The sequence below is a fragment of the Neobacillus driksii genome (assembly GCF_013409995.1).
In the GTDB taxonomy this organism is placed as follows: Bacteria; Bacillota; Bacilli; order Bacillales; family Cytobacillaceae; genus Neobacillus; species Neobacillus driksii.
Genome location: NZ_JACCBX010000007.1, coordinates 173015 through 230685, shown reverse-complemented (window position 1 = coordinate 230685; position 57671 = coordinate 173015). Strand labels below are relative to the sequence as shown.

At 37.8% G+C, this 57671-nt stretch carries 68 protein-coding genes and 2 pseudogenes (2 of these 70 running past the window's edge); 7 read left to right on the top strand and 63 right to left on the bottom strand.

From position 1 onward, the window contains the following. Positions 1–68: the 3' portion of a VWA-like domain-containing protein gene (locus tag F4694_RS17290; protein ID WP_179600193.1), read on the top strand. Its footprint begins 343 nt before the window's first position; the window shows 68 of its 411 coding nt (coding positions 344–411); its start codon lies beyond the left edge, outside the window; its stop codon occupies positions 66–68. A 167-nt stretch (positions 69–235) separates the two neighbouring features. Here F4694_RS17290 and F4694_RS17285 read toward each other — a convergent pair. The 14 genes and pseudogenes from F4694_RS17285 to F4694_RS17220 form a co-directional block, all read right to left on the bottom strand. Beyond that, positions 236–517 (bottom strand): annotated as a pseudogene (locus F4694_RS17285) (gas vesicle protein); the annotation flags it as partial. 20 nt (positions 518–537) lie between these two features. Further along, the gene (locus F4694_RS17280; protein WP_179600189.1) at positions 538–801 is read right to left on the bottom strand and encodes a gas vesicle protein K; all 264 of its coding nucleotides are present in this window, start codon (positions 799–801) and stop codon (positions 538–540) included. Beyond that, positions 782–1012 carry a gas vesicle protein gene (locus F4694_RS17275; protein WP_179600187.1) on the bottom strand — a complete coding sequence of 77 codons (231 nt, stop codon included), beginning with the start codon at positions 1010–1012 and terminating at the stop codon, positions 782–784. Before F4694_RS17275 ends, F4694_RS17280 begins: the two co-directional genes overlap by 20 nt. A 2-nt stretch (positions 1013–1014) precedes the next feature. Continuing rightward, positions 1015–1833: a GvpL/GvpF family gas vesicle protein gene (locus tag F4694_RS17270; RefSeq protein WP_179600185.1), complete on the bottom strand. Its 819-nt coding sequence runs from the start codon at positions 1831–1833 to the stop codon at positions 1015–1017. A gap of 27 nt (positions 1834–1860) precedes the next feature. Next, entirely contained in the window at positions 1861–2094 is a 234-nt protein-coding gene (locus tag F4694_RS17265) for a gas vesicle protein GvpG (RefSeq protein WP_179600183.1), read from the bottom strand. After that, positions 2091–2849: a GvpL/GvpF family gas vesicle protein gene (locus F4694_RS17260; protein ID WP_179600181.1), complete on the bottom strand. Its 759-nt coding sequence runs from the start codon at positions 2847–2849 to the stop codon at positions 2091–2093. The genes F4694_RS17265 and F4694_RS17260 overlap by 4 nt, the downstream gene beginning before the upstream one ends. Next, positions 2850–3749: a gas vesicle protein GvpN gene (gene gvpN / locus F4694_RS17255; protein WP_179600179.1), complete on the bottom strand. Its 900-nt coding sequence runs from the start codon at positions 3747–3749 to the stop codon at positions 2850–2852. A gap of 90 nt (positions 3750–3839) precedes the next feature. After that, positions 3840–4073: a gas vesicle protein GvpJ gene (gvpJ, locus tag F4694_RS17250; protein ID WP_179600177.1), complete on the bottom strand. Its 234-nt coding sequence runs from the start codon at positions 4071–4073 to the stop codon at positions 3840–3842. Positions 4074–4316: 243 nt separating this feature from the next. Continuing rightward, on the bottom strand, positions 4317–5123 hold the full coding sequence (locus tag F4694_RS17245; RefSeq protein ID WP_179600175.1) for a hypothetical protein: 807 nt from the start codon (positions 5121–5123) through the stop codon (positions 4317–4319). A 209-nt stretch (positions 5124–5332) separates the two neighbouring features. After that, complete coding sequence (locus F4694_RS17240; protein WP_179600173.1) at positions 5333–6637, bottom strand: UDP-glucose dehydrogenase family protein; 1305 nt, start codon at positions 6635–6637, stop codon at positions 5333–5335. A gap of 1 nt (position 6638) precedes the next feature. Further along, positions 6639–7544, bottom strand: a complete 906-nt coding sequence (galU, locus tag F4694_RS17235) for a UTP--glucose-1-phosphate uridylyltransferase GalU (RefSeq protein ID WP_179600171.1) — start codon at positions 7542–7544, stop codon at positions 6639–6641. A 142-nt stretch (positions 7545–7686) separates the two neighbouring features. Continuing rightward, positions 7687–8463, bottom strand: coding sequence for a HipA family kinase (locus F4694_RS17230; RefSeq protein WP_179600169.1), 777 nt, complete (start codon positions 8461–8463; stop codon positions 7687–7689). Then, positions 8460–9566 (bottom strand): glycosyltransferase family 4 protein, encoded by a 1107-nt coding sequence (locus F4694_RS17225; protein WP_179600167.1) that lies wholly within the window; start codon positions 9564–9566, stop codon positions 8460–8462. The genes F4694_RS17230 and F4694_RS17225 overlap by 4 nt, the downstream gene beginning before the upstream one ends. A 73-nt stretch (positions 9567–9639) precedes the next feature. Next, on the bottom strand, positions 9640–10725 hold the full coding sequence (locus F4694_RS17220; RefSeq protein WP_257029281.1) for a hypothetical protein: 1086 nt from the start codon (positions 10723–10725) through the stop codon (positions 9640–9642). 502 nt (positions 10726–11227) lie between these two features. On the opposite strand from F4694_RS17220, the gene F4694_RS17215 reads away from it, so the two are divergent. Beyond that, on the top strand, positions 11228–12496 hold the full coding sequence (locus tag F4694_RS17215) for an MFS transporter (protein WP_179600165.1): 1269 nt from the start codon (positions 11228–11230) through the stop codon (positions 12494–12496). Between the two features lie 50 nt (positions 12497–12546). Here F4694_RS17215 and F4694_RS17210 read toward each other — a convergent pair whose 3' ends face one another. After that, a complete protein-coding gene (locus tag F4694_RS17210) occupies positions 12547–13587 on the bottom strand; it encodes an ATP-grasp domain-containing protein (RefSeq protein WP_179600163.1) in 1041 nt (346 codons plus the stop codon). Between the two features lie 189 nt (positions 13588–13776). On the opposite strand from F4694_RS17210, the gene F4694_RS17205 reads away from it, so the two are divergent. Continuing rightward, a complete protein-coding gene (locus F4694_RS17205; RefSeq protein ID WP_179600161.1) occupies positions 13777–14454 on the top strand; it encodes an SOS response-associated peptidase in 678 nt (225 codons plus the stop codon). Between the two features lie 42 nt (positions 14455–14496). Here F4694_RS17205 and F4694_RS17200 read toward each other — a convergent pair whose 3' ends face one another. Next, complete coding sequence (locus F4694_RS17200; protein WP_179600158.1) at positions 14497–14991, bottom strand: flavodoxin domain-containing protein; 495 nt, start codon at positions 14989–14991, stop codon at positions 14497–14499. A gap of 229 nt (positions 14992–15220) precedes the next feature. Between F4694_RS17200 and F4694_RS17195 the strand changes: the two genes are divergently transcribed. Next, a complete protein-coding gene (locus F4694_RS17195; protein ID WP_218895710.1) occupies positions 15221–17314 on the top strand; it encodes a hypothetical protein in 2094 nt (697 codons plus the stop codon). A gap of 29 nt (positions 17315–17343) precedes the next feature. Here the strand turns inward: F4694_RS17195 and F4694_RS17190 are convergent, their stop codons facing one another. From F4694_RS17190 to F4694_RS17175, 4 genes are all read right to left on the bottom strand, one after another. Next, entirely contained in the window at positions 17344–18012 is a 669-nt protein-coding gene (locus F4694_RS17190) for a YfjL-like protein (protein ID WP_459426303.1), read from the bottom strand. A 118-nt stretch (positions 18013–18130) separates the two neighbouring features. Continuing rightward, positions 18131–18478, bottom strand: a complete 348-nt coding sequence (locus F4694_RS17185) for a metal-sensitive transcriptional regulator (protein ID WP_306458485.1) — start codon at positions 18476–18478, stop codon at positions 18131–18133. A gap of 91 nt (positions 18479–18569) precedes the next feature. After that, entirely contained in the window at positions 18570–19310 is a 741-nt protein-coding gene (locus F4694_RS17180) for a GTP pyrophosphokinase (protein ID WP_179600155.1), read from the bottom strand. A 28-nt stretch (positions 19311–19338) separates the two neighbouring features. Next, entirely contained in the window at positions 19339–19998 is a 660-nt protein-coding gene (locus F4694_RS17175; protein WP_179600153.1) for a TetR/AcrR family transcriptional regulator, read from the bottom strand. A 260-nt stretch (positions 19999–20258) separates the two neighbouring features. Here F4694_RS17175 and F4694_RS17170 point away from each other — a divergent pair, with 260 nt between their 5' ends. Then, a complete protein-coding gene (locus F4694_RS17170) occupies positions 20259–20420 on the top strand; it encodes a hypothetical protein (protein ID WP_165979054.1) in 162 nt (53 codons plus the stop codon). Positions 20421–20483: 63 nt separating this feature from the next. Here F4694_RS17170 and F4694_RS31785 read toward each other — a convergent pair whose 3' ends face one another. Continuing rightward, positions 20484–20627 carry a hypothetical protein gene (locus F4694_RS31785; RefSeq protein WP_218895708.1) on the bottom strand — a complete coding sequence of 48 codons (144 nt, stop codon included), beginning with the start codon at positions 20625–20627 and terminating at the stop codon, positions 20484–20486. Between the two features lie 70 nt (positions 20628–20697). On the opposite strand from F4694_RS31785, the gene F4694_RS17165 reads away from it, so the two are divergent. Then, a complete protein-coding gene (locus tag F4694_RS17165; protein WP_218895707.1) occupies positions 20698–20868 on the top strand; it encodes a hypothetical protein in 171 nt (56 codons plus the stop codon). Between the two features lie 38 nt (positions 20869–20906). On the opposite strand, the gene F4694_RS17160 is transcribed toward F4694_RS17165, so the two are convergent. The 6 genes from F4694_RS17160 to F4694_RS17135 form a co-directional block, all read right to left on the bottom strand. Next, positions 20907–21644 (bottom strand): protein-glutamine gamma-glutamyltransferase, encoded by a 738-nt coding sequence (locus F4694_RS17160; protein WP_179600151.1) that lies wholly within the window; start codon positions 21642–21644, stop codon positions 20907–20909. 109 nt (positions 21645–21753) lie between these two features. Beyond that, the gene (locus F4694_RS17155) at positions 21754–22008 is read right to left on the bottom strand and encodes a hypothetical protein (RefSeq protein WP_179600149.1); all 255 of its coding nucleotides are present in this window, start codon (positions 22006–22008) and stop codon (positions 21754–21756) included. Positions 22009–22160: 152 nt separating this feature from the next. Continuing rightward, entirely contained in the window at positions 22161–22952 is a 792-nt protein-coding gene (locus tag F4694_RS17150) for a PKD domain-containing protein (protein WP_179600147.1), read from the bottom strand. A gap of 339 nt (positions 22953–23291) precedes the next feature. Beyond that, positions 23292–24299: a copper resistance D family protein gene (locus tag F4694_RS32840; protein WP_218895706.1), complete on the bottom strand. Its 1008-nt coding sequence runs from the start codon at positions 24297–24299 to the stop codon at positions 23292–23294. Between the two features lie 391 nt (positions 24300–24690). Then, complete coding sequence (locus F4694_RS17140) at positions 24691–26004, bottom strand: hemolysin family protein (protein ID WP_179600143.1); 1314 nt, start codon at positions 26002–26004, stop codon at positions 24691–24693. Between the two features lie 61 nt (positions 26005–26065). Next, positions 26066–26479: a MerR family transcriptional regulator gene (locus tag F4694_RS17135; protein WP_179600141.1), complete on the bottom strand. Its 414-nt coding sequence runs from the start codon at positions 26477–26479 to the stop codon at positions 26066–26068. Positions 26480–26655: 176 nt separating this feature from the next. On the opposite strand from F4694_RS17135, the gene F4694_RS17130 reads away from it, so the two are divergent. Further along, entirely contained in the window at positions 26656–27204 is a 549-nt protein-coding gene (locus tag F4694_RS17130; RefSeq protein WP_179600139.1) for a DUF3231 family protein, read from the top strand. Positions 27205–27246: 42 nt separating this feature from the next. Here F4694_RS17130 and F4694_RS17125 read toward each other — a convergent pair whose 3' ends face one another. From F4694_RS17125 to F4694_RS16950, 36 genes and pseudogenes are all read right to left on the bottom strand, one after another. Then, entirely contained in the window at positions 27247–28182 is a 936-nt protein-coding gene (locus F4694_RS17125) for a manganese-dependent inorganic pyrophosphatase (protein ID WP_179600137.1), read from the bottom strand. Positions 28183–28281: 99 nt separating this feature from the next. Next, positions 28282–30153, bottom strand: a complete 1872-nt coding sequence (locus F4694_RS17120) for a sensor domain-containing phosphodiesterase (protein ID WP_179600135.1) — start codon at positions 30151–30153, stop codon at positions 28282–28284. Positions 30154–30341: 188 nt separating this feature from the next. Continuing rightward, positions 30342–31145, bottom strand: coding sequence for a sigma-70 family RNA polymerase sigma factor (locus F4694_RS17115; RefSeq protein WP_179600133.1), 804 nt, complete (start codon positions 31143–31145; stop codon positions 30342–30344). A gap of 29 nt (positions 31146–31174) precedes the next feature. Next, positions 31175–31504, bottom strand: coding sequence for a hypothetical protein (locus F4694_RS17110; protein ID WP_179600131.1), 330 nt, complete (start codon positions 31502–31504; stop codon positions 31175–31177). Between the two features lie 13 nt (positions 31505–31517). After that, positions 31518–32408 carry a MinD/ParA family protein gene (locus F4694_RS17105; RefSeq protein WP_179600129.1) on the bottom strand — a complete coding sequence of 297 codons (891 nt, stop codon included), beginning with the start codon at positions 32406–32408 and terminating at the stop codon, positions 31518–31520. Between the two features lies 1 nt (position 32409). After that, a complete protein-coding gene (gene flhF, locus F4694_RS17100; protein ID WP_179600127.1) occupies positions 32410–33783 on the bottom strand; it encodes a flagellar biosynthesis protein FlhF in 1374 nt (457 codons plus the stop codon). Further along, a complete protein-coding gene (flhA, locus tag F4694_RS17095; RefSeq protein ID WP_179600125.1) occupies positions 33780–35813 on the bottom strand; it encodes a flagellar biosynthesis protein FlhA in 2034 nt (677 codons plus the stop codon). The genes flhF and flhA overlap by 4 nt, the downstream gene beginning before the upstream one ends. After that, a complete protein-coding gene (flhB, locus tag F4694_RS17090) occupies positions 35810–36904 on the bottom strand; it encodes a flagellar biosynthesis protein FlhB (protein ID WP_179600124.1) in 1095 nt (364 codons plus the stop codon). Before flhB ends, flhA begins: the two co-directional genes overlap by 4 nt. A 4-nt stretch (positions 36905–36908) precedes the next feature. Then, positions 36909–37679, bottom strand: a complete 771-nt coding sequence (gene fliR, locus F4694_RS17085) for a flagellar biosynthetic protein FliR (RefSeq protein ID WP_179600122.1) — start codon at positions 37677–37679, stop codon at positions 36909–36911. 9 nt (positions 37680–37688) lie between these two features. Next, positions 37689–37958: a flagellar biosynthesis protein FliQ gene (gene fliQ, locus F4694_RS17080; RefSeq protein WP_179600120.1), complete on the bottom strand. Its 270-nt coding sequence runs from the start codon at positions 37956–37958 to the stop codon at positions 37689–37691. A 15-nt stretch (positions 37959–37973) separates the two neighbouring features. Further along, positions 37974–38720, bottom strand: coding sequence for a flagellar type III secretion system pore protein FliP (gene fliP, locus F4694_RS17075; RefSeq protein WP_179600118.1), 747 nt, complete (start codon positions 38718–38720; stop codon positions 37974–37976). A 5-nt stretch (positions 38721–38725) separates the two neighbouring features. Next, entirely contained in the window at positions 38726–39289 is a 564-nt protein-coding gene (locus F4694_RS17070) for a flagellar biosynthetic protein FliO (protein WP_179600116.1), read from the bottom strand. Between the two features lie 31 nt (positions 39290–39320). After that, on the bottom strand, positions 39321–40178 hold the full coding sequence (locus tag F4694_RS17065; RefSeq protein WP_179600114.1) for a MotE family protein: 858 nt from the start codon (positions 40176–40178) through the stop codon (positions 39321–39323). A 15-nt stretch (positions 40179–40193) separates the two neighbouring features. Further along, complete coding sequence (gene fliJ, locus F4694_RS17060; protein WP_179600112.1) at positions 40194–40628, bottom strand: flagellar export protein FliJ; 435 nt, start codon at positions 40626–40628, stop codon at positions 40194–40196. Further along, on the bottom strand, positions 40625–41953 hold the full coding sequence (gene fliI, locus F4694_RS17055; RefSeq protein WP_179600110.1) for a flagellar protein export ATPase FliI: 1329 nt from the start codon (positions 41951–41953) through the stop codon (positions 40625–40627). The genes fliJ and fliI overlap by 4 nt, the downstream gene beginning before the upstream one ends. Next, positions 41931–42752 carry a flagellar assembly protein FliH gene (fliH, locus tag F4694_RS17050; RefSeq protein WP_179600107.1) on the bottom strand — a complete coding sequence of 274 codons (822 nt, stop codon included), beginning with the start codon at positions 42750–42752 and terminating at the stop codon, positions 41931–41933. Before fliH ends, fliI begins: the two co-directional genes overlap by 23 nt. Then, the gene (fliG, locus tag F4694_RS17045) at positions 42739–43746 is read right to left on the bottom strand and encodes a flagellar motor switch protein FliG (RefSeq protein WP_179600106.1); all 1008 of its coding nucleotides are present in this window, start codon (positions 43744–43746) and stop codon (positions 42739–42741) included. The genes fliH and fliG overlap by 14 nt, the downstream gene beginning before the upstream one ends. 6 nt (positions 43747–43752) lie before the next feature. Next, positions 43753–45342 (bottom strand): flagellar basal-body MS-ring/collar protein FliF, encoded by a 1590-nt coding sequence (gene fliF, locus F4694_RS17040; protein ID WP_179600105.1) that lies wholly within the window; start codon positions 45340–45342, stop codon positions 43753–43755. A 30-nt stretch (positions 45343–45372) separates the two neighbouring features. Then, complete coding sequence (gene fliE, locus F4694_RS17035) at positions 45373–45666, bottom strand: flagellar hook-basal body complex protein FliE (protein WP_179600103.1); 294 nt, start codon at positions 45664–45666, stop codon at positions 45373–45375. 11 nt (positions 45667–45677) lie between these two features. After that, positions 45678–46127 (bottom strand): flagellar basal body rod protein FlgC, encoded by a 450-nt coding sequence (gene flgC, locus F4694_RS17030; protein ID WP_179600101.1) that lies wholly within the window; start codon positions 46125–46127, stop codon positions 45678–45680. Positions 46128–46132: 5 nt separating this feature from the next. Further along, entirely contained in the window at positions 46133–46525 is a 393-nt protein-coding gene (flgB, locus tag F4694_RS17025) for a flagellar basal body rod protein FlgB (protein WP_257029279.1), read from the bottom strand. Positions 46526–46714: 189 nt separating this feature from the next. Then, the gene (locus F4694_RS17020; RefSeq protein ID WP_257029278.1) at positions 46715–47386 is read right to left on the bottom strand and encodes a glucosaminidase domain-containing protein; all 672 of its coding nucleotides are present in this window, start codon (positions 47384–47386) and stop codon (positions 46715–46717) included. Positions 47387–47409: 23 nt separating this feature from the next. Beyond that, a complete protein-coding gene (locus F4694_RS17015) occupies positions 47410–47670 on the bottom strand; it encodes a hypothetical protein (RefSeq protein ID WP_218895704.1) in 261 nt (86 codons plus the stop codon). 352 nt (positions 47671–48022) lie between these two features. Next, entirely contained in the window at positions 48023–48370 is a 348-nt protein-coding gene (locus F4694_RS17010) for a flagellar protein FliT (protein ID WP_179600095.1), read from the bottom strand. A 12-nt stretch (positions 48371–48382) separates the two neighbouring features. Further along, positions 48383–48763, bottom strand: coding sequence for a flagellar export chaperone FliS (gene fliS, locus F4694_RS17005; protein ID WP_179600093.1), 381 nt, complete (start codon positions 48761–48763; stop codon positions 48383–48385). Between the two features lie 114 nt (positions 48764–48877). After that, positions 48878–49777: a hypothetical protein gene (locus F4694_RS17000; RefSeq protein ID WP_179600091.1), complete on the bottom strand. Its 900-nt coding sequence runs from the start codon at positions 49775–49777 to the stop codon at positions 48878–48880. 354 nt (positions 49778–50131) lie between these two features. Then, positions 50132–50746: a flagellar brake protein gene (locus F4694_RS16995; RefSeq protein ID WP_179600089.1), complete on the bottom strand. Its 615-nt coding sequence runs from the start codon at positions 50744–50746 to the stop codon at positions 50132–50134. A 138-nt stretch (positions 50747–50884) separates the two neighbouring features. After that, positions 50885–51787, bottom strand: coding sequence for a flagellar hook-associated protein FlgL (flgL, locus tag F4694_RS16990; protein ID WP_257029277.1), 903 nt, complete (start codon positions 51785–51787; stop codon positions 50885–50887). 16 nt (positions 51788–51803) lie between these two features. After that, the gene (gene flgK / locus F4694_RS16985) at positions 51804–53246 is read right to left on the bottom strand and encodes a flagellar hook-associated protein FlgK (RefSeq protein ID WP_179600087.1); all 1443 of its coding nucleotides are present in this window, start codon (positions 53244–53246) and stop codon (positions 51804–51806) included. Between the two features lie 35 nt (positions 53247–53281). Beyond that, complete coding sequence (locus F4694_RS16980; RefSeq protein WP_179600085.1) at positions 53282–53767, bottom strand: flagellar protein FlgN; 486 nt, start codon at positions 53765–53767, stop codon at positions 53282–53284. Positions 53768–53779: 12 nt separating this feature from the next. Then, on the bottom strand, positions 53780–54055 hold the full coding sequence (gene flgM, locus F4694_RS16975; protein ID WP_179600083.1) for a flagellar biosynthesis anti-sigma factor FlgM: 276 nt from the start codon (positions 54053–54055) through the stop codon (positions 53780–53782). Positions 54056–54487: 432 nt separating this feature from the next. Further along, positions 54488–55063 (bottom strand): DUF6470 family protein, encoded by a 576-nt coding sequence (locus F4694_RS16970; protein ID WP_179600081.1) that lies wholly within the window; start codon positions 55061–55063, stop codon positions 54488–54490. A 15-nt stretch (positions 55064–55078) separates the two neighbouring features. Continuing rightward, positions 55079–55441 carry a flagellar protein FlaG gene (flaG, locus tag F4694_RS16965; protein WP_179600079.1) on the bottom strand — a complete coding sequence of 121 codons (363 nt, stop codon included), beginning with the start codon at positions 55439–55441 and terminating at the stop codon, positions 55079–55081. Between the two features lie 533 nt (positions 55442–55974). Further along, a pseudogene (locus F4694_RS16960) lies at positions 55975–56088 on the bottom strand (flagellin); the annotation flags it as partial. A 347-nt stretch (positions 56089–56435) separates the two neighbouring features. Next, positions 56436–57539 carry a flagellin N-terminal helical domain-containing protein gene (locus tag F4694_RS16955; protein ID WP_179600077.1) on the bottom strand — a complete coding sequence of 368 codons (1104 nt, stop codon included), beginning with the start codon at positions 57537–57539 and terminating at the stop codon, positions 56436–56438. 92 nt (positions 57540–57631) lie between these two features. Continuing rightward, on the bottom strand, positions 57632–57671 hold the final stretch of the coding sequence (locus F4694_RS16950; RefSeq protein WP_179600075.1) for a carbon storage regulator. It continues 317 nt past the right edge of the window; 40 of the gene's 357 nt are visible here — the last part of the coding sequence; its start codon lies beyond the right edge, outside the window; its stop codon occupies positions 57632–57634.

Below are 57671 nucleotides of genomic sequence, written 5' to 3'. Positions count from 1 at the left end.
TATATTGGCTGGTACCGACTGAATTTGTTCCGAAAGCACCATTTGGAAAGGTAATGAAAGTAGTTTAGAAAGCAGAAAAAAGAGGAGGATAATCTCCTCTTCACTTTTCCTTCCTTTTTGACTTATGAGGGGGCTGATAATGTGACGAGCTTTCCTCCATTTGAATAGAAGATGAGCTTTCCTCACTTCGGTTGGCAAAAGTGTCACTTTCCAGTGGAAGAGGCAGTGCATTTTTTTCAATAACCTGCTCTAATCGATTAATTCTATCAATTAAATGGGTGTGTTCTTGTTCGGCGATTTTCCCTCTTGATGAATAATATGGATCCTTTTCCCACCAGTCCATTCCAATTTCTCTAGCCTTATCTACCGAGGCGACGAGCAGCCTTATTTTTATCGTTAATAAATCGACATCCGCTAATGATATTTTAATATCTCCAGCGATTACAACTCCTTTATCCAAGATCTTTTCAAGTACATCGAGTAAATTCGATGATTGCGGCGGGTGATGAATCGGCATATGATTCCTCCTAACAATGGTTATAACAGTTTTCCAAGAGGACCCAATTCAATATTGAGATCTTCATGTTCTAAACCGAAAATCAGCTTTAGTTCTTCCATTTTCTCTTCAAGCCTCATTAACGTTAAACCTAATTCTTCAATTTGCTCATCTGTTAAAGAATCATTTTCGACTCTCCGCATCGCCTGTCTTTCCATCAGCTGGCGGAGAAGTTCAATAATGGTTAGTACTAGTTTTGCTAAACCCTGCTCTACCTGATTAGAATCAAGTGGTAACCTTTCCATCGCCTAATGCCTCCCCAATTATTTTTCGCTCATATGGTCCATAGGCACTTTCGATCGACGAAATCAGCAGTTTTAAATCCACCACAATTAAATCGATATTGGCCACCGATATTAATATTTCACCACTCACCACCACGCCTGTATCAATGATTCCGTCAAGGAGATCTAACAGCGTCATTTCTTTATTTTGAAAAAGATGATACTGCTCCATGCTTAATTCTCCTTCGAAAAATGGTATGGCGGCCATGGTCCGCTTACTTGAAATGTGCAGCCTAATGCCGAAAAGGTATGTTCGAGTTCCTGAACTTTCGTTAGGAATTGCTCCGTTTCCTTTTTATCAATAAGAAAGTCGCAATTTACAATCATGTCATCTTTTCGCTCTGTTATTTCTCTTCCCCAATTTTTTCGCAGCCTTGAAAGGGAGAAGAAGGGCTGCAGGTGATGTTCAATCCTCTGCCACCATTGAGATTGTTCTTTTTCTAACTCATTTGTAATCAGCTGGTCGAGCTTCTTTTTCATAATAAATTGTTTTCCTTTTGGCATACTTGCAATGTTTTCTCTTAACTCAAGAACACTCGGATTATGTTGAACGACATAAGAAAACGCCTGCTCAGAATTGCAATAAATTTTTAGATTCCATTCTTGTTTATCTTTGAATCTAGTTAGCTGCTGCAAAATCGCATCGTATTGCTCATGAAGCAAGGTGTTCAAATTCTCTTCTTTTTGAAATATGGTACAAAATGACATTGGCAGGATTGTAAACTGGGTATGAAATGCCGAAATGCATTCATGATGATGAAACGCTTTTTCCTTTAACCATTCAGGATCTTTTAATTGAAGGTCAATTTGCTGCTGGGAAAACTGATGAGGATTAACTGGGGTAATAATCGCAGCTAGTTCTTTAAACTTTAGTACGGATGCTTTTTTTTGGTCTATCCCGATTAGTACTGGAACCTCTGCCTTTTGTAGTTCCTCCGAAAGAATCACACCATACAAGTATATAAAATCGGTCCCCACCGGAGTATGAGTCATGCTTACCTCCTCCTTTTAACGCTAATTTTACATCCCGTTCTTTTCTCTTTCTTTCGCGATTTTGTATCTGTTAAGTAATTCTTGCTCGCGTTCTATATAGGCGTCTTCATCAATTTCCTCCATATCGTACATCATATGCAGCTCAATCAATTGTTGCTGTATTAATGTGAGATCATACAGCTCTTGATCCACTTCTTCCTGAATTTTCTCACCCAGTTTAATTAGCGACCGAATTGGCAGCGAAAATAATTTAAATATCATAATTTCCCTTCAATCCTCAACACGATATTCACAAAGTTGTAGGCTGGCCATGGCCCAGAATACTTAAACTCCACTTTATCCTTCCATATTTCAAAAAGTTCATTAACCTTCTTATCAAATAATTCTTCATGACTGGTATCAATTAGAAAGGCAGCGTTCAGCAGTGTCTTTCCCGGAATGGTTTTATTCAGCTTCCCCGCTTCGGCTATTTCTAACAATGGTTCAAAAATTTCCTCTGCCGCCTGTTCCTCCAGATGTAATATAAAATTTTGGGCTTGTTCTCCCACCTGTATTTGGTCATAAAAAGTAGCTGGATTTTCCATGTCTTTATTTGAAGTTTTCCACTGAAGTAAGAGTGGATTTTTCTTCATTTCTTCGTTTATCCATTCTTTCTTAGGAATTACTTTTAAGCCAACTTCCATTTTGTTATCTAACTGTGAGAACAAATTTTCAAATTCCTCGTTCAAGTGCTCCATTATTAGGAGAACGTCATTTTTGGAATGAAATACATTTCCAAAGCTCATGGGTATTACCGTATATTGTTTCATCACCTCCGTGATTTTTTGTTGATGTGCCATTAAGTTAGGGCGAGTTGGCAAAACATCACCTGTTACCTTTGATACGACCATGGCAACATTTTCGAAGTGAATCGTATATACCCCGCCCTTCTTGCCATTTAATTGTACACTTCCAAATTTCTTGGGCTCCTTTTCATGTATCGCACAAAAAAGGTACACGCCATCATGTGTACTCATTTATTTTTCATCCTTTCTCAGGATTTCCTTTTGAATCAATTCCCTCACTTCTAGAAAGGAGAGCTCAGGAAGTATTTGTTTCATGGGTCTGCTTAACACATCGATACATAGTGCTTGATAGTTTATATTCCCAGGAATAATGGGGATGTTTGTTTTTTTTGATATTGCCGCAATCATTAATGTCGCTCGCAGACTAGGGCAAAATCCCTTCCCATAAGACCTTAAATTAGAAACTAATCTGGTAACCTCTTGTGCTTCACGATTGTTTAATCCTGTTTTTTGTTTTAAAATTTCAATTTCAGTTTCCTTGTCACAAGAATCTAAGTGTATGGTAATTAGTCGGTCCAAGAGGGCGTCTTGGGTTTTAAAGGTTCCAACATACTCGTCTGGATTACTTGTAAAAATAATCGAAAAGTCAGGATGACATTTTATATTTGTTTCCTTTCCATTGCCGTATACAGGCAGAACCTTTTCCTCTAATAGAGATAAAAATATATTATTCGTTTCAGGAAGGGAACGTGAAAATTCATCATAAATTACCACATGTCCATTTTTTACTGCTTCGATCAGTTGTCCTTGGACCCAAATGGGTTTGACTTCTTGCTCTTTCTTAAAAACAGAATGAATATAGTTATCGATTATTTCCTTTTTTCTAACACCAAAATATTGACCCAATAGGTCTTTATTGGACAATTCATGATGACCACGAATAATCGTGACCTTTCTCTTTAGTTGTTTAGCAAGAAATATCGCTAGGCTAGTTTTTCCTACACCAGTAGGCCCAACAAAATGGACAGGAAATCCAGCTTGTAAATACTGATGGCTTCTTGAAATGATGTCCTCGAAGAAAGGAGTATTCACAAAATCCCCTGTCACGATTCCTTTATCAGATGAATTCAACATTTTTCCTCCTAACAATTTAATTTTGGTAAAAAAAGGAGCCAAGGCACAGTCAAGCCTCGGCTCCTTCCGATCCTATTCAAACCATTACTATGTCTCTACCGCAAAATCTTGGAGATCATGATCTTTCAGCAGACCAACCGCTTTTGCGTATCGTAACCATGTATCTACACTGGCAATAACGATACGGGCGTCGATTGTCAAAAGCTCGATTCCCACTAAAGAAACACGAGCCCATAAATCAATAACCACACCCTTATCCAAAATACGGTCAATTACTTCGGCTAAGCTTGAAGAGTCTACACTTTTTTGAATAGCAGCCATCTATATCCCCTCCTTCCATTTGACTGCAGCTAAAGAGGGAGCGTTATAAATTATTCTTTGATGCTGTATTAGGTGATGCTTCTCTTTTACCTCAGTCATCATCGTTTAGTAACGATTACTATAAAATATGAATGATCGGATATTTTGAATGGACAGGTGCTCTTATCAAGGGGATTTATTTGCAAATAAAAAAGAGACCCCAATAAATGAAGATCTCTTCAACTCAATGTATTCTTTTGCTTATTATCCATTTTTCACAATTTTTGATGGATTGTTGACTTTGTATTGGACTGCAGCTTCAACGATGAACTCTTCTTCTACATCTTTCCCTTTTGCCAATTTCTTCTTAGCGACCTTCCCGTCGAATTCAAGCTTGTCACCTGGCTGCAGTTCGAACTTCTTTAGCGTTTTACTGTGACTGCACCATGCAAGCCCAAGTTCAATCGGTGATTCTTCGACGATGACCACATTTTCCAGTACAACCACCTCATCATTTTCTTCATTAAATGGATTGTAGGTAAGAGCGAACTGTTTAACACTTGCCGTAAAGTGAACTTTATCTGCTGGGAGCTCAATTTTCGGTTCTTTTTCTTTTTTTGGTTTGGCAGCTTTAGGCTTTTTCGGTTCAGGTTTTTCTTCCAGTTTTGGCTCTGGTTTTTCTTCCTGACCTTGGGTCTCTGTACCCTGCTCTGCCGTACTATAATCCTTCTCTTCTACCTGCAGCATACTCTCCTTGCCAAAACTGGAAGCCTGCATTTCCTTTAGAAAAGCAGAATTGATGCAGCACAAATTCCCATCCTGGAACTCAATCACAAGTGTGTTAAACTCGTCAGACTTCCCGTACGTTTCATACCCCTTAATCGTAACCACACGCTGGTAATTCCGTTCCTTAAACAAAAACTCCCGCTTTGCCCCCTTCCCAGAAGAAAGCCCCCACTCCTTCAATTTCTCCTTATAATGATCATCATCACGAAACCCGATAAAATCTCCCTTCGGAGAAACATAACGAGTCAAACTACTCCGCTCTAACTGCTCATGCTCAATAGCCATATATTCACACCTCTCTATTTTGCTCACATTGGTGACAGGCACCACTAATGTACAAATGTCCGTCTCCAATGGACATTTTTTCGCCATTTGATTTCTTTATGTATTTTGTGTTGATACTTTTTTTATTGTATCAAAGTTTTCTGGTATTGAAAAAAGCTTAGGCATGATTTTTGCAGTTTAACTTGTCTGCAAAAGGTCATGCCTGGTTGCTAGATGATAATCGGTGGTTTACCGATTGGATAGTATTCTACAGAGTTGCAGGCTCGGATTTTCTCTTCTGAAAGACAGTTTCTACCGTCAAAGATGATAGGTTCTTTCATTTTCTCTACCATCTTCACTACATCCAGACCTTTGATCTCGTTCCACTCGGTTACAATGAACACTGCGTCTGCTTCAAAAATCGCTTCATCAATGGATCCTGCATATCGAATTTGATCGCCAATAATTTTTCTAGCGTTCTCAGTGGCAACTGGGTCATAGGCAACGACTTCTGCCCCGAATTTGGTTAGTGCTTCTGAGATCGGAATAGACGGTGCTTCTCTCATATCATCCGTTTCTGGTTTAAAAGCTAGTCCTAGAAGCGCAATTTTCTTCCCTTTTAATCCTCCAAACCTTTTTACTGCCTTTGTTACCAACAATTTTCGTTGGTATTCATTGATGGCAATGGTTTCTTTTAATAGCGGAAATTCTGCTCCATTTAATCCGGCAGTATGGAGCAAGGCTTTGACATCTTTTGGAAAACAAGAGCCACCGTACCCAATACCAGCATTCAAAAATGCTTCGCCGATCCTTTTATCTTTCCCCATTCCTTTAGCAACATCTGTGACATCTGCTCCAACTGCTTCGCATAAATTGGCTATTTCATTGATATAACTAATCTTCGTAGCTAGAAACGCATTGGAGGCATATTTTATCATTTCAGCACTTCTTGTACTTGTTAAAATCACAGGCACATTTAATGGCTGATACATGTCCCTAACTTTCCCTGCCGCTTGTAAACTTTCTGAGCCAATAATAATCCGATCAGCTTTCATCGTATCTTCAATGGCAGATCCCTGGCGGAGAAACTCTGGATTCGAAACCATTTTCACTGCAAACCCACATAGGCCTTCAGTCATATTTTTAACGTAATCATTGGTTCCGACTGGCACCGTGCTCTTTATTACAATAATGGTGTCACGAGTTATATATGGAGATATATCTTTCGCAGCTTGTACCAAATATGAAAGGTCCGCTGCCCCGTCATCACCCTGAGGCGTTCCAACGGCAATTACAATGATTTCTGCATTAGCTAACGCCTCACTTAAAGAGGTGGTAAAATGCAGCCTGCCTGCTCCCATATTCGCAGTTAGTAAATCTTCAAGACCAGGTTCATAAATAGGAGAAATTCCTTGAAGTAATTGGTTAATCTTTTGTTCATTAATATCAATGCATGTCACATGATGACCGATTTCCGATAAACAAACTCCAGTTGACAGCCCTACATAGCCTGTACCTAAAACAGCAATCTTCATATCAATCAATCTCTCTCTTACTATTTTCAAAGGTTTCTTTCTTAGTAACTTCTTGCAAATAGGCTAACACTGATTCTCTAATATCCTCGCGGCTTAATGCGAAATCAATGGTTGCCTTTATAAAGCCAATTTTATCTCCAATATCATAGCGGCTGCCGTCAAAATTATAGGCAAAGACGGCCTGATGTTTATTCAGTTCATTGATGGCATCTGTCAGCTGTAATTCGTCCCCTCGACCTAAAGGAATTCTCTCCAAAATCTCAAAAATCTTCGGGCTAAGGACATAACGTCCCATAATCGCATATCTTGAAGGCGCCTCTTCTATACTGGGTTTTTCTATTAACGAGTCAATATGGAATAAGTCCGACTCAATCATCGTTCCTTTGGGTTTAATAATTCCATATTTGCTGACATCTTCGTCTTTTACCGTCTGTACGGCAACAACGGAACTATTATAATATTCAAAAACATCTATGACCTGCTTTAGACAGGGAATATCCGACATGACGATATCATCTCCAAGTAAAACTGCGAATGGTTCGTCGCCAATGACGCTTTTCGCACAAAGAATAGCATGTCCTAGCCCTTTCGGCTCTTTTTGACGGACATAAACGATATTTACTAAGTTTGATATCTTTTGAACATCTGCTAACATATCAAGTTTGTTCTTTTTAAAAAGTGTATCCTCTAGTTCATACGATTTATCGAAATGATCCTCGATGGACCTTTTTCCTCTGCCGATGATGATGATAATTTCCTCAATACCGGAAGCCACGGCTTCTTCAACGATATATTGAATGGTTGGCTTATCAACAATCGGCAGCATTTCTTTTGGCTGTGCTTTCGTTGCTGGCAAAAATCGAGTACCGAGGCCAGCTGCTGGTATAATGGCCTTACGGATTTTCATATGCTGCCTCCTTTCCTTTTCCCCTTTATCCTTTATATGCAAAGGGACAAACTCCGGTCACGTTAGTAACCTATTAAAATCGTTTTTTTAAAAGGACATTTTCTATAAAATAAAACTCCCTTCACAAAGATAGCCAAGGGAGTCATTCTTCTTGTTCATGTATCGGCCGATAAACACGTTTAATAAACCTTTCCATCAATTTTTTGAGTATTCTTTTACGGCGTGTGTGCAGTGTAGTAACAATCGCTTTTCTTTCTTCACTCGTAACCTGCCAATCTTCAGGAATAACTGCTACAATTTCTTCTATTAAATGAATGGGCAGCGTTTGAATGATTTCTAGCTGCTCGTAAAACTCCTGCTCATTCTCGATAAAACAGGCCATAATTTGATGGGTTGTACTCTTTAGAATCGTTATCGGCAGTGTTTCAATATCCTGCAGTGTCCAGTTATAGGAAGCGAACACTTCGGCATGATCGATGATCCGCAAACGATAGGAGTATGGTGTGTCGTCGCATAGAATGATATTTTTCCGTGTTCGATCACGATTGCACAGCCAGTAATCAAATAAAATAATACCTGCTAGATTTTCTTTGTTTGTAATAGCTGGAACTTCGGTCACTTGATGTCCATCAAAACAGTCTGGAACGTAAAGACTTGCAAATTGAAACTGTGTGTGCATCATTTGCGAGAGTTCAGGGTATTGTGAGGAAAACTCCTGGGGGATTTCTACTAATTTGGCAAAAGGTATGGGCAGTCCAAGGTAACGTGCAAGGCAATAGCCGACCCATTCGTTCGCCAGCGTTTTTTCAAATCCAGGCTGGAAATATTTTACGACATAGTCCCGACCATCATTAAATGTTATTAAGTGAGCATTCGATTTTCCTTCTAGTGTTTTCTTGTATGCAACTGGTTTAATCATTCTCCATTCACCTCATCGGAGTCGATTCTGCCTATTTTTTTCAAAAGATGGACATATTGTTCTGCCACAACTTCTATCGCAAATTTTTCATGGACGCGTTCGATTGCTGCCTTTGACATTTGTTCATGAAGGCTGGGATCATCCAAAATAACCGATAGCTGATTTACTGTATCTTCTACGTTTTGACCACGAAATAGCAGTCCGTGTTCACCGTGGAGGACCAATTCTGTGACTGGCATCATATTCGATGCCACTACAGGTACCCCGCATACCATCGACTCAATAAAGGTATTTCCAAACGATTCGGTCTTCGTAGTGGCAAGCGTACAGCCGCCTGATTGGCGAATTTTCGCATAAACATGCGGCATTTGCTGATAGGGTATCACCGGAAACCACTTAACTATGTCTGTGAGCTGTTCCTCCTGCCATTTTGCTGCGAATTCCTCCCGCTGCACACTTTGGGCACCGCCAATCACCCAAAACTCGATATCATCACGCTGATTTTTCATGAGTTTTGCCACTTCTAATAGCATTTGCCAGTTTTTACGTTTGTCCAATCTGCCAATCCAGCCAATAATTTTCTTACTGTTAGGGAGGATCGGGTCACTATCAAAATTTATCTCTTTACACGTTAATGCACGGTAAAATGACGTATCGATGCCATTGTAAATGACATGTATCGGAATCTCGTCCGTTAGGATTGAAACTAATCGTTTTTGATAGTGTGATGGAACAATGATCGCTTCGGGCTCAATTCCTCGGAATGATTTTAAATGAGGCCTAAGCTTAATCAGTTCCGGGGTGCGTGCCTCTACCAATACCGGTCCTCGATAGTTTGCTTTCTTAAGCCATTTAAAAGCAGCACCAGTGTCAACGACAATGATGGCGTCATAGCTGTTGTTTTTAATTATTTTGATAATCTCCTGTTCATCCTTTGTCAAATAAACGGGGGCCACATCTTCCATAATATGAAGCCCGCCGTGATCGGTAGTATATAAAAACTCTGTATCAATTCCATGCTTTTTAAAATAATTCGAGCGATTACGCCAGCCGGCATTCACCCCGCCAACCGTCAGCAGACGCCAGATTACTAATACTTTCATGATGGTTTCTCCTCGTTTTCATTAGGCTCCTCCTCAACCCTGTTAGGTCTCTATGTTCAACCCTTAATGTCGTTTAACGACGTTTTTTATCCTTGCCTTTTTTCTTGTCTCGCTTCTCATCATAGCGGTGTCGGGTCTCGTATCTATCTCCTGCGAAGTATCTGCCACCCTTTCCGCCTTTAGCACCTTTACTACGACGCCCTCTATCGCCCTCGAAGCTTTTCCCCCTTCTGGAGTCACGAACTTCCTTGGAGTTTCGCTCTCCTTCAAAACGTCTTTCACCCTCATAACCGCTATCACCTTCTGGATGTCCTGACTCAAAACTTTGCTCGAGTTTGTCCCAATGTGCATCGATTTTTTCCATTACTTTTTCCGGATCTACTCCACGTGCAAGCATTGCTTTCACCCATTCTTCCTTGAAAACCTTGTGCACTAATCCTTGCAGCTTGATCACATAGTTTTTCTCGTCTGCAGTTGTCAACAGGCTGTTACTTAGATCTTTAACCTTATTCTTATCCGGTTTCTGCGGGAGAAGTAACGCCGTTATTTGTCGAGAAATTTCCTCCATACGGATATAGTGGAGCCATTCCCCGTATAATTCCGGTGCCATTTCTTGTACATGTGCCATAAAGATTGCTTTATTTTCTTCCCCTAAGGAAGTCAATAATTTACGTGGATATGGATAGACACGATCACGCCAAATCGTTCTTGCTACGTCAATTACCTTTAAACTGCCGTCAGGCTGCAGATAAATTTGACGCTTATGATGGTCAATTCTCTCATATCCAATTTCTTTAAACGTGATTAGCATTTCAATTAATTTTGCAGAAAGTGCCTGTGTTAATGGCTGTGATTGTAAATACTCGCGTAGATCAACACCCCTGATAATTTCCATCACTATATAGAGAGGACCTTTCCCATAGAGCTTTGGAAATAGAGTGGTCTGCTGCCCAAGGGATAAAGCATAATATTCGCGATCGCAATCCTCTGTATTCCCGAACACCTTTACACAGATGTCGTCCGAAATTTGAAAAACTGCACCTTGGCGTCCTTTTCCCATCATAACCAATGGTGAGTTATTCACTACTTCCACATCGGCATTAACCATGTTTGTTACTTTAATGTTTTGCATCCATTGCTCTAAATTCTGAATATTCATATATTCACTCCTTCCTTTTCAAATTGGCAGCTTGATTCATGTAATTAACTTGGCAGCATCCTGGACATTCACCTGCTTGTCTTAACTAAAGACCTCGTAAATACCGCCTACTATAATAAATTCAATTGGGACATAAATTGTAAAGGCACTTAACTATAAAAAGAAAATATATTATTTTTCAAAACGAGTTAATGGATAATAACTATTATCAAAATCGACAGAAATACATCTTACAGGTTAAAATTATAGAAAAAATTAACAATATAGCCAGTTATTTATTGTACAATTGGAATAGGAGATAAACTCTATTGGGAGGTTTTCATCGAGTGTCTTAGCAAGCGCGCTAAAACTTACAGTCAATACGTGCTTATATTAGCCAATGCTAAAGGGAAGATAAATAATTGAAAGGCCAATTGTAAAAGATGTGTTGGCTCCGCATATATTTATATAAAAGACAGAAATCATTTAGAAACTTTATACACCTAAATAGGAGGAACGCTCTATGAGTCGTTTGACGAAGCAAGAAAAGAGCTGGGTTTTTTATGATTGGGCGAATTCTGCATACTCCATCTTAATTACAACCGCTATTTTTCCTTTATATTTTAAAGCAGCAGCAGATGGTGCAGGTCTGGCTGGTTCTACCTCTACTGCATATTTGGGGTATGCGAATTCCTTTGGGACTCTGCTTGTTTCTATTTGTGCACCGATTTTAGGAACCATTGGGGATTTTAGAGGCTTAAAGAAGAGATTATTTACCTTTTTTGTGATTCTGGGGATTGCTTTTACTGCACTACTGGCCGTGGTCCCAAGCAACCAATGGCTTATTCTCTTAATTTGTTATGTTATTACTGTCATTGGTTTTGGAGGAGCCAATATATTTTATGACGCCTTTCTGGTGGATGTTACGAGTGAAGAACGAATGAATAAGGTATCCGCCCGTGGGTTTGCGATGGGTTATATCGGAAGTACCATCCCTTTCATCATTGGCATTGCTCTGATTCTATTATCACAGCAAGAGATACTGCCCTTGTCTGTAACCGTCGCAACGCAAATTGCCTTTGCGATCACTGCTATTTGGTGGGGAACCTTTACGATTCCAATGTTAAAAAATGTTCAACAGGTATATTACGTCGAGAGAGTGGCAAATCCGGTTTCTATCAGCTTTAAAAAGGTTTTCCAAACACTTAAACGGATTAAGGCTTACCGTCCTTTATTTCTTTTCCTTATAGCTTATTTCTTTTATATTGATGGGGTCCATACGATAATTACTATGTCTACAGCGTATGGAACGGATCTTGGGATTTCATCCACAAACCTGTTAATCATTCTATTTGCCACTCAAGTGATTGCAGCTCCGTTTGCGATGTTGTATGGTAAATTAGCGGATAAATTCACAGGTAAAAGAATGTTATTAGTTGGCATTTTTATTTATATCATAATCTGTATTTATGCTTATTTTATGAAAACCACCTTAGATTTCTGGATTTTAGCAATGCTTGTTGGTTCTTCCCAAGGCGGGATTCAGGCTTTAAGCCGTTCTTATTTTGCTAAGTTAGTACCGAAGGAAAATGCAAATGAGTTTTTTGGATTCTATAATATTTTTTATAAATTCGCCTCGATCCTTGGACCAGCTTTAGTCGGTTTCACCGCCCAAATCACTGGTAATACAAACGCTGGCGTATTTAGCTTAGTTATATTATTTATTCTAGGCGGCGCCGTTTTAATGCGCGTGCCAGAAACAACTGAAAAAATCCAAGCATTTCCTAAATAACAAACATAGCAAATAACGCCTTGGGAACTCCCCTAAGGCGTTGTTTACTATCATGCAAAAAGATCTTTATCGAGAATCATTTCCTTCTCGAGATGACTTGCTCTAATACCAAATCTAGGTTTTAGTTGGCCAATTTCTTCACCCAGTAATAGTTTAATTCCCAGGTATGGAAGGTTAAGACCTGTTAAGCAGCTAAAATGCATTCCTCCGCTCATTCGCGGATTAATTTCAAGCAGCTTAGGAACACCTTGATTATATTTCACCTGGATATTAAAGAGGTACGGTATATGATAATGCTGGTGAAACCTTTGTGCCAGTTGAATAAGCTCATGATGATCAATGATTTCTCTTATTCTTCCCTCCCCTTTCATCCTTGGAATTGCGGCATACAACTGCTCTGTCGATGCAACACAGTCAATACTGAATTCCGGACCGTCTAAATACTCTAACACCATTAAATCTGGGAAAACCTCTTGCTGACTTAGGATTTCACAGGCATAGTGATACGGGAGGCGGCGGCTGCTCGCCCTCCTAAAAAGCTGGTCAATACTTTCTATTTTATCTTCAATGATGCGAAACCCAGTGGCGCCTTCACCAACAACGGGTTTAAAACAAACTGTGTGCCCTTTGGCCCGTAAACTTTCATAAGCTAATTTGAAATCATTAATATTATTGACGACGTAAAAATCCGGTATTGCTACAAGTTCAGCCCCATTTTCTTCCTTCTGCAGGATCGAGTGATAGGCTGCTGCCTTATTATCCAATGTTTCCATTAAATCAGAATCTGGACATACCAGCACTTTGACACCGATTTTTTCAAAATCAGCGAGCCTTTTTGAAATCAAGACATTTTCTTTTCTTGGAATGAAAATATCAATCTTATGCTTCCGACAAAACGCAAGACAAAACTCAATATATTCCTCACCAGATACGGTGGGTTCTGTAAAGGCATAATCACAATACTGCAAATAGAGAGCGTCCATATTTGAATGCGTTCCAAATATTTCAAACCTGCGCCCCTCATCATTCGAACGAATCAGCTCCATAAAATGTGTAACAGTCGTAAACCACCTATTAAACCAAATCCTCATACGTTACCTCTTTCTCGTTGAAATTCTAAAAACCTTACCCATTATTCGCCAATAAACTACATTTTATACATTTTACTTGCTGTAACTATGAATAAATTGGGGTAAAATGTATAAATGGTGACAGGCACCAAAAGAGGCACCAAAAGGGGCAGCAAATAAATGGCTGCTCCACAAAGGAGGGTGTTAGGGATGTGCGGAAGGTTTACGTTGACTGCAACGGTTGATCAGTTGATTGACCGGTTTGATATTGAGTTTTTTCTTCAGGAGGAGGAATATAATCCTAGTTATAATGTGGCTCCTTCTCAGTCGGTGTTAGCTGTGATTAATGATGGTGCTCGTAATAAGATGGGGTTTTTACGCTGGGGGTTAATTCCGCCGTGGGCGAAGGATATGTCGATTGGTTATAAAATGATTAATGCGCGCGCTGAGACCTTAACAGACAAACCTAGCTTTCGAAATGCTTATAAGAAAAAACGATGCTTGATTCTGGCTGATAGTTTTTATGAATGGAAGAGGCTTGATAGTAAAAACAAAATTCCAATGCGGATAAAACTAAAATCGAATGAATTATTTTCAATGGCTGGTCTTTGGGAAAACTGGAAATCCCCAGAGGGAAAATCAATCTACTCATGCTCTGTTATAACCACCAGTCCTAATGAGTTAGTGCAAGATATTCACGACCGGATGCCTGTAATATTAAATCCAGAAGATGAAAAGTACTGGCTCGATCCTTCTATTACAGACACAACTAAGCTTAACCCATTGCTTAAACCGCTCGATCATACTTTGATGGAAGCTTATGAAGTGAGCCCACTGGTTAATTCACCAAAAAACAATTCCATAGAACTGATACAAAAAATCTGTTAATATTACAAAATGCCTGACCCATAAAAATGGGTCAGGCATTTATTATACAAGTGAAAGGGTTGTATTAATTTTCATAACAAAGGACATGATGGCAGTCGTATCTAAATTCGATGTGTCCACTGTAACACCACTAACCTTCTTCACAATTTGCCTTTCAATAAAGTTCATTCTACTGACAAGGAATTCTCCGCCAAAAATCCCATTAGCGATTGATATCCTTCTCAATTCCTCAGGGAATGCCTTGTCAAATTGTTCAAGGGCTGTTTCTCCATCGTGCCAGCAGCAAAGGAAAAGACCCAATTTCTTTGTTAACAGTTCTTCAAAATGCTTACCGATAAAATGCTTTATTTTCCCTTGGATACTTCCGGCATGGATCGAGCCTCCGATGATTACGAAGTCATAATCGCCTACAGCAAAAGTAATCTTATCCCGTTTCAAATCAACTGCCAGAACTTCTCCTTCCATCCACTCACTCACCATTTGGACAGCTTTTTCTGTTGTGCCATGAGATGAGCAATAAACAATCAATGTCTTCATAAATCATCCTACCCTCCATGGAAATTTATTACATCGTATACGAACAAGTTATACTGTCGACTTTATGTTGTCTTACTATCATTATAAAGCAGCATGAATCAATATCCCGAAAAAATATTGGCAATATTTCTACAATTCAACTTCCTTCACAAGCAAACCAAGTGGTCACACCAAATTCTAAGAATTGGAATAAAATAGTTAGAACAAATAAATGATCAGAGGTGATAAAATGAATTCCATTACCCTGCCAATGATCTTATCTGGACCAATCGTTCGAAGAGCAGAACCTACTCAAATAACCATTTGGATTGCGACAAGTAAAAGATGCCGAATTCATGCGAAGATTTATCGTATCACTTCAGATAAGGATTCTAATTCTTTTGATTATCATGTTATCCAAGCGAAATGTGAGACGAATATGATTCGGATGGGTAAACAACTGTTTATTCATTTGATACAACTCTCCCCTCATCAGGATACTTTCCCAACCAATATGTTACTCGGATACAATATCCATTTTAAACGAGGCTCTGAACTTCATGACCTAAAATCCCTAGGACTATTATCAAAGAATGATCCAGATTCCATCACCTACGGCAGCCTTGACTATCCTACCCTTTTCCTCAACAGCTCTTCAGAACACGCCAATGTCCTTTATGGCTCATGTCGGAAACCTCATGGAGATGATGAAGATACACTCTCCACTGCGGACCTATTGCTAGAAAAGGAATATCATAATTTGCTAGTTCGTCCAAGCACATTATTTCTGATGGGAGACCAAATCTATGCAGATGATGTTGCCGACCCATTGATTCCTGTAATTACTAAACTAAGCGATGAATTAATCGGTGCGAGAGAGCCCCTCGAATTAATCGATGAGAGGCTAAAACAGGAGCCTTTCCAAACAGCATTGAACCAAATCAACGGCCGGCAATATATTATGGAGAATTTTTGCCATTTTACTTCTTCCCATGCAAGCAACCACCTAATGACATTCGGAGAGTATGCAGCAATGTATCTGCTCGCATGGAGCCCGCAACTATGGGAAACTGCCCAAGAATATACACTCTTTGAACACTACGATGACTGTGTCAAAAAAAATCAGATGTATTTTGTGTTTCCAAAAGAAGAGCGATATGCAAAGGAAAACAAAAACGAGGAGCTTCGGCTAACGAATCGTTTTACTGAGCAGCAGGAGACACTGATATCTTTTCAGCATTCTCTTTATCGTATACGACGACTTCTTGCAAACATACCCACTTACATGATGTTCGATGACCATGATATTACCGATGATTGGAATCTATCCTTTAAGTGGAAAGAAAATGTTAGAAACTCAGCCTTAGGAAGTCATGTAATCGCCAATGGATTATCTGCTTATTGGGCTTTTCAAGGATGGGGTAATGCGCCACAATCCTATGATGATAAATTCCTATGGTTGATGAAAACTTATTTTAAATTGCTGAGTAATGGAAAAATCATGACGTATCAACCAGAGTGGAAAGACACCCTATGGAACTTTGATACTTGGCATTTTGTTGCCCCGACAAATCCAAAAGCACTCTTCCTGAACACACGGACACAAAGGGAATACAACATGGAACCAAGACCGGAGAAGTTTGGGCAACTCATCGAGGAATCTATCTGGGCTCCGCAGTTGATTAGTAAAAAAGGCTGGGAGCGTGTAACCAGCACTCTGTTTAATACCGGATGGAAAAGCGGCAGCCCTTTAATCATCGTTTCGGCTACACCCCTTTATGGAATGGGTCTTATTGAAACGTTTTTACATGATTATATTTATCCGTTAAGAGTATTGGGAGTAAATGTGAATACTAGGTTTGATTTTGAAGCGTGGAAGTATAATGGAAAAGGGTTTACTGAATTCCTCAATCAGGTGGCAGCTTGGAAACCGAGCAGGTGTATTATTTTATCTGGAGATGTTCATTATGCCTCTGCTGTTAAAGCTGCTGTTTCCTTTAAAAATGGGCAAAAACTAACAATTAACCAATTTACAAGTTCTCCATTGAAAAATATGAGCTTCGGTGGTTTATGGGGTATTTTAATGAAACAAATAATGGCCCTTAAAGCTATAAAAAGAAAAAACAACGAAATTCATCGTGTTTGCACCCCTTCCTATTTCATTAAGGAAGTCAGTAAAGGGAATAACTCAAACAGTTATTTATGGAAGGATATCGTAAATTATCAAACATTAGAAAATCATTCGATTATGGAAACCAATAACAACCTCGGCTTACTCAAGATTAGAAGGAGATCATTAAACAACAATCTACTGAATCATCATCACAAATTGTTACAACCATGAAAAATAGTGCTCCACGATAAGTGGCAGCACTATTTTTCAAAGATTTTTCCCTTGTCCGTTATAAAAAAGACCTTCGCTTGTTCATTCATCTCGTTTTCGTAATATCTTACTTCCATTAGTACAGGAAAATCCTCCTCCTGTAAAAATTGACTAAGCCTTTTCATTTTTAGGATTTCGTTTTGTTGATTTACTTGTGTCCAATTTGCTTTTATATCAATCGGAATGGAGGTGGAGACAATCGAAACGTTTGCTTCTTGATAGGTAGGAATATTCGGACCCAAGAATTCCCCTTTGTCCTTAATTTGAAGTACTTTAAACCTTCCTTCATTTAGATTTGGAAATAGTTTTTTTATTTGTGCTTTAAGATTGGCTGCTAATTCACTATCCCACATAACTTTTGGATAATTATCGGAATAGCCAAGAGGGGCATCTTTATCTTGCTCAATAATAAATAAGAGGTTTGGGTACTCTTTAGGATAGGCATATCCTTGGTAAGATTCACTTAGAAAATTGTAGCTCATTTTCGTTACGACAAATTCATTATGATATTTTTCAGTAATGTATCTTTGCATCTTTGTTTCATGTTTTTGTTTTCCCCACGGTGTCCCGTAAAACACAGTATAAGCGTAAAAACTAAAAGCCAGTATTATTCCAGCAAATACCATAAGAATTATTTTCGTCGCCCTTATATCCCTCACCTCAATAGTTTTCAGAATATTATAACTATAATATTCTTCATATATTTTCTTATTCCTTCTAGCAAAGTACTTTAATAGGAATAAAAAAAGACGTACAAAAAGTACGACTTAGGCTCTACTATTTCTTCATTAATTTTTGAATGGTTACGAGGACCTCGTCTAAAACCTCATTGTCCCCTTCTTGTATTCTCTCAATTACACACGTTTTCAGATGACCTTCTAACAAGAGTTTTGCAACACTATTCAATGCTGATTGAGTCGCTGAAATTTGCGTAATAACATCATCACAATAGGTGTCCTTTTCGATCATTCCTTTAATTCCGCGAATTTGACCTTCAATTCGATTGAGCCTTGTAACAAGGTTACTCTTCACCTTATCAGAATGATGGCTTTTACGGTGGCTGCCTGGAGCCGCACAGCAGGAGTCATCATTCATTTCTTCCTCATTTTCATGGTCAAAAGACATTCCATCACCTCATTTTTTAAAATTATTATATCATACCCCCGTACCCTAAAGCGATATAGGAAAGAAGCCTATTTATAAAATAGGCTTACTGCTACTTAATCCCCAGTTGATTTTCCATAAACGTTTCTAAAAGTTTAAGTTTGTTACTCCCGCTTCCAATCGGAAGGATAAATGTATCTTCAGTCTCTTCTGCTCTCTTCATTTTTGCTATTTCTTTATGAATACCTTCCATTTTCCGATCCAAATGTGCAGCCATATCAGCACTTTCTTTTAATTCATCAAGCATCTTCTGCGGAATTTCTTTATTGTATTTATAATAAATTTTATGTTCTAAGCTTGCCCAAAAATCCATTGCAATGGTACGGATTTGAATCTCAACCGAAATTTGCTCCTCACGGTCAGACATAAAAATTGGTATTTCAACAATCATATGCAGACTTTGATAACCATTGGGTTTTGGATTTTTTATATAATCCTTATATTCTATAATCCGAATATCTTTTTGATTGGCAATCATCCGGCTTATTTCATAAATATCGGAAATAAATGAGCAGGTAATCCTCATTCCGGCTATGTCCTTAATAGTTGTTTTAATACTATCTAATGTAAAGTCACATTGCTTTCTCTGCACTTTTCTAAAAATACTTTCTGGTGATTTTAATCGTGAATTTATGTGTTCTATTGGATTATAATCATGAATATAATTAAATTCATCTTTAAGTATATTAATTTTTGTCGTCATCTCATCGAGAGCAAATTTATAGGCCATCATAAACCGAGTCAGTTCAATTTTTATTGCTTTCAAATTATTCAAATCAAGGGTCTTTTCCATTCCTTGCGATTACATCCTTTCATATTCCTTACTCTTTTTCTACTATAGATACTTCTGATTGTAAATTTTTGATCACTTCTGGTGGAAAAATTAAGCGGCAAATCACTTTTGCGACTTCACGATAATCTGTCACAATCCCACATTGTTTCACTTTTTCAGGGGCATGCTCGGCCAATGTCATCAGCGACCATGTTACTGTGTTAAGATCCAAATCTTTCCAAGTTAATCCCTTCGCATATGCCTTAGTTAATCCTGAAAGAATTCTAGTAAAAATTTTTCGTTTCGCCGCTGCTAATACCTCAGCAAATTCAGTATCCTTAGCCAGTAATTCTGGAAGCACCCGCTGCATTCCCATTTCCTTAATCCGTTTATCATGTGCTTCTAAGAGGGAAGCCAACGTGCTTTCCGGATCAGATACACCCAATTTTGGTTCAGGCGGCATTAACATCTCGATTTGATCCTCTAACAGAGACATTAATAGCTGTCGTTTATCCGAAAAGTACCGATAAAAAGTACCGGTTGCTACCCCTGCATTTGCTGCAATTTCCTTTGCCGTTGTATGTTCATATCCTTTTAAAATAAATAATTCATGACCACTTTTTAGCAGCAAATCCCTCTTTAGTTGGGCACGTTCCTGCTTAGGTATTAATGGAAACTCACCCACCAACTGGTCTTCTCGGTCTGACATTTTTCTCACCTCGACACTATTATACCACAAAACATAAATATTGAACCCCAGTTCATGTTTCCATTGACAGAATCTCTTAATCATGTAATACTTGAACTATAGTTCATGTTATTTCCACCCTTGTTCACACCCCTTGGCATTGGTTGTAAATAACATGAACAAATTATTTATTTTTTGTATTTTCGAGACTTTTTACTCGCTTTTTTTGTTTTTATTCATATATAATATTTTATAATTAACTTTGGAAGGTGTTGATTAATATGGCAAATCAATCTGATAAAAAAGATATCTCAATCAACTCAAGTGTTTCACTAAAGGGAATTGTAAAAGCCATTTTCAACGATACCGTACACGTGCAAATCGGTGGTAAAATTATTACTTTACCAAAAGCTGATTTCATGTTAGATAAATCTATGAATTAATAAAGAAATACATTTAGAAAGCCCATTGCAGACTAAGCAATGGGCTTTCTTTTGTAGGGAAAATTACATTACAAGCTCATAATGGAAGGATATGGCTCCTATTTTAAGAACCTGTGAGATATATTCACGAGTATCCATGTCAGCAAAGCTGACAGCTAGATATGGCGTTTTTTCGACTTTGTAAGGAAAAATCTGCAGTGTTATCATTAGTACTGCATTAACAATAAGCCGAAATGAACGGCAAAAACCGGAGGGATTCATTATCCATTATTTGAAAATGAAGTATACAAATGAAATGGAAAAAGGTCTGCTGAGTGCACATGGAGTTTGTTATGAAGTCTATAAACGTAAATTAGATGTGAGAATGGAAGTTGAAAAACGGCGTGAGCTGGACCACCTGTTATGTAAACAGCTGTACGCACATTTTGATGGAAAACTACACGGTTGATATATAAGAGGAGCCTCCCTATGGAAGCTCCTTACTCTTTATCGTAACAAGATAATGGTTTTATAATTTGGTCTTGTTATCATGCGCATAAGATAAGCAGATTCATCAGCGTTTACTTTTCTCTTTCCGTTTAAAAAGTTAATAATAGCCTTAGAATCTCTTATTCCAACTCCATGCCCATAGAATTTATCATGACCAACAAAGATTACATTTTCTGCCCTCCACCACGGCTGCTTCGGGTTAAAATCAGGATTTTTAAAATGTAAAACATCCCCAATGAGGAAATCCTCTCCATCTTTTTGGTAAACCGGGAGATCCTCGTCAAATTGCCAATCCATTAAGTATAGACGTCTAAAATACGTATTAAATGCCCTTGGTCCAATCGTATACAAGGCAGCAATGTATAAAACAATGGCAATCGCGGTCGCACATTCAAAGGCATAGTGCTCACCATTTTTCACGATATCTTCGATTCCCTCTGAAGGGTTTATTCCCTCTCGTAAAAGAAACCCTCCGTTTGGTAATCGATACCAGTATTTTCTGTTAGGAAAGGAATACGCGAAGGTCGTAAATTTGGCACCGCTCTTCTCTAATGCCGTTGCTGCTTTAACAGTATTTACTCTAAATAATAATTCAAATTTTAGCTGCTGTATGGATTCATAGTGATAAATCACAGGGTAACTAGCCATTTGTTTTATAATCACCTTTTGCTCGGTGCTTGTAATGTCTTTACTAAGGTCCTCAGGCTTGACAATTCGGCCATTTAAACTAATCATTTGATACCTCCTTTTTACACCATATGACTCTGTTCCTAGTTACATGCAGATGCATTACAAGAAAAAAGCCAGAATCCTCTGTATTAAGGACCTGACTCCAAATGATTGCTTATTTTCTTTTTATAAAATGAACGATCATCCCGCCAACAAAGCTGCCAATTGCCGTTACTCCAAAAATCATAAAATACAGCCGCTCAGCTAGGTCTGCCATCCCATCAGCTGGAAAAAACTCAGCCTTAGTATAGATAACAATTGCAAATAAAAATAATACTGTGGCAGGAACCCAAACAATCCAGTTTGGATTCATCTTTATTAATAAAAACGGGATAAACAACCCAATTAAAAATAAAATTAAGAAAAACATAGCTACCCTTCCTTTCGGAAATATATCGGTTACTTATTTGACGATTAATTCTAATAAGTGTTACGTGTCCAACATGACATAATAACGTATTTGAAAATAAAAAGAGCTGGAAGGTATAGATTAATCTGTACCCATCCAGCTTTTTGTTTTTATTAGCGAACCACTTGTACCGGAATATTATTCAACTCTCCACCTGAGCTCGACTTAAGATATATTGTTTCTCCTCGTAAAAACCCTTGGCTTGTTCCCCTGAATCTCCAATTTCCTAGCTCATCAACTACTGCTGTTCCAATCTTTTTTCCACCATTGGTTCTAAATATATCGATTGTAACTAGAGGCCCAAAAACATCCGTAGTACCAATAATATTCCACCTGCCAGTACGTGTACTATACGTTGGTGATGGCCCTACAGTTAAAATATCTTTCTCTGAGTTTATAGTTACCTGGTCTGTTTTAGTTTGCCCGTCAGCTGCTGTTACTTCTAGTTCAAAGACTAATGATTCAAGCTTTTTCGGAAATACGAAAGTTGGTTTAACTGTATTAGCATTATTTAATGTGATCTTCGTACCGGATACTTGTGTCCACTTATAAGATTGTGCTCGAACAGAACTACTGCCATCTAATGTTACAGTTGATCCTTGTTTTACTGTTTTTTCTGTTCCGCCATCCGCTATTGGAGGCTCCTGTGCCTGTTCTATTACTGTTACTATGATGAAAGCTTTTGCTTCACCACCAGGTCCAGTTAATGTTACCTCAAATTTATAGTTACCAGCTTCCATTGCTTCGAAAGAGGCATTTAGTGTGTTACTATTTCGTAACTCAGCCACTGGTGGTCCTCCCACTTGTGTCCATAAAACCTTAGTTACTTCACCACCAGTATTTTTCGCATCCAGTTTGACCGTATCACCGGCTGTTACTGCTATTTCAGATTGAACAGTTAACAACTGGTACTGTCGCTACTCCTGTTGCATTACCTTCTACCAGGCCCTTTAGTGGATTTGACTTTATCTAAAGCCAGCGCGTATTCTAATTCGGTTGAATGAATGATAAAAAAAACCGAAAGAGATACAACTGAAAATAGAACTAGAAAACTAAAAAATAATAAATAAGACATATTCCACTTCAAACTTTGTACCCCTTTCACACTTCCGAATAGTATGTAAGTCATAGGTCCAAACTGCTATAAAATTTTATATGAACAGTTCAAAATTTATATACCTTCTTTCATTCACACTTACATTTAATCTGGGAAAAATGAAAAACAGAGCTGCCCTGTCAACTGCTCATATAATAGGATATAGCACACAAGAAAACATGAGTCCTAAGTATAAAGTTAGAATAAAGCAAGCCCCCAATACCGTCGCAAAAACTGGGTTCATCCTTTTATATCTCAAAATTATTAACATCAAAAATAACAAGGCTGCTGTAATTAATACGATCGATAAGAGTGTTGGAGCAAATTCAATTTCTATAGGTACAAGTATATTTTTTGCTAAAAGCCAATCAATCCAAGTCGGAGCTGAAGCTAATTGCACATCGTAAGCAATTTCATCAGAAGGTGGCAATGTGCCTAAAACCGCAGTAAAGTAGAAGACTAATAAAAGGATAAAAGTTTCAGATTTTAACCATGTACGGGGTTCATAATGAGAGAATGTAGAAGCTTTTCTAGAAAGAATGCTGTTTATGATAGCGAAGATCAAAACAGGAATAATACTTATATGTTTCAACAATAACAATCTGCCGTAAGGTGTTGCCCAGCCATTTATATACTCTGTAGGTTTTTCAATGGTGGACATAATGACAAACCCTGTCGCAAAAATGTTAATCATACAGACTATGGCAAGAGGCGTAAACCATTGTAAAAACTCAGACCAATTTTCCTTATCTTTTGAAAACCACGAGACATGAAGCAGGACCCCCACCCAAATGGCTACCATTAGAAAGTGAGTGGTATGAGAGAATATCCCCACCACAAACGATTTAGAAGAAACATGACTGGCATACCCTATTGCCATGACCATCAAAACAATCCAGAAAGCCTGTATGTATTTAGAGCGCTCCAGATAAAAGGTTAACCACAAGAATATGGAAAACACAGTGATAAACAACCAGCCCTGCCCGAGTTGGGTCGTCAATAGAACCGAGTTGGCAGCATCCGCAAATCCGACTTTATCATTAAAAAACAAAATTAAGGACAATACTGGAACAAACGTAAAGATAATAATTCCAAGAGTGCTGATAAGCAATAATGATTTAGGGAAGTGAATCATTGGTTTTTTCGATGATGGCACAAATTGCAAAACAACAAATCCAACTAATATGCAAAAAAATAAATAATTACAAAAATCTGCAATGTGGGTTAATAGGTCCATGGCGATGGTTTCTTCCTCAAAAGTAGTAATCGATTGCCTAACACTACTAATAAACTAAAAATCATCAGACTGAATTTTTTCAAGATGCTCCCCCTTCCGATTATAGATAATACTATTCATCGGATACTATTAATAGCACTATTTACCTATAAATAATAGTACTTTGGTAGTAATACTATTACACTAAACAGTAAGTGATAACTACCAAAATCCCTATATGAATTGTTCGACAAATACCACCAACCATCACCATTCATATAAGTTTTTCCTCAAAAAAACCCTCTTGCCTTTAAGACAAGAAGGGTAAGAATTAAGCGATAGATTCTTCATGCTTTATTAATTTTACAATTTCTAATAATTTAATATGGTAACCATCAATTTCAAGAACCTTAAATTCATAATCACCATAGTTGACTTTATCACCTTCGACTACATCCATTTTTTCAGAAAGAATCCATCCGCCAATCGTATCCATTTCATCATCGTGAATATCTAGTCCAAATAAGTCGTTTACTTCGTCAATTAGTACTTTCCCGTCCACAACCGTTTTATGTTCGCTAATTTTGTTGATTTCTGGTACTTCATCTTCGTCGAATTCATCGCGAATTTCTCCGACAATCTCTTCCAGAATATCTTCAACTGTCACTAATCCGGCTGTACCGCCATATTCATCCATTAAAATAGCCATATGAACGCGTTCTTTTTGCATTTTAACCAATAGGTCATGGATGGCAATCGATTCGATCACCTGGATTACTGGACGAGTATATTCTTCAATAGAAGTCTCAAGGTTTTTACCACTGATATAATCAGTCAATACTTCTTTCATGTTCAGCATACCGACAATGTTATCTTTTTCACCATCAATAACCGGATATCTTGTATAGTTTTCTGCTTTCACAATTTCCAAGCATTCCGCTAATGTTTGCGATTTGTCAAAAGCAACTATTTCTGTACGAGGAACCATAATTTCTTTTGCAATACGATCGTCAAATTCAAAAATATTGTTCACGTATTTGTATTCAGACTGATTGATTTCACCGCTTTTGTAGCTCTCAGAGATAATTAATTGTAGTTCTTCCTCTGAGTGTGCATCTTCATGTTCTGAAGCAGGCTTCAAACCAAAGATTCCAACAATGATACGAGCAGAACCATTTAATGTTTTAATAAACGGATACATGATTTTATAAAAGATAATCATAGGTTTAGCAAAAAGTAATGTAACGGCTTCAGCCTTATTAATGGCAATTGTTTTTGGCGCTAATTCACCGACTACAACGTGCAAAAAGGTAACCGATGCAAAAGCAATCACAAAGGATAAAATTCCTGCTGCGGATTCAGGTATGTTCAAATGAGTGAACAATGGGTGTAGTATATGTTCAACGGTCGGTTCACCCAGCCAACCTAATCCTAAAGCAGTAACAGTAATACCTAATTGACATGCAGATAAATATTCATCTAAATTTGTTATAATTTTCTTAGCCGCAATTGCTTTTTTATTACCTTCTGATACGAGCTGATCAATTCGTGTACTACGGATTTTTACAATGGCAAATTCGAAGGACACGAAGAATGCCGTAAACGCAATTAAAATAGCAATTACAATCAAGTTTATAATGGTCAATGGTCTCCTTACTAAAAACTTATAGTAAGGAATACACCTCCTGGTTTTTGTAAATGTGAGTTTAACTTAATAACAATAATAAGGTTTGAGCTAATGGAACACCTTGAGAAGAAAGTTTATTTCTCACCATTTCTTTCTGGCTGCCGTTTAGTTTATCGAGAACGGGTTCAATGGCTTCAATTTCTTCCTTTAGGTGCCGCATTAGAACCCCAATCTGTTCAAAATGCTTTTCTACTTTTTGTCTGTCAAGACAGTTTTCATCCTTAATTAATTCAATTGAAGATTTAATCTCTTCAAGCGGCATATTAAGATTTTTGTAGTGTTCAATTAAGTTCATGATTTTAATACAATCTTCTCCGTACAATCGATAATTTGATTCTGTCCGAATAGGGTTTAGTAAGCCTATTTGGGTGTAATAATCGATTGTTCTTTTGGAGATTTTCATTAATTTCGCTAACTCGCCGATACGATACAACTTCCCAACTTACTCACCCCTTTCTATTATTATATAATATTATCATAAACAAAACTGTACAGTCAACGTAGTAGTTTTGTCTATCTATTACTTCCAGTCCTATCGGTTTTTCCAATACACGCGCATGGAAATATATGTAAATAGTCAAACTATGTACACGTGAATGGAGGTTCATTATGACCAATGTATTTGAATCGATGAAAGACCTATTTACCCCTCAAGCAGCTGATCAACAGCAAAATCCACTTCATGTTGGCGAGGTGACTCATGCGTGGGTATTGCTTACATTGATAGAAGAAGGGTTAACGGTTTATCAGCAAAGCTTAAACACAACCAAGGATGATGAATTAATTCATGCTTTAAGAAATGGCCAACAGGCTGCTACAGATATTGCAGAGCAGTTACGTACTTTTTTAAGAAAAGAAGGTATACCCCTGCCGCCTGCGTCTGAGGATAAACCTTTATCGGATCCCGATGCCATTCCTTTAGGAGTAAAACATACGGACGAAGAACTAGCTAATTTAACCTCTGCAAAAATTTCTGCTGAAATTACCCTGCTTGGCCAAGCATTAGCGGTTTGCGTACGAGATGATATCTGTAAATTGTTCTTTGAAATCCAGTATGAGATATTTAAATTCGGTTGCAGCTTAAAAAAGTTAATGAGTAAGCGAGGCTGGCTCAAAATCCCGCCTTATTACTATCCACCTGGATATTCGGAAAAATAATATGAAAAACCGTTCCTATTTAAATAAGAACGGTTTTCTTTATTATATTCCTTGATTAAAGATATCAGTCAGAACTGGAACGATTTGTTTCTTACGGGAAACAACGCCCTTTAGAACAGCGGTATTATTCTCTAAGGTAACATTGTATGCTTTTTCAACTGCATTGGTTTTACTTCCTAATGCTAAACCAACAGAGTCATTTGTTAAGATATCTGTTACGACGAATAAGAATAAGTCCAGGTTCTTTTCTTCAATATTTTTTGTAATCGCAGCTTCTAACTCTTCTTGGCGAGCTAGAACTTCAGCAGTATCTACTGCGTTTACTTGAGCGATTTCTACCTTGCTTGAACCCATTTCGAATTCTTTTGCATCAAGTGAAATTAATTGTTCAATTGTCTTGTCACTTAAATCCGCTCCAGCTTTTAGCATTTCTAAGCCATAGCTTTCTGCATCGACACCGGCAATTTCAGCTAATTCTTTTGCAGCCGCGATATCTTCAGGTGTGCAAGTTGGGGATTTAAACAGCAATGAATCGGAAATAATCGCTGAAAGCATAAGTCCAGCAATTTCCTTTTTGATTTCCTTGCCATTTTCTTTGTACATTTTATTTAAGATTGTTGCTGTACAGCCCACTGGCTCACAACGATAGTACAAAGGATCACTTGTTTCGAAGTTAGCGATACGGTGGTGATCGATTACTTCTAGGACACGTACATCTGCGATATCATTGGCGCTTTGCTGACGCTCATTGTGGTCAACTAAAATAACCGAGTTTACTTCAGAAGCTACATTTTCAACTAAGCGTGGTACCTCAGCTTTGAACGTGTCCAAAGCATATTGTGTTTCACCATTTACGCTGCCTAAACGGACTGGTTCTACGTCCATTCCAAGTTGTTTTTTCAAATCTGCATAAGCAATTGCAGAACAAATCGTATCTGTGTCAGGGTTTTTGTGACCAAATATAAGTACTTTTTCCATTAATAAAACTCCTAATCGTGTAAAATTATGTAGGACAAATTGTTGACCCTAACGCAAATTATATATGATTTAGTTAGATGATTCAAAAATTTTTTATTCTTACCGTGAAAGATTTGCAACTAACTCTTCTAATTCATCGTCAGAAATCGGCTTACTAAACAAATAACCTTGAGCCTCGTTACAGTTGTTAGACTTAAGTATCCCAAGTTGTTCACTAGTTTCTACTCCCTCAGCAATTACATTTAATCCCAGATTCTGTCCCATTAACAGGATGGTGGTTGCAATATTTTCATCATCTTTACTCTTATCGATATCCTTGATAAAGGACCGGTCAATTTTTAAATAATCGATAGGGAACTTTTTCAAATAACTTAATGAACTATAGCCAGTTCCAAAATCATCGATGGATATATTTACTCCCATACCTTTTAGATTTTTTAAAATGGTTGTGGCTTTTTCAACATCCATCGTCATACTCTCGGTAATCTCAATTGTAAGACTGCTTGGGTTAATTCCAGATTCCTTCAGAATTTGGTCAATCACCATAATCAGGTTAGGCTGATAAAATTGCCGGATAGAAATATTAACAGAAATGGTCGAAATTAAGTAACCATTATCCTGCCAATACCTTAGTTTATGACACGCCGTTCTTAAAACCCATTCACCGATTGAAACAATTAATCCAGTTTCCTCAGCAATTGGAATAAAACGATCTGGCGGTATAAAACCTAATTTAGGGTTGTACCAGCGTAATAATGCTTCGACTCCGGTAATCCTACCTGAGGATAAATCGATAATTGGCTGGTAATGAAGTTTGAACTCTTGTTTATCCAATGCTTTTCTTAATTCATTTTCAATAAGTAAGCGCTCATTAGTCTTTTCATCCCACTTGGATTCATAAAATTGAAAGGTATTACTGCCTTCTTTCTTAGCCTGATTCAAAGCTACATCGGCTTTCCTCAGAAGCTCATCGGCGTTATTACCGTCCGCAGGAAAAAGACTGATTCCTATACTAGGTGTAACAAATATTTCATGACCTTCAATAGTAAATGATTTTGCTAAGACATTGTGTATTCGATTCGCGATAATCGTTACTTCATGTTTTGAAACATGGTCGATAAATATAGAAAAATTATCCGCTACTTGCCTTGAAACAATATCATTCTCCCGGGTACACTCTTTTAATCTCTCTGCAACAGCTTTTAGAAGCAGGTCACCAATGGAATGGCCTAAAGTATCATTAATTAATTTAAACTGGTTCAAATCAAAATACATAACTCCCAGCATTTTTCCATGTGTCTTCTTAAATAGGTTTATTGCAATCGTTAATTTTTCCTTAAATCGTTTTCGATTTGGTAATCCTGTTAATTCATCGTGAGATTTCAAAAAGATTATTCTTTCTTCTGCCTGGAAATGTTGAATGACCAATCTAATAAGGTTCGCAGCTTGGTCTATTATCTGTAAATCCCGTTCATCTGGCGTATTATGATAGTGATAATACATAGAAAAAGCACCTAAAAGATTTTGTTCATGGTCACGGATAGGTTTGGACCACCAAGCTTTGAATCCATATTGCAGCGCCTTGTCTTTACAATCACTCCACATTGGAGCAGCTTCAATATTCGAAACGACAACTCGTTGTTCTAAGTATAATGGATGCTTTTCGTCCTCATTTCTCGAATCGCTTAGTATATCATTTATGTAATCATAATAATCTACAGGAAGCTTAGGTGCAGAGTGTAAAAAGAAAGTATCTTTCTCCTTATCAAATAGATATATGGAACATATACCTTCACCAAAAATCAGTTCAAACTGAATATTGATTGTATCTAATATCTCTTTAAGGGAGAATTTCTTTTCAATCAACATAGCGATCACTTTTTTTTGCACATTAACGATAGCTTCTAAATTGTTTTTTTCTGTTGAAACTTTTGCATAGAGTGATTTGTAAAATTCAATTGTAGATTTCATTATAATTTCAATCATCCTTATTTAATCATCGTTGTCTAATTTGTGCCACATGCCCCATAAGGAACAATTGGTAAATATATATGAAAATCCGAATAGTATAATTATCGGTAAAACGCTCTCATGGTTTAGGTAAGAACCTAAAAAAATAAAAAAAAACACCCATGATAAGTGAGTGCTTAGAAAATTCATTATAAAAAGGAGTCTAGTGAAAAGCCTTTTGCTTCAAAATTTTTACGCATCCTAAGAATGGCTTGCGAATGAATTTGAGAAATCCGTCCCTTTGTTAGACTCAGAACCTCTGAGATTTCCACTTGAGATAGACCCTCATAGTACATAAGCGTAATAACCAATCTTTCTTTTTCAGACATTTTATCAATGGAGTTTGCTATTAATCCCCTAAATTCGTCCATTTGGATTTTAGCATCCTGGGAGATGGCGCTATTATCTGTGATATGATCGATTCTGCTATTCTGCTTTCCATCCTCATCGTTAACTTTCATAGGTTCATTAAGAGAAAGTAACGTTGACACAGATAAGGTAGCCATTGCCTGATCCACTTCCTCAATGGAAAGCTTTGTATACTCGCTTAATTCTTTTTCAGATGGTGTTCTCATTAGGGATTGTTCCAAATCGCGAAAAGCAGAATTTAGTTGTTTTGCTTTTTCCCTTAATCCACGGGGAACCCAGTCCATTTGACGTATTCCATCAAGCATTGCTCCTTTAATGCGCCACAGTCCAAAGGTTTCAAATTGATATCCTTTTTTATAGTCAAACTTCTTTATGGCTTCGATCAATCCAATATAGCCCAATCCTGTTAAGTCTTCCTTTTGAATAATATGCTGCGGGATACTTGAGCCCAATCGATTGGCCATTTGGTCAACCAAATGCAAATATTGCTTTACAAGCTGATCTTGCGATTTAGGATCTTGGTTTTCTCGATAAGCCTTCCATAAAGAAAAGTGCGGAATGGTTTCTTTCACAGCCGGTCTCAACAATTATCCCCCCTATTTTTGAGTCCATTTTATTTACCGTTCCCTTGATGATGTAAAGAGTGGAGAGGAACAGCTTGGAAACCCGGTTCTTCCGTCAACTCTTCAACCTTGGGATGATCTTTTTCAATTTCACTGTTATTTTCAACTACTAGTTTCGGTTCCTCTTCCAGCGAGACATTCTTGTTCCCAGCCAATTGTTTCAAAATAAAGCTTAGAACAAATCCTAGTAAAAAAAATATGATAAATCCTCCAATTGCTCTAAAGAGAGAAGTTTGCCATGTATTGTTAAGAAACGAGAATAAATAGGTAAAAAGAAATGCTATAACACCCATTGTCATATTAATCTTCAACTTAGCCAACATATAAAACCTCCTATTGTGTCAGTTTCCCGAAAGAGATTACTTTTTCAAAAAAGCCGCGAATCCCTTTTGGTTCCACCGTAAGAGAGCTTGAATCTATATCAGGTAAATAGGTATTGACTATTTGTTTGATTGTTTTTGATGCCGCACAATTTGGGTACGATATATAAAACGGTATTTGTGAAATGACCGACTTTCGTACATGATCATCTTCCATTAAAAAACCTAAACTGTTTAACTTGATTTTTAAAAAGTTACTGCAAGCATTTTTTAACGTTCTTGCGGTTTCAACAGCTTCTCGATAAGATTGGGCACGATTCACCACTAAATGTAACTTTGGCACTTGTGGAGAAAATTGTAATACTGTTTTTACGACAGCGTAAGAATCGGCGATGGCCGTAGGTTCAGGTGTTGTAACCAATATCGTTTCGTCGGAAGCTAAGATAAAATCAACCAGTTCTTTTGATATACCAGCTCCGGTATCAAGTAAAATAAAATCTGCGTAAGCTTGCAGTTTTTGAATTTGCCTCCAAAAATACCAAAGTTTGTTTTGGTCAAACTCCATCAAATCCTGTATTTCAAGACCACCGGATATATATTCAATTCCATATGTCCCTTTTTGAATGATATCCCAGATCTCTTTCTTCTGATATAAAACATCTATTAGACTATAACGCGGTGAAACTCCCATAAGAATATTAATATTAGCAGTAGATAAATCCAAATCTAAGATAACAACTTTTTTCCCTGCTCCTTGCAGGGCAAGTGCAAAGTTTAAAGTAAAATTAGATTTACCTACTCCGCCTTTTCCACTTGTAATCGTAATAACACGAGAGGACTGGGGTATCTGCTGCTTATCATTATAGCGAGACATATATTCTCTTAGACTTTGAGCTTGATCCATCTTACTTTTCCTCTCCTAGTAGGAGTCTTGCAAGTAGAGTAGGATCAATTCTTGTAATATCTTCTGGTACACTTTGTCCATTCGTGATATACGCTAACTGATACGGGTATTTATAGGCTATATTTAGAATAGAACCGTAGCTGCTGGTCTCATCAAACTTTGTTAGTATTAGTTTCTTAATAGGACTTTCTGTGAACTCATTCAGCAAAAGTTCTAAATCCTCATATTTTGTTGTTAAGCTTAAAACCAAATAATTTTCACTATTAACCGAATGATTGATAAAGCCATTGATTGATTCACGGTATTGGACTTCTTTGTAATTCCGTCCCGTTGTATCCATATAAATAAGATCAAAATGTTCTAGTTTACGCAAGACGGTATCTAGCTCATTTGCAGAATGAACCACTTCAATTGGAACATTTAAGATTCCTGCATACATTTTTAACTGTTCTACTGCAGCAATCCGATAGACGTCGGTTGTAATTAGTGCAACCCTGCGTTTTTGTTTTAAAATTTGTTCAGTAGCTAGTTTTGCAATGGAAGTGGTCTTTCCGACTCCGGTTGGACCAATTAAATTAATCATACGTGTAGTTTCATTTATGTTTGTTGAATCACAGATTCTTTTTCTAAGAATCTCTTCTATAATGTTAAGAATCTCTTTTTTAATAACATCCTCACTCATGTCATTAACAGACTCATTCTGTTTTAAAAGATTATTGACAATAAAACTATTAACAATATATTCAATGACTTCCTCCGTTACACCCTGTTTTCTCAATTGGGATAAGTGGGTGAGCAACCCTGAAGGGAGATTGTTTCCTTGTTTTTCCCCCATCAACAATGTCATCATCATTTTTCTCATTTGTTTCATTTCAGTGAGTAACTCATTTTCCACTGCTCCCGACTCTAACTTTTGTGGTGCTTGTACTAGTTTTACCGTTTCGGTCCGTGGCGGTTGTGGTGCATTTGCTTCTTTAACACTTTCTCTTTGTTCTGTTTGAATTTGTTGTTCTTTATTTTCTTTAACTGATTCAGGCTGCGAATATAATTGATATAGCTTTTGAGGGTTCTTATGGAAAACAGAATTTTGTTTTTCTACCTCATCAGGTTTTATGATTTCTTCCCTTAGTTTCTCTTCAATGGGGTCAATTTGTTTTTCAATTGGTTCAATCTTTTTCTTTGGAGGTTCTTGCACAACCTCTTCCTTATCCATTGTATAGGCAGTGACTTCATATTTCTGTTTCGTAAAAAATCCAAATATCCCACCCGTATTAATTGCTCTTGTATTTACAATAATGGCGTTGTCACCCAATTGCTGCCGAACCATTTTCAAAGCTTGTGGCATGGTATCTGCGATTATCTTTTTTGTTTTCATATGTTTACCACTCCTATACTTTGGATTTCGATATCTGGTTCTAGTTCTGTGTAAGCAAGTACGGGTACTGTCGGCATAACCTTATCAACAAACTGTTTCAAATACATCCGAATAGATGGTGAAGTAAGGAAAATTGGCTGTCCCCCTAATTTGACCACACGTTCAATCTGTTCATGTAATTCTTCAGTAATCTTGCGAGAAATTTGAGGATCCATGGATAAATACTGCACCCCAGCTTCTGATTGCTGGATGCTATCAGCAATTCCCTTTTCTAGCGTTGCTCCTGCTGTTAACACATTTATAACTCCATCTTCGGCATATTGTTCAGTAATTTGACGGGTTAACGATTGACGAACATATTCAGTTAACACACGGTGTTCCTTCGTATAAACAGCAAAATCAGCCAATGTTTCAAAAATTGCAGCCAAATCACGGATTGAAATTTGTTCACGAAGCAGATTCTGCAATACCTTTTGAATATCTCCAACGGATAATAAACCTGGAACAAGTTCATCCACCAGATTCGGGTGTCGTTCCTTAAGGTTATCAATTAACTCTTTCGTTTCTTCTCTGCGCAATAATTGATACGCATGGCGTTTTAAGACTTCCGTTAAATGTGTAGCTATCACAGATGGAGGGTCAACGATAATATATCCCATTAACTCAGCTCTTTCTCGAGCCTCCATATTGACCCAGACAGCTGGTAAACCAAATGCTGGTTCAACAACATGGATACCCTCTATTCCATCCTCTTCCACACCTTGACTCATCGCCAAAAAGTGATCAAGGTAGACCTCGCCAGAAGCAATCCGATTGCCACGGAATTTAAGGACATATTGGTTAGGTGTTAATTGCAAATTATCTCGAATCCGAATGGTTGGTATTACTAAGCCTAATTCGATGGCAAATTGTCTGCGAATCATTACAATCCGATCAAGTATGTCCCCGCCTTGCTTTTGATCTGCCAGTGGGATTAATCCATAGCCAATTTCCAATTCCAGTGTATCCAGTTGAAGCAGATTAATGACTTTTTCTGGACTTCCGATATCCTCAACAGGTTCTTCCATATCAGCTTGTTCTTGTAAAATTTCTTGCTTTTTGATTGAATTTTGTAGTGTATATCCACCGAATGCCAGTAATCCTGCAATTGGAAAGGTAAGGAAGATTCCAATCGGTGTAAAAATCCCAAGAACTGAAATGGTACCAGCAACAATATATAGAAGTTTTGGGTAGCTGAAAATCTGCCCCATAATGTCTGAACCGAGACTGCCGTTTGTTGCTGCTCGTGTAACAGTAATACCTGTCGCAGTTGAAATTAATAATGCAGGTACCTGACTGACTAGTCCGTCCCCGACTGATAATAGAGTGAAAGTGCTAGCAGCTTCAGCAAAGCCCATTCCATGAATCGTCATACCGATAATGAAACCGCCAATAACGTTAATAATAAGGATAATAATACCGGCAATCGCATCGCCTTTAACAAATTTACTTGCACCATCCATTGCTCCATAAAAATCGGATTCCATTTCAATTTTTCGGCGGCGGTCGCGAGCATCCTTATCGCTAATTAAACCTGCGTTCATATCCGCATCAATACTCATTTGCTTTCCTGGCATCGCATCCAATGTAAAACGTGCTGCAACCTCTGCTACCCTCTCAGACCCCTTTGTAATGACGATGAATTGAATGACAACGAGGATTAAGAAAACGACAAAACCGATGACAGCATTCCCGCCGATAACAAATGACCCAAACGTTTCAATAACCTCTCCCCCATCCGCATGTGACAAGATTGAACGAGTGGTTGACACGTTCAATGCCAAACGGAAAAGAGTAGTCAACAAGATGGCTGTTGGAAAAATGGAAAACTCCAACGGTTCTTTTGTATTCATTGCCACTAATAGAATCATCAGTGACACGGAAATATTGATAATTAACAAAAAGTCCAATAATAGCGTAGGCATCGGGATAATCATCATCGCAACAATTAAGATTACAACCAACAAAACAGAAATATCTTTTGTCTTCATGCCATCATCCCCTTATAGCGGCCTTCTTGATAGTAAACATACGCTAAAACCTCTCCTACTGCATTAAATAGTTCCTCTGGAATTGTCTCACCTATCTCCACGGCAGCAAACAGTGCTCGTGCGAGCGGTTTATTTTCGACGGTCATAATTTTATGTTCTTTTGCAATTTCTTTAATTTTTAAGGCAACATGGTCCTGGCCTTTTGCAATTACCTGAGGTGCGTCCATGGTTGCAACATCGTAGCGAATGGCTACGGCAAAGTGTGTTGGATTGGTGATGATTACATCGGCCTTTGGCACCTCTGCAATCATGCGGTTCATTGCCATTTGACGTTGTTTTGCCCGCCTTTGTCCTTTAATAAAAGGATCACCTTCCATTTTCTTGTGTTCATCCTTAATATCTTGTTTTGACATCCGGATTTTTTTTTCAAATTCAAATTTTTGATACATATAGTCGGCAATAGCCATGACAAACAAACTGGCTGAGACGAAGAGACCAATCTTTATGACGAGAGATCCTATGAAACTAGTAGCATCCCAAATGTTTTTTTCGCCTAATTGAAATAATTCGCCTCTATTATTCCAAATTAATAGATATGCCACAATCGAGGTGACAGCAATTTTAAAAATCGACTTTAAAAGTTCCACAATCGACCGCAAGGAAAATATATTTTTGGCCCCTTCAATCGGGTTAATCTTTCCAAGATTCATTTTAAGTGACTCCGTATTAAACATAAATCCTACTTGTGCATAGTTAGAAACAAATCCCGCGACTAGAACAACTACAAATATAGGGGCGATCAAAATCGCTGAATCAAACAAAAGCTGATTAAAAAGCAACTGAGTACTTTTTATTGAAAGGTTCCATAATAAATATTCCTGAAAACTATGACGATAAATATTTAAACATCCTTCAATAAAACTTTTTCCTCCGACAATAAAAAAGCCAAAAGTAATCAACAATGTTAAGGCGGCAGAAACTTCCTGGCTCTTCGCAACCTGCCCTTTTTTCCGCGTTTCGCGCCGCTTATTCGGTGTCGCTTTTTCTGTTTTTTCATCCGCAAAAAACTGCAGGTCTAGACGAAGTAGCATCTGGTTATCCCCCCATTATGTTCAGTATCGAATACATGGCTTCATACATATTTTCAAAAAGCACCTTCAATAAGTAAAAAAGGCTAGGCAAAATGACGATATAAATCAAAAAGTGAATGAGAATTTTGACAGGAGGAAAAATCACAAATATATTCATTTGTGGAACCGTTTTGGCCATGATTCCTAAGCCAACATCCACTAAAAACAATGTTCCCACGATGGGCAGAGCCATCATAAATCCAATCAAAAACATCTTCACTAAACTTTCTAAGAAAAAAGTAGAGATTGTACCATCCATCCAAGCTGGCACTAAATCTTGTAAACTGATCCAATCAAAGCTTGCCAATATGGCTTGAATAATTAAATGATGACCATTGGTTGCTAGTAAAACCAAGATTGCGAGTATATTTTGAAACTGTCCTGTGAGCTGTGTGTTTGTCCCAAATGTAGGGTCATATAAATTAGCCATGAAAAACCCTATTTGAAAGTCGAGAAGCGATCCAGCAAATTGCACTGCATACATAAAGATATTGGCGACCATCCCTAGTACAATGCCAACAAAAAACTCTTTTATAATTAATAGAATAAGTGCACCCTGAGATAAGGACTCAAACTGTTCTTTCACCACACCCACACATAGGAAACTTAAGACGATACTAAAGCCAATTTTGTAGATCACGGGTATTTGCCTGCCGGAGAAAATTGGTGCAGTAAGCATGAACGTTGTAATCCGAACAAAAATCAGTAAAAAAGTCCACCAGGCAGTTTCATCCATGGGGATCACCTACCCGACAAACTGCGAAAGATTACCCAATAGATTCTGAGTAAAATCAACCACATAATTCAGCATCCACGACCCAAAAAATAGAATCGTTAAAAATACTGCTACTATTTTGGGAACAAAGGCTAATGTCTGTTCCTGGATTTGAGTGGTGGCTTGAAAAATACTAACTAACAATCCAACCACTAAGGCTACACCGGCAACGGGAGCAATGACAATTAATATCGTATAAATGGACTCTTGAGCAATTCGTAGAATGACTTCTGTTGTCATGGATTACACCTCTTCTTAAAAACTCATAAGTAATGATTTAACGATTAAATTCCATCCATCTACCAAAATAAAAAGTAAGATTTTAAACGGAAGCGAAATCATTACTGGCGGCAGCATCATCATCCCCATGGACATGAGAATACTAGCTACAATCATATCGATAACCAGAAACGGAACAAAAATCATAAATCCCATTTGGAAGGCTGATTTAAGTTCGCTTATTGCAAAGGCAGGTACCAAGGCCGTTAATGGGATATCGTCGATACTCTTCGGCTTGTCCATTTTTGCATAATCCATGAATAACGCCAGGTCTTTTTCTCTTGTATGTTTGGTCATAAATTCTTTAAGTGGAGCACTTGCTGTATCAAATGCTTCTTGTTGTGTCATTTTTCCGTCCATAAATGGCTGAAGGGCATCTTTATTCACTTCAGAAAAAGTCGGTCCCATCACAAAAAAAGTCATAAACAGGGCTAAGCCCACGATTACTTGGTTTGGCGGCATTTGCTGCGTACCTAAGGCAGTCCGGACAAATCCCAATACAACTACGATCCTTGTAAAACAAGTCATTAACACTAAAAAGGATGGTGCAATCGACATTACGGTTAATAAGATGATAATTCTTAGTGTGTTAGAAACCTGACCTGGTTCATTTGAACCCAAATCGATTCCTGGCAGAATCGACCCAACGGAATATTCCGCATGTGCTATCGAATAGATACCAAATGTAAGGAGCGGAACTAAGAAGGCAATTTTTTTAATCATCGTTCCTACACCTCATCGTTCTCGCGCTGTATTTTTTTTATTTGTTTTTGTAAAATGGAACTCCATTTTTGAGTAGAATCCTTAAAAAACTCTGATGGTGTAAGGGTATCTGCTTGATTTTCATAACTTTTTAACAGATGCTGGTACTCGTCACCTTCAGAAAGAGTCCGGACGAGTGTAACGGTATCCCCTACCCCAACAATATAGATGGTTTTTCCAATCAGGAGAATTTGCAAGGAGCGATTATTACCGAGCATATGATTACCTAATGGAATAATGGAACCATTTGATTGGGATCCAGTGCTGCGTTTAGAAAGAAAGCGGAGTAACGCAAACAATAATCCAATCACCAAAAGGAAAGAGAAAATAAATTTTAAGAATAGCGGGAAAATAGAAGATGACGAACTATTCATTTCTTTATCCGATGCTGGTGTCGTTTTCACCTCATCCTTATGAATAGAGTCATAGACGGAAGGTTCAGCTGAAGATTTCGGTTCTTCGGCGTGAATAGTAGTTTGAAAAGATATTAGATTTATAAGCATAACAAATAACAACATGAGGTATTTCATGATTTTCTCCTTCCTTGGAGTCCTGAGCGATTTATTTTAAATTGGCTGTAATTTGAGCCGCTGTAGTTGCATCGGTCTTTGCAATTTCCGTTAAGATTTGGGAACGACTTGCGGTCGTAAGGTTTTTCAAAATCTCGTAAGCTACTTGTGAATTTGTACTCATCATCGATTGGATAATACTGGCTGACTGTGCCGGGTTCATTCCAGCAATTGTTTCTGATAATGCGGTTGTTGGATTTTCTTGTTTTTTAACAAGTTCTCCTAATTGTTCTTTCACCAATGCAGGATCGGTCTCCACTATCATGACCGCATCTCGAAGCACGGTTGTCACCTGTGCTGCTTTCTTCGCATCCTTCATACTTCCAATGATACTGCTTTGTAGATCTTGTTCTAGCTGCATCAATGTATATACAGCTTCATCTAAAGACATGTTCTGTAACATTAATGCTGCTTTAGATGGGGAAATATCAGCATAAATAGCAGCTACTTGTTCCATTTGCTTCTTGGTTTCCTCGTTCTGCTTGGTTTCCATTTGTAACTGTAATTCTTGGTTACTCTTCTTTAATTCATTTAGACCTTCTTGATTAGAATCTATCTGTTTTTTCAAACTCTCAATTTCAAGATCCTTTTCCTTCAGTTTCTCATCTGCACTAAGGTACTGCTGCTGCCAGTACTCAGCGTTTTCTGGGGTTTTCGCTAAAGCTTTTGTCTCACCTTCTGGAATAATCTTACTAATAATAGGAAGTGAGCTTCCCCATTCCTTCATGGTTTGCCAAACTGGAACTCCCATAAAATTCACAGCAGTACCAAGTACTACAATACATATAATGAACGGAATAACGCCTATGTAAAAAAAAGAGGCTAATTTTCCGCGAGTTTTCTCTACCATCTAGTTATCCCCGCCTTATATTCTTCGTGCATTCCGCAGCACTGCCATTTCATCCAAAAAAGCTTGTTCTTTTTGATCCATCTGTTTTTGAAAAGCAGCCGCTGATTTTGCCTTCCATTGGTCCCAAATTTTTGCTTCCTGCGTTTTTTCGATGAGGGTCTTATGTCTTTCTTCTACCTCATGGAGAATTTGTTCTGATTTTTGCTCAAGTTTCTTCAATTGTAAATTAACATGTTCAATTTCATGCTGAACCTCTAATATTTGCCATACTGGTTTTCGATTCATATCATTGTACTGATTGAAGATTTTTTCTTTTTCCAATGCTAAATCCTCGAGTTGTTCCTCAACTTTTATTTGTTTAAGCTTGCTTGTTCCAAATTCCTGCTCAGCAATTTCTTTTTGTTTTTCTTTGAAGTCTAGCACTTTTTGATAGGAAAATTTATATTTCATCGCATAATCGCTCCAAATTGAGATGTTAATAAGGTTTGAACATCCTCTAACTGTGAACCTTCATAAATACCTTGCCGCAAGAAATTATCCATTTGCGGTTTTAAACGCATGGCCATATCAATTTCTCGATTGGAACCTTTTTTATAAGCACCAATATTAATTAAATCTTCAGCTTCGTTATAAGAAGCCAGGAGCTTTTTAAAATTTCGGACAGCATGTAAATGTTCATCTGAGGTAATTTCTGTCATAACCCTGCTCGCACTATTTAAAACATCAATAGAAGGGAAAATTCCCTTTGCCCCGATTGCACGACTTAAGATGATATGACCATCCAAGATACCTCGCACAGCATCAGCAATTGGTTCGTTCATATCATCCCCATCTACCAACACCGTATAAATGGCAGATATGGAGCCCTTTGGTCCTGTACCAGCCCGCTCAAGGAGTTGTGGAAGCATGGCAAATACCGAAGGTGTATACCCTTTTGTCGTCGGCGGCTCCCCTATTGCCAGTCCAACCTCTCTTTGTGCCATTGCAAATCGGGTAACAGAATCCATCACTAGGAGGACATCTTTCCCTTGGTCACGAAAATATTCAGCAATCGATGTAGCCGTTAAGGCGCCTTTAATTCGAATTAAGGAAGGCTGATCCGATGTCGCCACAATCACGACCGATTTTTTTAACCCTTCCTCACCTAAGTTTTGCTCAATAAAGTCAAGAACCTCTCGCCCTCGTTCTCCAATTAAGGCAATGACATTAACATCAGCTGTTGTATTGCGGGAAATCATTCCCAGCAAGGTACTTTTTCCGACACCGCTTCCTGCAAAGATTCCCATCCTCTGACCTTTCCCCATCGTTAGAAGCCCATCAATGGTTCTTACCCCAACACCTAATGGAGATTTAATTCTCGGTCTAGATAGGGGATTAGGAGGTTGTGCATGAGTCGGAACTTCCTCTAATCCTAGCGGAAGTGGCTTTCCATCAAGAGGCTGACCTAATCCGTCCAGGATTCTGCCCAGTAATTGGTGTCCGGCTTTCACCGTCATCGGCTTTCCACTGGCAACAACATCACATCCTGGACCTATCGATCTTACCTCTCCGAGCGGCATTAACAGAACCTTGTTTTCTCGGATTCCAACAACTTCAGCTTGAATCGGCTCCTGAGATCCTGAGGGATATATGGAACACATTTCTCCAATTCTTACATCTGGTCCCTGTGATTCTATGGTGAGTCCAATAATTTGGGTGATTTTTCCGTTGACACGTACAGGGTCCATTCCCCGCACCAATTTGACATAATGATCAGCTGACAACATTTTGGTCATTCACCCTTCTTGCCTCTAAAATTACCTTTTTTACTTCTTCTAGTTGTGTATCAATTCGGGCATCAACACTACCAAATGCCGTACGAATCACACAGCCCTTAGATGAAATCGATTGATCCGGGAAAATTTTAATTTCGGTTTCTCCATTTACCACTGCTACGAGGTGGGAGCGTTGTGCTTGAATAAAATCAAAATCACCAGGATGAACACACACCGTAATGGATTCTTTCTCCTTCACTCGGAGAATATGCTGTTTGATAAGCTCGATAAATTTATCTGGAGATTCATCAAGTTCCTGTTTAATAATTTGAGAGGCAATCACCGTGCTTAATTCCAACAAAAACGGTTCTGCTTCAGCAATGATTTCTTCTTTTTGCTGATAAGCCTGATTTAGTAGACACTGAATTTGTTCCATTTTCTCACGGTATTGCTGTTTAAGCTCATTTTCAGAGTCTTTCCGGCCTAGCTCAAATCCTTCTTGATACCCTTGCTGTTTAGCTTCAAAAGATAAATCCTCAAGTTGCTTTTGGTTTTCTTCCCACCATTGATTTACCTTAACCTCTGTTGCTTCTTCAATCGACTGTGCCTGTTTCCGTGCGTTATTAATGATCGCTTGTGCCTCTGCTTGTGCCTCTTCCAGCATTAAATGAACTTGATGGGAGGTTCTCTCCTCTTCCTCATTATGTGAGGGTAGCGGAGATTCTCCGTCAAAAACAAATTTTACTGTCGGCTGTGAAATGATTTTGACATCATTCATGATTGAAAGCTGTGAAGCCTTGAAAACTTTAGAATAAGACATCCGTGCCACCTCGAGAAATCACAAGCTCACCAGATTCTTCTAATCTACGAATAACAGAAACAATTCTTCCTTGTGCCTCTTCGACATCCTTAACCCTAACAGGTCCAAGATATTGCATTTCCTCTTCGAAGGTTTCCACCATACGAGTGGACATATTATCAAAGATGACTTTCTTCACATCAGGACTAGAAGCTTTCAATGCAAGCATAAGATCTTGATTTTCAACTTCTTGAATCACACGCTGAATGGCACGTTTATCAAGATTAATAATGTCTTCAAAGACAAACATCCGCTTCTTAATTTCCTCTACCAGTGATTGATCTTTCATTCCGAGGTTCTCTAAGATACTCTTCTCTGTCGAACGATCCACCCCATTAAGGATGGTAACAATCGACTCAATTCCACCAACCACACTGTAGTCTTGACGTACCGTTTGGGCTAGTTTCTGCTCGAGTATATTCTCTACTTCCTTTATCACTTCAGGTGATGCCTGCTCTAATAAGGCAATTCTCCTAGCAACATCAGATTGTAGTTCCTCAGGCAGTGATGCCAGAATATAAGAAGATTGCTGCGGCTCTAAATGCGCTAAAACAAGTGCAATGGTTTGCGGGTGCTCATTTTGTAAAAAATGATAGATTTGAGTTGCATCCACACGACGAGCAAAATCAAATGGTTTAACTTGCAATTGTGAGGTTAACCGTTGAATAATTTGAACCGCTTTGTCTTTACCTAAGGCATACTCTAATACAACCTGGGCATAGCTAATACCGCCCATTGACAGATAATCTTGTGCAATACACATTTCATGAAATTCATTTAATACTTCTTCTTTTTCTTGTGGATCCACTTTGTGTATATTAGCAATTGCTAGGGTTAATTGTTCGATTTCCTCATCAGGTAAATGGTTAAACACCTTAGAGGAAGCCTCTTTTCCCATTGATATAAGCAATATTGCTGCTTTTTGTTTACCACTCAATTTATAGGCAGTCGCCATAGGGAATTACGCCTCCTCTTCATTTAGCCAAGTTCTAATAACCTTTGAAAAATCTTCTGGTCTTTGATCAAGCAATTTCTTCAATTGACTTTGGACATCTAATTCCTGCTCAGCAAAATAATCTGGCTCTTCCACAGGTTCAATAAATCCAAATTCTTCTTCGTCTTCCTCTTGTTCTTTCTTCTTCCTTCTCATTACCAGCCAAGTGCCCCCGCCAACCAGAAGGATTCCTGCTGCCGCTGCAGCAACGATATACATCCAATTTAATTCTGTTTTACTTTCATCTGCACTGTTCTGTGCAAAAGCATGTGGGAATACCGTAATGCGCTGGTCAATTTCTTCTTGAGACATTTCAGGATGTCCGAGAGCCGTACGAACGGTATTCGCGACAATATTTTTGATATTGTCTTGAGTCGTTTGCGGCAGTTCATTTGGTGAATCCGGTGAAGATTGAACACCAACATTTATCGTGATATCTTCTATTTGATACGGACTTTTGATAATTTCGTTGTTAATTCTATTAACCTCATAGTTAACCCGTTCTTGAAGATTTTCATAACTGCTGTCACCAGAAGATTCACTGCCTGTATATCCAGGAACATCTTCTTCTCCTGTTCCCACTACTCCGCCAGCACTTCCTCCAGCCCCGGTAGATGTTGTTGAATCCTTTTCTGAACTTATTACAACACCCTTATCACTATCTTCTGATGGCTTTACTAGATTCTCTTGAACTTTAACTTTATCAAAGTTTATTCGTACAAACGTATGAACGTAGACTTTATCAGTTCCCAAAATTGTTCCTAACAGACTTTGAAGGTTCTTTTGAATATCACGTTCAACATTTTGTTGAATTTTCCGCTGTTCACTAAATTTATCTAATGACTGATCGTCACTATCGCTCTCCTGCATTTCCAAGGTTTCACTGTATTGATTCATAATGGTAATGTTTTCAACTGGTAGATTTGGAACACTTCGTGATACCAATGTATAAAGTGCCTTCACCTGCTGAGAACTAAGTTTACTTCCTGGTTCTACCTCAACCATTACGGATGCACTAGCACTATCTTCTTCCTCTGAACGTACAAACACAGAGTCTTCAGGCATCGTTAAAATAACCTCTGAACTTTTGATACCATCTACATTTGTCAGCACTTTGGCCAATTTGTTCTGCATGGCTTCGCGTTCTAAAATGTCATATTGTCGATCCGTTGCGCCAAACGAAAGATTTTCTCCAAATATATCAAAATTAATTTTGTTATCTTTTGGATATCCAGCAGAAGCTAAATTAACTAAAAGGTCAGGTGCTTCTTTCTCTGGAACCAAGATCATTGTCCCGGTATCTGAAATTTTATAGTCTGTAAATCCTTGACTATCAAGTTCGGCCTTAATATCCCCGACTTCACGTTGTGACAATTGTCCCGTATACAATGGGATATACTCTGTTTTAGACGCAAAAAAAATAAAGGCCGATAGGGAAATAATTAGGAATAAGAAGGTCCCTATTATCATCCCTTTTTGTTTAGAACTACGTGCACCCCAATAACTGCTGAAGAGTTCTTTTGTATGTTTGATTTGATCTATCCATGATCGCTTCATTTCTCACCCTGCCCAGCTTTCTATCATTCTTTAGAATTGCATTCTCATTATTTCTTGGTAGGATTCTACTGCTTTATCCCGAACGGTAACGGTAAGTTCCAATGCTAACTTTGCCTTTTGTGAGGCGATGGTTAAATCATGGATATTATCAACATCACCAGCAGCAGCTTTAACAGTTAGATTCGAAGCCTGTTTAACCGTTGCATCAACATTATTTAAGTAGCTTTGCAGTACATTAGAAAACGATGTTTGTGGTTTATTTGTTTCAATTTTTTGAAAAGGATTTTGATTTAGTTTGATTGAGTTTAATCTTGAAATTTCCATTTACTTCACTCCTAACGACCAATATCTAACGCTTTTAACATCATTGATTTTCCTGTATTAAAAGAAGTTACATTTGCTTCATAGGCTCGTGATGAAGCAAGTAAATCAACCATCTCTTTAGACAAATCTACATTAGGAAGTCTCACATATCCTTCTGCAGTGGCATCAGGATGTGTTGGTTCATAGACTAATTTAAAAGGTGTTTGATCATCAACAATTCCGGTTACCCGAACACCTTGCAAGGAATTTTGTGATTGTTTTTGTAATTCTCCATTTAATACCTGGTTAAAGGATTTTTCCCTGGGCTCCATTGCAACCATTTTCCGGCGATAAGGTTCCCATTCTCCATTTACTAATTTCCCTCTGGTTGAAGATGCATTAGCAATATTTGAAGAAATAACATCCATCCTTAAGCGCTGAGCAGTCAGTGCAGATGCACTTATATTTAATGAATTAAACATAGCACTTAACTCCTTCCTTTAATCGCGATTGATAAATGCTGAAATTCACTGGTAAGCTGCTGTGTTAACGTATAATACCATAATGCGTTTTTCCCCATATTGGTCATTTCAGCATCAACATCCACATTATTACCATTATTCTGCATAACGGTCTGTGTGTCTTCTACCGTTATGGCTTTGGGTATGTAGGACGGTTTCCCAATTCCAATATGACTGGCGTTTGTTTGCTTACCGACAAAATTGGACTGAGTGGATATATGTTGTTTTAAAATATCTTCAAAAACTACATGTTTAGCTTTATATCCAGGCGTTTCTGCATTTGATAGATTATTAGAAATAACTTGCTGCCGTAAGCTAGATGCGTTTAATGCAGATTGCAGGAGGTTGATATTTGTCATAGTGATGTCCCTCCATCTAAATTTATTTGATATATTTTGATTACTATCAAAAAACAACTTCAAACAATTTTACAATATAAAAGGCATGATTATCTATCATTAATTTGTATTGTCATAAGTTTGACAGGAAATAATGAAAATACAATCCATTAGACATATGTTCATTTCCACTTAGTAAAACACGAATTGCTACGCTTTCAATTGATTTAAAAATCGAGTAACACCAGTAACCCAATGGTTATTTAAGTTGGTTGGGTCATTGGCTGCTCCTATAGGCGCATATTTTGCCCCAATTTGTGAAATACTCGATAACCCTTCACCCAAGTAATTTTTACTTAAATTTCTAGCCATATCCATAATGCTTTCCTCGACTGATGCATATGATTTCAAACCATTTTTGCCCATCATCCCTGCCACATTATTTTTTTCGTTTGCAGCTTTTGATGTGCCGTTTCCTGTTTCATGTATCGCAACAGCAGCCAGTAAAGCAGGATCAATATTATGCTTCTGCCCTGCTCGGACAATTGCCTCGCCCATTCCAGTTAATTTTCTATCCAAAACTTGATTGATTTTTTCAGGATGAATATATTGATATCGAAATGGCTCACCAGTACTAATTGGCATCGCAGGCATATTACTATAAGGGTTAATAGAACTATATAAATTTAAATCAAAAGAATTAATCTTTGGCTGGGCGGTATCTGGTAAATGCAAATCGTTTCCGTTTAATAATTGATTTAAGACCTGTGAAAAAAGCTCACTAGCTTCAGTTTGTGAAGTTAGCTTGTTTCTTAAACTTTCACTTCTATATAATGAATTGACAAGCATATTTTTTGTAAACCAATCATCACCAATAATCAAGAATATGCCTCCATCCTGACAATTTACTGAATATAATTCTCTATTATTTCGCTAACATCCGTTAATACATCGTCCGTTAACATTGATATATAGGTTAATTTTCCATCATCAATTTTCGCTTCCACTAAAATGATAGTATTTTGTTCCTCATCCCGTTTTAAGGCTAAAATCTGTTTTTCTCTATAGACGATATTTTTTATCATATAGTAGGTCTCATTCAATGGATTACCAATCGTTATTTTGAGTGGTTCTGAGAAAAAAGGCCTATGTATTTTATAATCCATTAAATGATAAATTTTAGTTTGATTTCGTTCATTAATGAAAAAATGCTGCCTCCGGGACATGAAGATCTTCCTCTCCGCTAACTACAGTTTCCTATATTTATAGTTTATTATGCCACTATTATGATAACTTTACTTACAAAAACAGACAAAAATCTTACAAAATCGTTTTAAAGTTACAGGAATAAGACAATAACGACAGGAATATGTCGAATTGTTACTTATTTATTTAACCATAATTAGTTAAAAATTCATATGGTATTTTTGAAGGAATATATAGGATTATTTAAATTTAGTTTGTAAATATAATAAAAAAATATAAAAAAACGTGTGTCCATATTTTGGACACACGTTTTTATTTTGATTTATCCACAAATACCCCATACGTTTGTTTACTATAAGGCTGGTATTTCTTCGAAACTTGTTTGTTATTTTTCAGTTGATTTAATGACAGTTGATTTTTATCTTTTTCATTCTGCACAAGAGAAGTTATTTGCTGATCTATAAGAATAATCTCTTCAAAAATCGTTTTGGCTTTAGCTGAATACATGTAATCAGAGTAGTTAGCTTTCCTTTCATCAACAGCAATCATCATTTCATTTCGTTTGGATAAAAGTTCCTCGAATTCCTCAATGTTTTCTTCCATTAGTGCTTTGTGCATTTGAACAGTTGTTTCATACATATCTTCAATCAATTCATCCATTCGCTTTTGTACCTATTCCTTTATTTTTGCTTGTTTCATAGCTGTTGCCCATGTTTCCATTAACTCTACAGCATAACCTTCTACTTCTTCTAGTATTTCTGTGCTTTTTTTAATATTTGCTTCAATTAATCGAAACTTCATGAAATCATATAATGAAAGTAATGATTCCGAAACTTCGTACCCCTTTTTTAAGGTAACCATTAGTTCACTTAGGATATCTTGTGCTCTTACATTATTCTTATTTGATTCCTCAAAATTATTTTTTTGAAGAGCGTTTTTGGACAAACGGATAAACTTTACCATTCCTTGATATAACATCAACGTTAAATCTTCCGGTTTAGAGGTAGTAACTGCTTGTCTTTGATAAGTTTGATATGGATTATTTAATGTCATGATGCTTACTCCTTTCTAAATCCAGTTTAATAGTTTATTTATCGGTCGAAATCAAAAATAGTTAAGGGTAAAAAAATAAAAAGCTATTCCATTGGAATAACTTTTTAATATACATTAACTACCCACTTGGACTACTACGCCGGAACCGTCTAGGATATAGTTAAGTCGTTGATTATACGATTTAAGATTTTGAATTTTGGCTGCATCCCCTAGCTGGCTAAAGGTCATAATTTCTTTTGCTAATTTTCTAACCTCAGATTGGAGTTCGTCATTACGTCTTTTTTCAAGAGCTACCTGTTCCTCCATGGCCGCTAACTTTTCTTTGAGCGCCTTTTTCTCGAGATCACTTTCTAACTTTACATTTTCAATTTGTTGAACAGCATCCTGATTTTGAAGCGCCATATTTGTCAATTGATACAAGCTTCGAAGAAGTTCATTTAATTGAATTCCCGGGAGCTGCTGCACATTTGTGATTAGACCCGATAAAATATCCAACAAGTCGTCCGTATTTCCCTGATTGTTTTGATTCACTGAGATTTCAACTGGAGTGTTCTCAATGATTTCAGCTGATAATACAGGAACATCATGTTGTGAAATTGTCGTAAACTGATATTTAGGGCTCGCTTTTTGTTTCTCTTCTTTTTTCTTTACAAGTGAATAATATTTATAATTTACTGATTGATAGCCTCGATTAATAAGTTGAGCAATTTCATCTAAGATTTCGGTAATATTGAGTGCTCCTTCTTCCTGGCGATCAGTAATATATTGAAACATGAATTCAATTTCGTCCTTTGTCCACTTTCGATTAATTTTTTTTGTGGACTGTGAAGCAGGATTCAACATTTCAGCATACTTCATCGTTAAAATCATCAAAAAGTTAAAATAAAATATTAATTTACCCTTGTTTAAAGAATATTTTAATTCTAGATTTTGTATATATTCATCTTCGGAATGACCAATTTTCTGATTGATAATACCTTCTTTTATTTCAAAAATGGCAGTTTTCAAACTCATATGATTACCTCCCGCAAAACTTTTTCTTTTCTAATAAATATTCTGACTCATTGTGTTCACATGATTGTACTAATTTTTCAATAAAACTCTTACCTTAGATCTTGATTTATTATAACGTTCGTATCAAAGAGGTTTTTTTTGAGGGTGTACATCAAATAAAATCAAATATTTAAAAAAAGTAATGCTGAGTTTTTCAATCTACTATATGAAATCTATCAAACTATATGTTCATTATACATTTTTTGTAAAGATATGCAAATTTATTTGAAGGAATTTTTCAAATATTGAATCGACTTCTATTGACAAAAAATGTCGAAGAAAAAAGCCCCCATATGAGGACTTTACAGTATGTATTCACTTCGTCTTTAACCGCATTTGACGCTGTTTATCAAAACAGTATCGTGTGATTTTCTCCTGATCGCCTTGGTTCAATTTAGTGAAAGCGATCGCCACATTTTTTCTTTCTTCATTTGCATTTCTGCTGATACGCTTCACAATTCCTTGAAAATGAACATCTTCTAATTCACTTGGAATATGCAGTATTCCTGAAACAACTTCTCCGTAAATAATTTCAAAACTTTCTTTGCAGGATACTTGGATACCACCTGCACTTATGTCCACCGTCGTTACTTCACTATCTTTTAGCATGATAGGCAAATTGGCTTTTACGCGAAAATTATTCCTTCGCTGGATTTTTTTTATATCCTCTTCTTTCGGTTTAACTAAGCGAAACAATGGCATATTATCATTTTTTCTTCCGAGAATCGTCGTCTGAAATCTATATAAATGCTCATCTATTGAATAGATTAAATAGACGATAGTCCCCCTTGGAAGGAGTCCTAAAATGGTTAAATCCATAGGGAAGCCTATTAAAATTTCTTTCTCACCAATCTCTGCAACAATCGTTCTAAAGTTTTTGTCTGTCCCTTTTATTTCAAGTAAAATATTTTGATTCACTTTTGGATACATTGATAAACTTCCCCCCTGCTGTCTCATAGAGTAATTGATCGAGATAAAATGTTTTTTATCGGAAAAACTGTAATCATTTACCTTTTGTCTACAAAAAAAAGGCTGACACCCATGTTTGGCAGTGTCACCCCAAGAAAATTATCGTAAGAAATCAACTAAGGATGGCTGAATGATTTTCGCTCCTATAGATAAAGCAGCCCGTTGCACATTCTCTTGCGCCTTTAGATCAATAATAACACGTGCAATATCAACATCTTCTTCCTTTGATAAAAGGCTCGTAGTGGATACTTCTAACCCCTCAAGTCTAGAGATACTTAGTTCTATACGATTCATCCTTGCTCCCAATTCTGCTCGATGTCCAAGCAAGTTATCCATTTGGCTGTCTAGTTGACTTAAATCGTCATTATCACTGCCAGTTGGATTTTTGAATTCAGAAACGATATCAGATAAAACCTTAAAGATTCCACCATTGCTATCATTGTTAAAGATATCTTTACCAAGAACATTTATGGAAACACTGTTATTTGGACCAACTTGTAAGCTTAAGCTTTCTTCACTCGTATTTCGAAATTCTTTTGAAGAGTTCGGTATTGTTGCATCTTCACGATAGGGAGGTGTTTTCACATCAGTACCCGCAAAAACGAACCTTCCACCAAATGTCGAGTTTGCAATTTCTCCTAAATGCGCTTTTAATTGGTCAATTTCTTCGGCAATTGCATTACGGCCACTTTCATCATTTGTGCCATTTTTGCCTTGAACAGTTAACTCACGCACCCGCTGCAATACTGAGGTTACTTCGCCAAGGGCTTCATCTGTTGTCGACATCCATGAAAGTCCTTCATCGGCATTCCTTTTATATTGATCTATTTCATTTAGTGTGGAACGGTAATACATCCCACGAACTGCTGTAACAGGATCGTCCGATGGCCTGCTAACCTTTTTACCTGTCGAAACCTGCTCTTGATATTTCTCCATCGTTCGATTGGTTCGCTCTAAATTAAAGATTAAATTATGATTCAGCATATTTTGAGTTACTCGCAACGTTCTATACCACCTTTTACAATCCTACTCGACCCATACCGTTAATGACTTTTTCCAAGCATTGATCCATGACCGTTACCATTCGTGCAGCTGCATTGTACGCCTGCTGGAATTTAATCATATTGGCCATTTCTTCATCTAACGAAACCCCTGATACGGATAATCGTCTATTTTCTACCTGCTGGACAATGACTTCTGTGTTATCTTTCATTCGCTGCGCTTCCTGTGAATCAATCCCCAACTGTCCGATAATATTACGGTAAAAATCATCCATGGTGGATGTACTGTCAAGAAATGAAAGACTACCATCCATTTTAATATTCGCGATATCAAGGGCATTTTTCCCATTTCCGGCGGAAGATTGTCCAAGAGATTCCTCGTTTGCAGCTGCAATTAAGTTTAATGACTTCATGATTTCAGGATTTACCTTTAAATCCTGTGCGGAGGTGCCAATAAAAAAAGGTACTTTATTGTCTGAAACTCCATTAATATTGTCTAAGTTCAAGCCACTTTCGTGAACGCTATTGACCGCATTCGCAAAGGTCATTGCTAAACTATTTATCTTATCCTTCATCGTAGGAATGATGGATTTAGATTCGCTCCCAACAACCCCATACGATTCCATGACACCCAATAATTCCCCGGATTCTAAGTTTATATTTTTTCCTGCAATCTTTATTTCTGAAGGATTCACTAGGCCGCTCACCGGATCATAGTCAACACTTATGCTATTGGCCTTTTGACCTGAAACCAACAATGCACCATCTACGGAGACATCTACCATGCCATTGTTAGTTGAGGTGACCTTAACATCCACTAATTTGGATAATTGATCAATCAGGACATCACGCTGGTCGTACAAATCATTCGGTTCATAACTGTTTGGAACCAAACGCGCAATCTGATCATTAAGGCCGCTAATCTGTGTTGCCAGCATATTAATTTCTTTCGTTTTCGTGATAATAACGTCCTTGAGTTCACTTTGCATTGTGTTTAAGGAATTCAAAATATGATTAAAGGTTTCGGTTACCGCTACCCCTTTTTGCCTGACAACTGAACGAGCAGCTGAACTATCTGCATTATTGGATAAATCCTGCCACCCTTTCCAAAACTCATCTAACGTATGTGCCAAAGCTTGATCAGAGGGCTCATTCATCAGCTCTTCAATTTTGGTAAGAGTATCACTTTTAGCTTCCCAGTAGCCGAGCTTTTGGTTTTCACCGCGCAATTGGACATCTAGGTATTCCTCCCTTAGACGCACTAGTTTGGTAACTTCTACACCCGTTCCTAATTGGTACTTGTTCAGTGAAAGGGCATTTGTTGCCTGCATTTCAACACGCTGACGTGTATAACCCGTAGTGTTCGCATTGGCAACATTGTGTCCGGTTGTAGACAGGGCTGCTTGTTGGGCAAAAAGAGCTCTTTTTCCCAGCTCTAAGCCATGAAAAGTTGAAGTCATGCTGTTCCCTCCTTTATCTTAACCTAATATTCTATCTAAATTTTCGCATCCAACATACTGGAGTAACGGTTTTTGGCATTAGGACCATAACCGATGGCCGGTTCCTTTTTAACAAGCATTCCCATCGAATACTGAACGTAGGAAAGAGATGCTTGAATTAGTTGTTGGTTGCTCTCGTTCAAATGGGTAATTTCTTGAATTAGACCGTGGAGTTGTTTCGCAATGGATTGTAAAATGGTCTTTACGAAAGGACTTCCCTTAAGATTACTTAATTCTTCGAGCGAAAAAGATTGTCCGGAATGTCCCTTATTCACCATAATTTCTTGGACCAGTTGTTTTCTATGCTGCTCTAGCTTCTGAATCTCATCTACACAGGAACTTTCGCGATAAACTACTTCTCTTAAGCCGTCACTATCACCCGCAACGAGCAATGTTCTTTTATCTTTTGCTAGGTCGAGCATACGTTTATGAGCATCAATCATTTGTTCCAAATTTTCGATGAGATTTTTAACATCTTCCATGATGTATTCCTCCTAAAGGGAATTCTTGGTCCAGAAATCGAGCATTTTATTGGCAACTTTATTGCTGTCTACCTGGTAGGTCCCATTTGCAATTTGTTGTTTTAGTTCCTGCACGCGTTGCTGTCTTTGAGCCTGATCAGACATCATGGCTTGTGACATTTCACGGCCACGGGATGATATTTGGACTTCCGCAGAGGCGGATGCTTTTTTTGTTGTATGTGGTGTTACTGTATTTTTAGGTTGATTTTGGTAGGAATAAAGACCATATTTCGTATCGTTAATTCTCATATTCGGTTCCCTCCCCTTTATTCCTTTTTTTATTATTATCGGATTTAATGATTAAAAGTTTAGTAGTGTTTATAAAAGAATTTTCTTTGTCCTAACAGAGCCAGTTTTATTGTATCAAAATGTACTGTTTTTTTCATTAGATTATGTTCTATATTATAGTTCTGTTGATTTCCGCTCCAGGCACTTCGCTTTCCGCGGGCGGTTCGGGGAGCCTCCTCGTCGCTGATGCGACTGCGGGGTCTCCCCTGTCCCGTCCTCCCGCAGGAGTCTACGTGCCTTCCGCGGAAATCAACAGAGTGCCAAAATTATGTTTTCAGTACGGAATGGTAATAATTTTTTCTCATTCCTTTGTTTAGTAAAGTAATTTAAAAGAAAAGCTGACTCAAAAATCGTCATATAACGGTCTTTGAGTCAGCCTCTAACAAATTTATTTTATGATTGTGTATTAATAGTTCCTCCAACAAAGTCGATTTGAAGTTGATTCTTTTGGCGGAGGTATACTTCTGTCTTGCCTGGCGTGTATTGGTGGGTGATTTCACTTGGTGTTGCGTGTATCTCCGCACCTCCTTTTTCCCATTCTATTTGGATTTGGGTTGGGGTGTAATCGAATTGGACTGATCCGGGGCTGGGGATAAAGGCGATATTGTAATCGTCTGGTTCGGGTAATGATTTATTTACAGCGATTGCTGCTAGTGCGTCGGTTTTATTTTCGATTGCGGCTAGTTGATTGCCTTCTTGAACTTTCTCGGCTATGGCTTCTAATCCTCGCTGCTTTGCTGCTTCCGCGTTGTCTCTACTAAATACATCAGGCATTTTCATATTGATTTCATTACGTGCTTGGTCTTGATTAATATCAAGCTTAGAGGGTGTACGTGTCACATTCATGGATGCTGGAGTTTGCTTGATGGAAAGTTGAGCAGGTGCCTGCTGAAGTTCTTGTACGGGCTGGGTGATTCGAAGCCCTATTTGTGCATATGTTTGCTGCATACGTATCTGAGGGACCTGCATAAGAGCACCACCTTTTTAAATCTTCTTATCTACTAAAAGACCTACATATTCCGTCATAGCTGCATACATATCGAGTAATTTCTTTGATGGGATTTCGCGGATTACTTCATTCGTTTTATCATCTACAAGCGTAACATAGTATTCCTGAAGATCTTCATGAAACTCAAATTTCAAATGGGAATTTGACGCCTTTAAAAAGTCATTCATACTTGCAATCACTTTTTCCGTCTTCTCCCTGGAGTGTTGTCCCTGTTGTTGGTGTTGTTCTTGTTTTTCAGGTGTAACCGGCTTCGCTTGAGGTACACTTTCCACTTTCTCAATTGGTTTTAGCTGAGAATCGGTGGATAAATTATTGGCAATCGTAATCTTATCTAGCATTCACATCCCCCTTAGTGACAATATGTTAACCTAATTATCGGATAATTCGTGGAAAAGTTTAGAGAAAGAGTTTAAATGTGGAAGATTATATGATGTTTTGTAATATGGAAAAGGAATCCCAGAAAGCCCAGGATTCCAAAATCTTAAAATATTTATTAACGAAGAAGTTGAAGAACTCCTTGTGGTTGTTGGTTCGCTTGCTTTGCGACTATGTCTTTCGAATCATAGAATAGACTATATCTTCACCCACCAAATTACTGGTTGGGGCTGGGCACTTCGAACAGCTTTTGCTGCCCTACGAGATTCATAGTCCTAGCTTTTGCCTTAGACCGTATTCTCTAGTCGTTGAACCTTCTCCAGAGTTTCCTCACAGGAGCTTGGCTGCTGATTATCCATTGTTTCATCCTCATCATTTTCATACCTTCACGCTTACCGTTTCCAGTTACGTTGTGGTTGATGTAGCTTTAGGAAGTTCCAGCAATTCACCCAGTTATATTCTAGCTCGTTACCAAGCTAGACGCCCTTCTTATCAATTATCTCAAAAGTTGTAATACACCTTGAGGCATCTGATTCGATTGAGCTAACATTGCTTGTGCTGCTTGAGAAAGAATAGAATTCTTAGTTTGGTTCATCATTTCTTTCGCCATCGTGCGAACATTTACTTTCATAAATGACTAGACTATATCTTCACCCTCTAGCAATCTAGTAGGGGTCGGGCACTTCGGATTCACAATGCTGATGTACATTGTTTCACCTATAGATTTCATCACCATAGCTTTCGCATTAGATGGTATATCCTAGTCGTTGAACCTTCTCCACTCTTTCGAGAAAGGAGCTTGGCTGCTGATTGCCCAAATCTTTTCTTTTTTCAAACCATCACGCTTGTCGTTTCCAACTACGTTGTGGTAAGAAAAGCTCTAAGGGGTTTCCAGCAATTCACCCGATAATACTCACTAGCCGTTACCAGCTAGGACGACTGTGCTTGTTACTGCTCTTAAGCAGCTAAAGCATAATCTACGTCACGGATACGAGATTCCGCTGCTGTTAGGTTTTCTGAAGAAGTATTCAAGTTGTTAATTGTGTGCTCTAGTCGGTTTTGGTTAGCTCCTAACTTAGAACGCTCTGCGGATACTGTTTCGATTGCAGTTTGGATTTTCGTTACTGCATCTGCTGCTGATGCGTGGGTTGATACATCTAATGCTTGTTCTTTTGTTACATTGCTAGTACCATCTGTAACAGCAAGTTTATCGGATGTACCAGCTGTTGTAAGACCTAAAGCAGAAGCTCTCATATCAGCTATATCAAGAGTTAAACTTTGTTTTTCATTAGCACCAATTTGGAATTTTAAACTCTTACTATCGTCAGCCGCTACTGCCGCTTTTCCAACAACACCAGCAGTCTGTGTAGTGATGTTACCACCTGCAACAGTTGGAGCGGTTGCAGATTCTTTAGTAGCTACTTGAGTAAGAATAATCTTACCTAAATCAGCACCTGTTCCTGCTGCAGCAGTGAATTTTGCAGAAAATGCAGCATCAGCACCCATAGCGGTTACAACAGCATCTATATCTGCGCCTTTAAAATTAGTGCCATCAACTGTAATACCTGCAGTAACAGTATCAGTTACAGCTACTGAGAATTTACCTTGAACTGCAGTAACTGCTGCAGAACCTGCACCATTCTTCTCACCATTTAGTAATTTCTGAGTATTAAACTCAGTCGTATTTCCAATACGGTTAATTTCTGATGTTAATGAGTTAATCTCTTTTTGAATTTCTCCACGATCTGTTCCTGTATTTGTATCGTTAGCTGCTTGGGTAGCTAATTCACGCATACGTTGAAGGATATCATGAGTTTCATTTAATGCACCTTCAGCAGTTGAAATCAATGAGATAGCATCTTGAGAGTTCTTAGAAGCTTGATCTAATCCACGAATTTGTCCACGCATTTTTTCAGAGATTGCTAAACCCGCTGCATCATCCCCAGCTTTATTAATACGCATACCCGAAGATAATTTCTCCATTGATTTACCTTGTGCAGTTGAAGCTGCATTTAACTGACGGTGTGTGTTTAGTGCTGCAATATTGTGGTTAATACGCATTATTGTTTCCTCCTATATTTTGGTTTTTATTGTTTAAAAATTATCTATAATAAACCCTTTGGGTCCATTAACAAATTATTTTATTGCATGTATCAAATTACCAAAGACCTTTGAACAATTTGATTTTCTTTG

Coding starts and splice junctions, on each gene's coding strand:
- flhF (WP_179600127.1), bottom strand. CDS start 33,783: ATGAAAACAAAAAAGATAATCGCAGATACCATGCCACAAGCTTTGAAA.
- F4694_RS17270 (WP_179600185.1), bottom strand. CDS start 1,833: ATGACTCATACTCCGGTGGGGACCGATTTTATATACTTGTATGGTGTG.
- F4694_RS17260 (WP_179600181.1), bottom strand. CDS start 2,849: ATGAGTACACATGATGGCGTGTACCTTTTTTGTGCGATACATGAAAAG.
- F4694_RS17195 (WP_218895710.1), top strand. CDS start 15,221: ATGAATTCCATTACCCTGCCAATGATCTTATCTGGACCAATCGTTCGA.
- flaG (WP_179600079.1), bottom strand. CDS start 55,441: ATGCTAGATAAGATTACGATTGCCAATAATTTATCCACCGATTCTCAG.
- F4694_RS17230 (WP_179600169.1), bottom strand. CDS start 8,463: ATGATTAAACCAGTTGCATACAAGAAAACACTAGAAGGAAAATCGAAT.
- F4694_RS17175 (WP_179600153.1), bottom strand. CDS start 19,998: ATGTCAGACCGAGAAGACCAGTTGGTGGGTGAGTTTCCATTAATACCT.
- F4694_RS17200 (WP_179600158.1), bottom strand. CDS start 14,991: ATGAAGACATTGATTGTTTATTGCTCATCTCATGGCACAACAGAAAAA.
- F4694_RS17070 (WP_179600116.1), bottom strand. CDS start 39,289: ATGAAATACCTCATGTTGTTATTTGTTATGCTTATAAATCTAATATCT.
- F4694_RS17280 (WP_179600189.1), bottom strand. CDS start 801: ATGGAAAGGTTACCACTTGATTCTAATCAGGTAGAGCAGGGTTTAGCA.
- fliP (WP_179600118.1), bottom strand. CDS start 38,720: ATGATTAAAAAAATTGCCTTCTTAGTTCCGCTCCTTACATTTGGTATC.
- fliJ (WP_179600112.1), bottom strand. CDS start 40,628: ATGAAATATAAATTTTCCTATCAAAAAGTGCTAGACTTCAAAGAAAAA.
- flgK (WP_179600087.1), bottom strand. CDS start 53,246: ATGACTTCAACTTTTCATGGCTTAGAGCTGGGAAAAAGAGCTCTTTTT.
- F4694_RS17180 (WP_179600155.1), bottom strand. CDS start 19,310: ATGGAAAAGACCCTTGATTTGAATAATTTGAAAGCAATAAAAATTGAA.
- flhA (WP_179600125.1), bottom strand. CDS start 35,813: ATGAAGACAAAAGATATTTCTGTTTTGTTGGTTGTAATCTTAATTGTT.
- flgB (WP_257029279.1), bottom strand. CDS start 46,525: ATGACAAATATCAACCTCCTGCAATCTGCATTAAACGCATCTAGCTTA.
- F4694_RS17015 (WP_218895704.1), bottom strand. CDS start 47,670: ATGGATTATAAAATACATAGGCCTTTTTTCTCAGAACCACTCAAAATA.
- F4694_RS16980 (WP_179600085.1), bottom strand. CDS start 53,767: ATGGAAGATGTTAAAAATCTCATCGAAAATTTGGAACAAATGATTGAT.
- F4694_RS17210 (WP_179600163.1), bottom strand. CDS start 13,587: ATGAGGATTTGGTTTAATAGGTGGTTTACGACTGTTACACATTTTATG.
- F4694_RS17215 (WP_179600165.1), top strand. CDS start 11,228: ATGAGTCGTTTGACGAAGCAAGAAAAGAGCTGGGTTTTTTATGATTGG.
- F4694_RS17105 (WP_179600129.1), bottom strand. CDS start 32,408: ATGGATCAAGCTCAAAGTCTAAGAGAATATATGTCTCGCTATAATGAT.
- F4694_RS17130 (WP_179600139.1), top strand. CDS start 26,656: ATGACCAATGTATTTGAATCGATGAAAGACCTATTTACCCCTCAAGCA.
- F4694_RS17120 (WP_179600135.1), bottom strand. CDS start 30,153: ATGAAATCTACAATTGAATTTTACAAATCACTCTATGCAAAAGTTTCA.
- F4694_RS31785 (WP_218895708.1), bottom strand. CDS start 20,627: ATGATAACACTGCAGATTTTTCCTTACAAAGTCGAAAAAACGCCATAT.
- flgC (WP_179600101.1), bottom strand. CDS start 46,127: ATGTTTAATTCATTAAATATAAGTGCATCTGCACTGACTGCTCAGCGC.
- F4694_RS17000 (WP_179600091.1), bottom strand. CDS start 49,777: ATGAGTTTGAAAACTGCCATTTTTGAAATAAAAGAAGGTATTATCAAT.
- fliF (WP_179600105.1), bottom strand. CDS start 45,342: ATGAAGCGATCATGGATAGATCAAATCAAACATACAAAAGAACTCTTC.
- F4694_RS17160 (WP_179600151.1), bottom strand. CDS start 21,644: ATGATTAGTTTAAATGGCCGAATTGTCAAGCCTGAGGACCTTAGTAAA.
- F4694_RS17225 (WP_179600167.1), bottom strand. CDS start 9,566: ATGAAAGTATTAGTAATCTGGCGTCTGCTGACGGTTGGCGGGGTGAAT.
- F4694_RS17165 (WP_218895707.1), top strand. CDS start 20,698: ATGAAGTATACAAATGAAATGGAAAAAGGTCTGCTGAGTGCACATGGA.
- galU (WP_179600171.1), bottom strand. CDS start 7,544: ATGAAAATCCGTAAGGCCATTATACCAGCAGCTGGCCTCGGTACTCGA.
- flgM (WP_179600083.1), bottom strand. CDS start 54,055: ATGAGAATTAACGATACGAAATATGGTCTTTATTCCTACCAAAATCAA.
- F4694_RS17125 (WP_179600137.1), bottom strand. CDS start 28,182: ATGGAAAAAGTACTTATATTTGGTCACAAAAACCCTGACACAGATACG.
- fliS (WP_179600093.1), bottom strand. CDS start 48,763: ATGACATTAAATAATCCATATCAAACTTATCAAAGACAAGCAGTTACT.
- F4694_RS17240 (WP_179600173.1), bottom strand. CDS start 6,637: ATGAAGATTGCTGTTTTAGGTACAGGCTATGTAGGGCTGTCAACTGGA.
- F4694_RS16970 (WP_179600081.1), bottom strand. CDS start 55,063: ATGCAGGTCCCTCAGATACGTATGCAGCAAACATATGCACAAATAGGG.
- F4694_RS17265 (WP_179600183.1), bottom strand. CDS start 2,094: ATGATATTTAAATTATTTTCGCTGCCAATTCGGTCGCTAATTAAACTG.
- F4694_RS17220 (WP_257029281.1), bottom strand. CDS start 10,725: ATGAATATTCAGAATTTAGAGCAATGGATGCAAAACATTAAAGTAACA.
- fliI (WP_179600110.1), bottom strand. CDS start 41,953: ATGACCAAAATGTTGTCAGCTGATCATTATGTCAAATTGGTGCGGGGA.
- F4694_RS17185 (WP_306458485.1), bottom strand. CDS start 18,478: ATGTCTTTTGACCATGAAAATGAGGAAGAAATGAATGATGACTCCTGC.
- gvpJ (WP_179600177.1), bottom strand. CDS start 4,073: ATGGCTGCTATTCAAAAAAGTGTAGACTCTTCAAGCTTAGCCGAAGTA.
- flhB (WP_179600124.1), bottom strand. CDS start 36,904: ATGCTACTTCGTCTAGACCTGCAGTTTTTTGCGGATGAAAAAACAGAA.
- F4694_RS17205 (WP_179600161.1), top strand. CDS start 13,777: ATGTGCGGAAGGTTTACGTTGACTGCAACGGTTGATCAGTTGATTGAC.
- F4694_RS16995 (WP_179600089.1), bottom strand. CDS start 50,746: ATGTATCCAAAAGTGAATCAAAATATTTTACTTGAAATAAAAGGGACA.
- fliE (WP_179600103.1), bottom strand. CDS start 45,666: ATGGAAATTTCAAGATTAAACTCAATCAAACTAAATCAAAATCCTTTT.
- F4694_RS17010 (WP_179600095.1), bottom strand. CDS start 48,370: ATGGATGAATTGATTGAAGATATGTATGAAACAACTGTTCAAATGCAC.
- F4694_RS17275 (WP_179600187.1), bottom strand. CDS start 1,012: ATGGAGCAGTATCATCTTTTTCAAAATAAAGAAATGACGCTGTTAGAT.
- F4694_RS17065 (WP_179600114.1), bottom strand. CDS start 40,178: ATGGTAGAGAAAACTCGCGGAAAATTAGCCTCTTTTTTTTACATAGGC.
- fliR (WP_179600122.1), bottom strand. CDS start 37,679: ATGGATGAAACTGCCTGGTGGACTTTTTTACTGATTTTTGTTCGGATT.
- F4694_RS16955 (WP_179600077.1), bottom strand. CDS start 57,539: ATGCGTATTAACCACAATATTGCAGCACTAAACACACACCGTCAGTTA.
- F4694_RS17155 (WP_179600149.1), bottom strand. CDS start 22,008: ATGTTTTTCTTAATTTTATTTTTAATTGGGTTGTTTATCCCGTTTTTA.
- fliQ (WP_179600120.1), bottom strand. CDS start 37,958: ATGACAACAGAAGTCATTCTACGAATTGCTCAAGAGTCCATTTATACG.
- F4694_RS17170 (WP_165979054.1), top strand. CDS start 20,259: ATGGCAAATCAATCTGATAAAAAAGATATCTCAATCAACTCAAGTGTT.
- fliH (WP_179600107.1), bottom strand. CDS start 42,752: ATGTCTTATTCTAAAGTTTTCAAGGCTTCACAGCTTTCAATCATGAAT.
- fliG (WP_179600106.1), bottom strand. CDS start 43,746: ATGGCGACTGCCTATAAATTGAGTGGTAAACAAAAAGCAGCAATATTG.
- F4694_RS17245 (WP_179600175.1), bottom strand. CDS start 5,123: ATGGCTATTGAGCATGAGCAGTTAGAGCGGAGTAGTTTGACTCGTTAT.